This window comes from Flavobacterium soyangense, from assembly GCF_015277675.1.
GTDB classification, from domain to species: domain Bacteria; phylum Bacteroidota; class Bacteroidia; order Flavobacteriales; family Flavobacteriaceae; genus Flavobacterium; species Flavobacterium soyangense.
Window position 1 is genome coordinate 1 of the sequence record NZ_JADHEC010000002.1, and the last position, 57,671, is coordinate 57,671.

63 protein-coding genes and 2 tRNA genes (1 of these 65 running past the window's edge) are annotated in these 57,671 nt (G+C 34.0%); 31 read left to right on the forward strand and 34 right to left on the reverse strand.

Annotated features, from left to right (window positions below; genetic code table 11):
- Positions 1-103: 103 nt before the first annotated feature.
- From IR213_RS00965 to IR213_RS00980, 4 genes are all read right to left on the reverse strand, one after another.
- Positions 104-823, reverse strand: coding sequence for a hypothetical protein (locus IR213_RS00965; RefSeq protein ID WP_194310446.1), 720 nt, complete (start codon positions 821-823; stop codon positions 104-106).
- A 1-nt stretch (position 824) separates the two neighbouring features.
- Positions 825-2,318 carry a PIN domain-containing protein gene (locus IR213_RS00970; protein ID WP_228479052.1) on the reverse strand — a complete coding sequence of 498 codons (1,494 nt, stop codon included), beginning with the start codon at positions 2,316-2,318 and terminating at the stop codon, positions 825-827.
- Positions 2,318-2,827, reverse strand: a complete 510-nt coding sequence (locus tag IR213_RS00975; protein WP_194310447.1) for an ATP-binding protein — start codon at positions 2,825-2,827, stop codon at positions 2,318-2,320. The genes IR213_RS00970 and IR213_RS00975 overlap by 1 nt, the downstream gene beginning before the upstream one ends.
- 63 nt (positions 2,828-2,890) lie before the next feature.
- Positions 2,891-4,237, reverse strand: a complete 1,347-nt coding sequence (locus tag IR213_RS00980; RefSeq protein WP_194310448.1) for a serine hydrolase domain-containing protein — start codon at positions 4,235-4,237, stop codon at positions 2,891-2,893.
- A 186-nt stretch (positions 4,238-4,423) separates the two neighbouring features.
- Here IR213_RS00980 and IR213_RS00985 point away from each other — a divergent pair, with 186 nt between their 5' ends.
- The 6 genes from IR213_RS00985 to IR213_RS01010 all read left to right on the forward strand — a co-directional run bounded on the left by IR213_RS00985 (position 4,424) and on the right by IR213_RS01010 (position 8,418).
- Positions 4,424-5,638, forward strand: coding sequence for an aminotransferase class V-fold PLP-dependent enzyme (locus IR213_RS00985; protein WP_194310449.1), 1,215 nt, complete (start codon positions 4,424-4,426; stop codon positions 5,636-5,638).
- 11 nt (positions 5,639-5,649) lie between these two features.
- On the forward strand, positions 5,650-6,093 hold the full coding sequence (locus tag IR213_RS00990) for a hypothetical protein (RefSeq protein WP_194310450.1): 444 nt from the start codon (positions 5,650-5,652) through the stop codon (positions 6,091-6,093).
- A complete protein-coding gene (locus tag IR213_RS00995) occupies positions 6,083-6,502 on the forward strand; it encodes a SufE family protein (RefSeq protein ID WP_194310451.1) in 420 nt (139 codons plus the stop codon). The genes IR213_RS00990 and IR213_RS00995 overlap by 11 nt, the downstream gene beginning before the upstream one ends.
- Positions 6,503-6,507: 5 nt before the next feature.
- Positions 6,508-6,831 (forward strand): SUF system Fe-S cluster assembly protein, encoded by a 324-nt coding sequence (locus tag IR213_RS01000; RefSeq protein WP_194310452.1) that lies wholly within the window; start codon positions 6,508-6,510, stop codon positions 6,829-6,831.
- A gap of 72 nt (positions 6,832-6,903) precedes the next feature.
- Positions 6,904-7,413: a DUF2480 family protein gene (locus IR213_RS01005; protein WP_194310453.1), complete on the forward strand. Its 510-nt coding sequence runs from the start codon at positions 6,904-6,906 to the stop codon at positions 7,411-7,413.
- 75 nt (positions 7,414-7,488) lie between these two features.
- Positions 7,489-8,418, forward strand: a complete 930-nt coding sequence (locus IR213_RS01010) for a DUF3078 domain-containing protein (protein ID WP_194310454.1) — start codon at positions 7,489-7,491, stop codon at positions 8,416-8,418.
- Positions 8,419-8,574: 156 nt separating this feature from the next.
- Here IR213_RS01010 and IR213_RS01015 read toward each other — a convergent pair whose 3' ends face one another.
- The 11 genes from IR213_RS01015 to IR213_RS01060 all read right to left on the reverse strand — a co-directional run bounded on the left by IR213_RS01015 (position 8,575) and on the right by IR213_RS01060 (position 17,738).
- On the reverse strand, positions 8,575-8,937 hold the full coding sequence (locus IR213_RS01015) for a DUF4406 domain-containing protein (RefSeq protein ID WP_194310455.1): 363 nt from the start codon (positions 8,935-8,937) through the stop codon (positions 8,575-8,577).
- Between the two features lie 19 nt (positions 8,938-8,956).
- On the reverse strand, positions 8,957-9,535 hold the full coding sequence (nudK, locus tag IR213_RS01020) for a GDP-mannose pyrophosphatase NudK (protein ID WP_194310456.1): 579 nt from the start codon (positions 9,533-9,535) through the stop codon (positions 8,957-8,959).
- 131 nt (positions 9,536-9,666) lie between these two features.
- Positions 9,667-10,146 (reverse strand): SDR family oxidoreductase, encoded by a 480-nt coding sequence (locus IR213_RS16190; protein WP_228479053.1) that lies wholly within the window; start codon positions 10,144-10,146, stop codon positions 9,667-9,669.
- 101 nt (positions 10,147-10,247) lie between these two features.
- Positions 10,248-10,370, reverse strand: a complete 123-nt coding sequence (locus IR213_RS16455; protein WP_262892059.1) for a hypothetical protein — start codon at positions 10,368-10,370, stop codon at positions 10,248-10,250.
- A 178-nt stretch (positions 10,371-10,548) separates the two neighbouring features.
- Positions 10,549-11,088: a hypothetical protein gene (locus IR213_RS01030; RefSeq protein WP_194310457.1), complete on the reverse strand. Its 540-nt coding sequence runs from the start codon at positions 11,086-11,088 to the stop codon at positions 10,549-10,551.
- An 81-nt stretch (positions 11,089-11,169) separates the two neighbouring features.
- Positions 11,170-12,087: an alpha/beta fold hydrolase gene (locus IR213_RS01035; protein ID WP_194310458.1), complete on the reverse strand. Its 918-nt coding sequence runs from the start codon at positions 12,085-12,087 to the stop codon at positions 11,170-11,172.
- A gap of 71 nt (positions 12,088-12,158) precedes the next feature.
- A complete protein-coding gene (locus IR213_RS01040; protein WP_194310459.1) occupies positions 12,159-12,737 on the reverse strand; it encodes a Crp/Fnr family transcriptional regulator in 579 nt (192 codons plus the stop codon).
- 234 nt (positions 12,738-12,971) lie between these two features.
- Complete coding sequence (gene hflX / locus IR213_RS01045; RefSeq protein WP_194310460.1) at positions 12,972-14,204, reverse strand: GTPase HflX; 1,233 nt, start codon at positions 14,202-14,204, stop codon at positions 12,972-12,974.
- A 110-nt stretch (positions 14,205-14,314) separates the two neighbouring features.
- Positions 14,315-15,526, reverse strand: a complete 1,212-nt coding sequence (locus IR213_RS01050) for an MFS transporter (RefSeq protein WP_194310461.1) — start codon at positions 15,524-15,526, stop codon at positions 14,315-14,317.
- A gap of 96 nt (positions 15,527-15,622) precedes the next feature.
- On the reverse strand, positions 15,623-16,666 hold the full coding sequence (locus tag IR213_RS01055) for a Gfo/Idh/MocA family oxidoreductase (protein WP_194310462.1): 1,044 nt from the start codon (positions 16,664-16,666) through the stop codon (positions 15,623-15,625).
- 1 nt (position 16,667) lies between these two features.
- The gene (locus IR213_RS01060) at positions 16,668-17,738 is read right to left on the reverse strand and encodes an NADH:flavin oxidoreductase/NADH oxidase (protein ID WP_194310463.1); all 1,071 of its coding nucleotides are present in this window, start codon (positions 17,736-17,738) and stop codon (positions 16,668-16,670) included.
- A 237-nt stretch (positions 17,739-17,975) separates the two neighbouring features.
- On the opposite strand from IR213_RS01060, the gene rseP reads away from it, so the two are divergent.
- The 3 genes from rseP (at position 17,976) to IR213_RS01075 (ending at position 20,906) form a co-directional block, all read left to right on the forward strand.
- On the forward strand, positions 17,976-19,319 hold the full coding sequence (rseP, locus tag IR213_RS01065; protein ID WP_194310464.1) for an RIP metalloprotease RseP: 1,344 nt from the start codon (positions 17,976-17,978) through the stop codon (positions 19,317-19,319).
- Positions 19,320-19,403: 84 nt separating this feature from the next.
- Positions 19,404-19,477, forward strand: a tRNA-Asn gene (locus IR213_RS01070).
- Positions 19,478-19,700: 223 nt separating this feature from the next.
- Positions 19,701-20,906 (forward strand): site-specific integrase, encoded by a 1,206-nt coding sequence (locus tag IR213_RS01075; RefSeq protein WP_194310465.1) that lies wholly within the window; start codon positions 19,701-19,703, stop codon positions 20,904-20,906.
- Positions 20,907-20,943: 37 nt separating this feature from the next.
- Here the strand turns inward: IR213_RS01075 and IR213_RS01080 are convergent, their stop codons facing one another.
- Together IR213_RS01080 and IR213_RS01085 are read right to left on the reverse strand one after the other, a co-directional pair.
- Complete coding sequence (locus tag IR213_RS01080) at positions 20,944-21,189, reverse strand: helix-turn-helix domain-containing protein (RefSeq protein ID WP_035669095.1); 246 nt, start codon at positions 21,187-21,189, stop codon at positions 20,944-20,946.
- 328 nt (positions 21,190-21,517) lie between these two features.
- Entirely contained in the window at positions 21,518-21,751 is a 234-nt protein-coding gene (locus IR213_RS01085) for a helix-turn-helix domain-containing protein (protein ID WP_194310466.1), read from the reverse strand.
- A 121-nt stretch (positions 21,752-21,872) separates the two neighbouring features.
- Here IR213_RS01085 and IR213_RS01090 point away from each other — a divergent pair, with 121 nt between their 5' ends.
- From IR213_RS01090 to IR213_RS01195, 22 genes are all read left to right on the forward strand, one after another.
- Positions 21,873-22,670 carry a hypothetical protein gene (locus tag IR213_RS01090; RefSeq protein ID WP_194310467.1) on the forward strand — a complete coding sequence of 266 codons (798 nt, stop codon included), beginning with the start codon at positions 21,873-21,875 and terminating at the stop codon, positions 22,668-22,670.
- A 36-nt stretch (positions 22,671-22,706) separates the two neighbouring features.
- A complete protein-coding gene (locus tag IR213_RS01095) occupies positions 22,707-23,048 on the forward strand; it encodes a hypothetical protein (protein ID WP_194310468.1) in 342 nt (113 codons plus the stop codon).
- Positions 23,049-23,059: 11 nt separating this feature from the next.
- The gene (locus IR213_RS01100) at positions 23,060-23,770 is read left to right on the forward strand and encodes a hypothetical protein (RefSeq protein ID WP_194310469.1); all 711 of its coding nucleotides are present in this window, start codon (positions 23,060-23,062) and stop codon (positions 23,768-23,770) included.
- Between the two features lie 4 nt (positions 23,771-23,774).
- Positions 23,775-24,191 carry a hypothetical protein gene (locus IR213_RS01105; RefSeq protein WP_194310470.1) on the forward strand — a complete coding sequence of 139 codons (417 nt, stop codon included), beginning with the start codon at positions 23,775-23,777 and terminating at the stop codon, positions 24,189-24,191.
- A 173-nt stretch (positions 24,192-24,364) separates the two neighbouring features.
- Positions 24,365-24,709, forward strand: coding sequence for a hypothetical protein (locus IR213_RS01110; RefSeq protein ID WP_228479054.1), 345 nt, complete (start codon positions 24,365-24,367; stop codon positions 24,707-24,709).
- 110 nt (positions 24,710-24,819) lie between these two features.
- Positions 24,820-25,710 carry an AAA family ATPase gene (locus IR213_RS01115; protein WP_073209492.1) on the forward strand — a complete coding sequence of 297 codons (891 nt, stop codon included), beginning with the start codon at positions 24,820-24,822 and terminating at the stop codon, positions 25,708-25,710.
- Positions 25,694-26,677 (forward strand): DUF3871 family protein, encoded by a 984-nt coding sequence (locus IR213_RS01120; RefSeq protein WP_194310472.1) that lies wholly within the window; start codon positions 25,694-25,696, stop codon positions 26,675-26,677. The genes IR213_RS01115 and IR213_RS01120 overlap by 17 nt, the downstream gene beginning before the upstream one ends.
- A 55-nt stretch (positions 26,678-26,732) precedes the next feature.
- On the forward strand, positions 26,733-26,996 hold the full coding sequence (locus IR213_RS01125; protein ID WP_194310473.1) for a hypothetical protein: 264 nt from the start codon (positions 26,733-26,735) through the stop codon (positions 26,994-26,996).
- A 190-nt stretch (positions 26,997-27,186) separates the two neighbouring features.
- Positions 27,187-28,011: a hypothetical protein gene (locus IR213_RS01130; RefSeq protein WP_194310474.1), complete on the forward strand. Its 825-nt coding sequence runs from the start codon at positions 27,187-27,189 to the stop codon at positions 28,009-28,011.
- A gap of 376 nt (positions 28,012-28,387) precedes the next feature.
- Positions 28,388-29,485, forward strand: coding sequence for an AAA family ATPase (locus IR213_RS01135; protein WP_194310475.1), 1,098 nt, complete (start codon positions 28,388-28,390; stop codon positions 29,483-29,485).
- Positions 29,454-30,110 carry an NUMOD1 domain-containing DNA-binding protein gene (locus IR213_RS01140; RefSeq protein WP_228479055.1) on the forward strand — a complete coding sequence of 219 codons (657 nt, stop codon included), beginning with the start codon at positions 29,454-29,456 and terminating at the stop codon, positions 30,108-30,110. Before IR213_RS01135 ends, IR213_RS01140 begins: the two co-directional genes overlap by 32 nt.
- A 294-nt stretch (positions 30,111-30,404) precedes the next feature.
- Positions 30,405-31,976 (forward strand): type I restriction-modification system subunit M, encoded by a 1,572-nt coding sequence (locus tag IR213_RS01145; RefSeq protein WP_194310476.1) that lies wholly within the window; start codon positions 30,405-30,407, stop codon positions 31,974-31,976.
- A 13-nt stretch (positions 31,977-31,989) separates the two neighbouring features.
- Entirely contained in the window at positions 31,990-33,201 is a 1,212-nt protein-coding gene (locus IR213_RS01150; protein ID WP_194310477.1) for a restriction endonuclease subunit S, read from the forward strand.
- A gap of 3 nt (positions 33,202-33,204) precedes the next feature.
- Positions 33,205-33,873, forward strand: a complete 669-nt coding sequence (locus tag IR213_RS01155; protein ID WP_131914655.1) for a DUF3800 domain-containing protein — start codon at positions 33,205-33,207, stop codon at positions 33,871-33,873.
- A gap of 2 nt (positions 33,874-33,875) precedes the next feature.
- Positions 33,876-34,382: a hypothetical protein gene (locus tag IR213_RS01160; protein WP_194310478.1), complete on the forward strand. Its 507-nt coding sequence runs from the start codon at positions 33,876-33,878 to the stop codon at positions 34,380-34,382.
- Positions 34,383-34,603: 221 nt separating this feature from the next.
- The gene (locus IR213_RS01165) at positions 34,604-37,465 is read left to right on the forward strand and encodes a type I restriction endonuclease subunit R (RefSeq protein ID WP_194310479.1); all 2,862 of its coding nucleotides are present in this window, start codon (positions 34,604-34,606) and stop codon (positions 37,463-37,465) included.
- Between the two features lie 253 nt (positions 37,466-37,718).
- Positions 37,719-37,790: transfer RNA gene (locus IR213_RS01170), tRNA-Arg, on the forward strand.
- 358 nt (positions 37,791-38,148) lie between these two features.
- Positions 38,149-39,186, forward strand: coding sequence for a hypothetical protein (locus tag IR213_RS01175; protein WP_194310480.1), 1,038 nt, complete (start codon positions 38,149-38,151; stop codon positions 39,184-39,186).
- 23 nt (positions 39,187-39,209) lie between these two features.
- Positions 39,210-40,052: a polysaccharide deacetylase family protein gene (locus IR213_RS01180; protein ID WP_194310481.1), complete on the forward strand. Its 843-nt coding sequence runs from the start codon at positions 39,210-39,212 to the stop codon at positions 40,050-40,052.
- Between the two features lie 453 nt (positions 40,053-40,505).
- Positions 40,506-41,942, forward strand: a complete 1,437-nt coding sequence (locus IR213_RS01185; protein ID WP_194310482.1) for a circularly permuted type 2 ATP-grasp protein — start codon at positions 40,506-40,508, stop codon at positions 41,940-41,942.
- A gap of 42 nt (positions 41,943-41,984) precedes the next feature.
- Complete coding sequence (locus IR213_RS01190; protein ID WP_194310483.1) at positions 41,985-42,938, forward strand: alpha-E domain-containing protein; 954 nt, start codon at positions 41,985-41,987, stop codon at positions 42,936-42,938.
- 4 nt (positions 42,939-42,942) lie between these two features.
- On the forward strand, positions 42,943-43,893 hold the full coding sequence (locus IR213_RS01195; protein WP_194310484.1) for a transglutaminase family protein: 951 nt from the start codon (positions 42,943-42,945) through the stop codon (positions 43,891-43,893).
- Between the two features lie 75 nt (positions 43,894-43,968).
- On the opposite strand, the gene IR213_RS01200 is transcribed toward IR213_RS01195, so the two are convergent.
- The 17 genes from IR213_RS01200 to porW form a co-directional block, all read right to left on the reverse strand.
- Complete coding sequence (locus IR213_RS01200; protein WP_194310485.1) at positions 43,969-45,273, reverse strand: murein hydrolase activator EnvC family protein; 1,305 nt, start codon at positions 45,271-45,273, stop codon at positions 43,969-43,971.
- Between the two features lie 23 nt (positions 45,274-45,296).
- On the reverse strand, positions 45,297-46,094 hold the full coding sequence (locus IR213_RS01205; protein ID WP_194310486.1) for a DUF4292 domain-containing protein: 798 nt from the start codon (positions 46,092-46,094) through the stop codon (positions 45,297-45,299).
- A gap of 8 nt (positions 46,095-46,102) precedes the next feature.
- Positions 46,103-47,452, reverse strand: a complete 1,350-nt coding sequence (locus tag IR213_RS01210) for a tetratricopeptide repeat protein (protein WP_194310487.1) — start codon at positions 47,450-47,452, stop codon at positions 46,103-46,105.
- A 35-nt stretch (positions 47,453-47,487) separates the two neighbouring features.
- Entirely contained in the window at positions 47,488-48,498 is a 1,011-nt protein-coding gene (locus IR213_RS01215) for a sugar phosphate nucleotidyltransferase (protein WP_194310488.1), read from the reverse strand.
- Positions 48,499-48,705: 207 nt separating this feature from the next.
- Positions 48,706-49,140: a dUTP diphosphatase gene (dut, locus tag IR213_RS01220; RefSeq protein ID WP_194310489.1), complete on the reverse strand. Its 435-nt coding sequence runs from the start codon at positions 49,138-49,140 to the stop codon at positions 48,706-48,708.
- Positions 49,141-49,262: 122 nt separating this feature from the next.
- On the reverse strand, positions 49,263-50,729 hold the full coding sequence (locus IR213_RS01225) for a lipopolysaccharide biosynthesis protein (RefSeq protein ID WP_194310490.1): 1,467 nt from the start codon (positions 50,727-50,729) through the stop codon (positions 49,263-49,265).
- A 97-nt stretch (positions 50,730-50,826) separates the two neighbouring features.
- The gene (locus IR213_RS01230) at positions 50,827-51,231 is read right to left on the reverse strand and encodes a GNAT family N-acetyltransferase (protein ID WP_194310609.1); all 405 of its coding nucleotides are present in this window, start codon (positions 51,229-51,231) and stop codon (positions 50,827-50,829) included.
- A 172-nt stretch (positions 51,232-51,403) separates the two neighbouring features.
- On the reverse strand, positions 51,404-52,264 hold the full coding sequence (atpG, locus tag IR213_RS01235; protein WP_194310491.1) for an ATP synthase F1 subunit gamma: 861 nt from the start codon (positions 52,262-52,264) through the stop codon (positions 51,404-51,406).
- A 70-nt stretch (positions 52,265-52,334) separates the two neighbouring features.
- A complete protein-coding gene (gene atpA / locus IR213_RS01240) occupies positions 52,335-53,912 on the reverse strand; it encodes a F0F1 ATP synthase subunit alpha (protein ID WP_194310492.1) in 1,578 nt (525 codons plus the stop codon).
- A 16-nt stretch (positions 53,913-53,928) separates the two neighbouring features.
- Positions 53,929-54,462 carry an ATP synthase F1 subunit delta gene (gene atpH, locus IR213_RS01245; RefSeq protein WP_194310493.1) on the reverse strand — a complete coding sequence of 178 codons (534 nt, stop codon included), beginning with the start codon at positions 54,460-54,462 and terminating at the stop codon, positions 53,929-53,931.
- 1 nt (position 54,463) lies between these two features.
- Complete coding sequence (locus IR213_RS01250; protein WP_194310494.1) at positions 54,464-54,964, reverse strand: F0F1 ATP synthase subunit B; 501 nt, start codon at positions 54,962-54,964, stop codon at positions 54,464-54,466.
- An 83-nt stretch (positions 54,965-55,047) separates the two neighbouring features.
- Positions 55,048-55,239 carry an ATP synthase F0 subunit C gene (gene atpE / locus IR213_RS01255; protein ID WP_073367797.1) on the reverse strand — a complete coding sequence of 64 codons (192 nt, stop codon included), beginning with the start codon at positions 55,237-55,239 and terminating at the stop codon, positions 55,048-55,050.
- 101 nt (positions 55,240-55,340) lie between these two features.
- Entirely contained in the window at positions 55,341-56,480 is a 1,140-nt protein-coding gene (gene atpB, locus IR213_RS01260; protein ID WP_194310495.1) for a F0F1 ATP synthase subunit A, read from the reverse strand.
- Between the two features lie 116 nt (positions 56,481-56,596).
- A complete protein-coding gene (locus IR213_RS01265) occupies positions 56,597-56,995 on the reverse strand; it encodes a hypothetical protein (RefSeq protein WP_194310496.1) in 399 nt (132 codons plus the stop codon).
- A 10-nt stretch (positions 56,996-57,005) separates the two neighbouring features.
- A complete protein-coding gene (locus IR213_RS01270; protein ID WP_194310497.1) occupies positions 57,006-57,236 on the reverse strand; it encodes an AtpZ/AtpI family protein in 231 nt (76 codons plus the stop codon).
- Positions 57,196-57,609 carry a bactofilin family protein gene (locus IR213_RS01275; protein ID WP_194310498.1) on the reverse strand — a complete coding sequence of 138 codons (414 nt, stop codon included), beginning with the start codon at positions 57,607-57,609 and terminating at the stop codon, positions 57,196-57,198. The genes IR213_RS01270 and IR213_RS01275 overlap by 41 nt, the downstream gene beginning before the upstream one ends.
- A gap of 3 nt (positions 57,610-57,612) precedes the next feature.
- Positions 57,613-57,671, reverse strand: partial view of a type IX secretion system periplasmic lipoprotein PorW/SprE gene (porW, locus tag IR213_RS01280; RefSeq protein ID WP_228479056.1) — the 3' portion only. Its footprint extends 2,755 nt past the window's final position; 59 of the gene's 2,814 nt are visible here — the last part of the coding sequence; its start codon lies beyond the right edge, outside the window — the gene reads right to left on this strand; its stop codon occupies positions 57,613-57,615.

The following is a 57,671-nucleotide window of genomic DNA, read 5'->3' on the forward strand; positions in this document are numbered from 1 at the left end:
TTTATTATATCTTTGTCTAGTACACTGTACATAAGGGTTGATTTTGAAATGATTATGTTTTGCAACACAAATTTCGTCAACCCTTTTTAATTTACAAATAAGTCTAAATCACTTCATTTTCTAGATTTCTACAACTCAAAAAAGGCTGGTGATTTCCAATTAATTCCTCATCTTTTGAACATATAAAGAAAAAGTGTTGTTTTTGGATTTTTAACAATCTTTCGCCTTTAATTTGCTCGAGTAAATCGTGATTTAAATCCCGTATTTCATTGACTCTAAAATCAATCATTTCAATTTCAGAAAATGCACTTTCTAAAATAGAATTTGTTGGAACACTTATAGTTGACAAGGAATTTATGAAATCTCCCTTAATTCTGAATCTAAAATAATTAGCTTTTTCCTGTTGGGGAATACTAATGCTTATTATAGTTCCTTCGTGTTTTTGTTCAAATAATAAATCTGAAGTTGAAGTTTTATAAATATTAAAAACAAATTCGTTTTTTGTATTTCTTATTTCAAAAGATTTACTAGTTGCAGTTGAAATAACCTTGTAGTTTTCATTAAAAATAGCACTTACTAAATTTACTTTATGAATAAATTTTTCAACAATATCTTCAAAATCTTTTGTCTCTATTTTTACAGGAAAATAGATTTTTAATAATCCAATATTTTTAGTGTTGGATAACTTAATTCCAATGTCTAAAAATTTATGCGATTTACTTATCCCATTAGGAATTTTCCAAAAATTAAAATGCAAATCTAATTTTTCATTAGATTCGACATTGCTATCTAAAGATTTGTACCAAATTGCTATACTTTTCATATTAATAAGCGTATTTCAGAAGTTTATCAAATTGCTCAATACTAATTTTTGTAAAACCCCTTGGGACATTTTCGTAATTTAAAATAATTCCATTATCAACTAGCCATTCAAGATTAGGTCTTTTTCTAAAAGAATAGGTATAAAGAAAATTTACAATAAAAGGTCTATTTGCCGGATTGTGATTCCAATGTTCAGACAACTCTTGATTAGTAAAAACGCTTCTTTTTCTACATAATGAAAGAAATTGTTCTTCAGTTTCAATATTTAGAACACACGATTCAACTATCCCTAAAGTGGTAGCAACTCCTTTATATTTTCCTCCAGTCATATAAAAAACTAGTACATCGCCAGACTGCATTTTCTTTTCATATGAACGAGAAATATATACTTTACTTAATGCGTTTCTATGAGGAAAGCTTTCAATATAATCTTTTGGTGATTGGTTGTTTAGGATTGAATCAGGAAATAATTCTATATGATAATCAGGGTATATTGGAACAATAAAGATATTTTGTTGTCGAGAAAAAAATGGAAATGTTAGTTTAGGGTTTTCAACGTTAATTATTTCTTTACTAAAGGTTCTAACATAAACCTGCTCATCACCATTATGAGTTGTTTTTGTTCCATAATGATTAAAACCCCAATTTTTAAGAAGTTCTATTAATCTTTCTTGTTCATCTCTTTGGTCAAAAATAGTTACATATATTTCATCAACCCTAAATTGTAAAGCATTATCAAAAATTATTTTTAAAAATCTTTCTCCTATTTTGTAACCATTTGCAGTTACTTTGAATGTGCCAATTTTCAATCTTTTTTTCTTCGCAAAAACAGGATTGATTTCATAATAATTCTCATTTTCATCTTCTTTTTTTATAAACAAGAAAGCCGTTAATCTACCCTCGCTATAACAGACATAACAAATATCATCAGCTTTTTTATTAAACCACTTATCAAACTCCGCATAATCTTCTCTAAAACTATCAAAAAAAACATCTCTAATGTTGACTTCAGCAAAATCAACTTTCTGAACAGATAAAACCTTATAATCAACTAATTCAGGATTTTCAGCTGTTACTTTTTCTAAAAAATTTTCAATTTTATAAACTTTATCTGCTATTCCAAGTAAATTTGCTTTAGTATGTATTTTTTTATCTTCTGAAATTAAAATATCAACTCTTCCTTCATAAACTTCGTTTAAAATTTGAGTATCATTTATATCATTGTCTAGATTGTCAATTTTTTTGCTGACTTTAAGGATCTCTTCGCCCAATGGAGCTTGATGTTTTAGTAAATTGTAGCTCTGAATCTTAATACTCATTGTGTCAAGAGCATTTGGGTCTTTATATCTTTCTAATTCTTCAACTGTTAAAGGATGAATGTATTTGGAATATTTAAGATTGTCAATCCATTTGAAAAGTTGACCAATTTCTGGTTTGTATATTTTACTTGCTTCTCTATGAATAATGATATTGGTATCTAGTAAAATTTTCATCATTAAATAATTTCCATTAGTTGAGTATAATTTCCGTCTTGTATTTCGATATAAGGAATTGAATATTTATTAGAAAGATATTTGGCATATTCTGTTTCCATTAGTTGTAATTGATTCAAGACTTTAGTTTCATAAATTCTTCTATCTCTTATTTCTAATCTTTTGGCAATTTTTTCAATATCATCAATTACAATTGCTATAACTTTTGGATTAATTAGGTCAAAAGTTTCTTCATCAATTCTACTTGGAACTTCATTTGAATTTAATAGGCAGAAATGCCCATCAAGAAGATATTTTTTGTCTTTTTTAATTAGATTTTTTAGACCTTTTATTAATCTGTCTTGTGTTGAAGTAATGTTTTTTACGAGTTTATTATCACTATCGCTAATCTCCTCCCATTTTAATATTTGACTTGCGCTAAGATGGATTAAGTTTGTTTTCAAAGCTATTTCATTACAAATTATACCTTTTCCAACACCGTGTATTCCACCAATAAAGATTATGTTTTTCATAAATTACATTAGACAAATTAAATGCTTTTGTAATATTAATGAAAATAAATTTAATGTAGGTATTTACTTCTTTATATTTTTCACAATCCCACTCAACAACCCATTAAAATCAAACTCGGGATCTTCTGTTAATCCCATTCTTACTATAACTAAATCCTGACTTGGAAAAATCGCAACCATTTGGCCTTGATACCCGCTGCAGTAAAACATATCTTTTGGAACATCAGGGAATTTTCCGCCGGCATTGAGCCAAAAGTGAGCACCATAATTTCCGTTACAAGTGTTTGTTGGTGTTGCGGTGAATTTTACCCAACTTTCGTCCAAGATTTGTTCTCCGTTCCAATTCCCTTTGTGCAAATACAACAAACCAAATTTTGCCCAATCGCGTGTCGTTGCCCAACTGTAAGACGAACCCACATAATTTCCCGCCATATCCGTTTCGACAAGCATCGAGTTCATCCCAATTTTATCAATCAATGCCGAATACCAAAAATCTAAATATTCTTGATGTGTTTTGAATTGTCTTCTCAAAATTCCCGAAAGTAAATTGGTCGTTCCCGAGGAATAATTCCAATGCGAATTAGGCTTGAATTGTGCCGGTTTTTTCAATTGCGCCATACTCATATCGGCATCGAGGAAAAGCATTTTAGTCACGTCGGAAATTTTGGTATAATCCTCTTCCCATTCTAAGCCCGAATTCATGTGCAATAAATCATTGATGGTGATGGTTGCACGCTCATCATTTTTCCACTCGGCAATTGGAGCAGGTTTCGAAACATCTATTTTTCCTTGTTTTTGCAAAATCCCAAATAGCGCACTTGTAATGCTTTTTGTCATAGACCAACCCAATATTTTGGAATCTTTATTGAAACCGGTGTCATATTTTTCGGCAATAATTTTGTCTTTATAAATGACCAAAACCGCGCGTGTTCTTTTCTTTTTTTCTCCATTTGTGTCAAAGGCATTGGCGACTGCCGCATTTAATTTGGCGTAATCAACATTGGCAAAAACCGTGTCTTTTGGTTCTTTGTTTCCATAAGGGAAAGGTAAATTATTGTTGAGTTTTTTTCTTTTGGGTACTTCGTACGGTTTTGATACATCAAAATCATCGTTGATTAATGTCGCTCCTAAACCTTCTCGGTAAATAGCTTTTCGTTCTTTCAACCCATAAACAGAAGAAATCGCAAATTTCCCGTTTTCATCAATTCTGTTTTTTGCCAAGGTTATCATTTCGATGTCATTGTCGCCTTTTTCAATTAAACCTTGGGAACGATTATCAATAAAATGTGCCGAAGCCACACTTTTGGCTGAAAAGCCAGAAATTAAATCGAGTTTTGGATAAGTCGTGTACCCAAAATAAACGACAACCAGTAAAAAAACAAGACCAAGAAATTTGAATATTTTTTTCATACAGTAAAATTTTTAGTGAAAAACATTATACTTTTTTAAACCATTAAGAAATTAAGATAATTAAGTTTTCCGTACTTTTCTAAATGAAACTTAATTACTTAATGGTTTAATTTTATTAACAAATGTTTGCTAAAAAGTCACTCCAAATATATTACTTTTGTATTTAGAATTTTTCTAAATAACAAAATGCTAGACATAAATAAAATTAGAGCTGATTTTCCAATACTTTCAAGAACTGTAAACGGAAAACCATTGGTTTATTTTGACAACGGCGCAACCAATCAAAAGCCGCAAATCGTGATTGATGCAATTGCGGAATATTATCAGGAAATCAATGCCAATATTCATCGTGGCGTACATACTTTGAGTCAACTCGCGACTGATGCTTATGAAGTTTCGCGTGCCAAAATTCAAAATCATATCAATGCAAAATTCGCCCATGAAGTGATTTTTACTTCGGGAACGACGCACGGAATTAATGCTGTTGCCAATGGTTTTGCTTCGCTGTTAAAACAAGGCGACGAAATTCTTGTTTCGGCAATGGAACATCACAGCAATATTGTGCCTTGGCAAATGCTGTGCGAGAAAACGGAAGCCATTTTGAGAGTGATTCCAATGGATGAAAACGGTGAATTGATTATGGCCGAATACAATAAATTATTGTCGGATAAAACGAAAATCGTGACGGTAAATCATATTTCGAATGCTTTGGGAACCGTCAATCCCATTAAATATATGATTGACAAAGCGCACGAATTTGGTGCGGCGATTTTGATTGACGGAGCGCAAGCCGTTGCACATTTAAAACCCGATGTTCAGGAATTAGACTGTGATTTTTATGTGTTTTCAGGCCATAAAATGTGTGGCCCGACGGGAACCGGAATTTTATACGGAAAAGAAGACTGGCTCAATAAATTACCGCCCTATCAGGGTGGCGGCGAAATGATCAAGGAAGTGACTTTCGAAAAAACCACTTATGCCGATTTGCCTCATAAATTCGAAGCGGGAACTCCCAACATTTCAGGAGGAATTGTGCTTGGAACAGCCGTTGACTATTTGAATTCTGTTGGCTTTGACAATATTCAACAACAAGAGTCAGAACTATTGGAATATGGCACCAAACGGCTATTAGAAATCGAAGGTTTGAAAATTTTTGGTACAGCTAAAGAGAAAGCTTCCGTGATTTCGTTTAATATTCAGGGAATTCATCCTTATGATATTGGCGCGATAATTGACAAATTAGGAATCGCTGTGAGAACGGGTCATCATTGCGCACAACCGGTCATGAATATCTTTTGTATTCCGGGAACCATTCGGGCTTCGTTTTCGTTTTATAATACCAAGGAAGAAATTGACCTTATGGTTGAAGCTGTCAAAAAGGCACAACTAATGTTATCTTAAAAGAAACAGATATGAAATTATTTGCTATGATTTTTTTGAGTGTTTTCCTTGGCAAAAGCTGTTCAAGTCAAACCAAAAATGATCTGAAAAATGCAATTGTAGAATATACTGCCAACACCAGAGGTTTTTATCAAAAAATAACTATCGAAAACCAAATCGTTTCTGTTTCTAAAGACAGAAGTGGTAACGAAAAACCGATAGCGACCAAAATTTCTGAGAAAGACTGGAAGGAATTGGTGACTTATTTTGAAAGCATAAATTTGGATAGTTTAGCCACTTTAAAAGCACCTACGGAAAAACGTTTTCACGATGGTGCGGCCATTGCTAATTTGAAAGTTGTTTATAAAGACAAAACTTATGAAACCGCTGCTTTTGATCACGGCGTTCCGCCTGCTGAAATCAAGAAATTAGTTGATAAAATAAATACATTTGCTAAAAAAAATAATGACAATTAAAGAAATACAAAAAGAAATAGTAGACGAGTTTTCAATGTTTGACGATTGGATGCAACGCTACGAATACATTATCGATTTGGGTAAAAACTTGCCTCTAATCCAAGAAGAATTAAAAACCGAAGACAATATCATCAAAGGATGTCAGTCAAAAGTTTGGCTACATGGTGAACAAAAGGATGACAAAATTATTTTCACTGCCGAGAGCGACGCCATTTTGACCAAAGGAATTATTGCCATATTGATACGGGTTTTTTCGAACCAAAAAGCTATTGATATTCTGAATGCCGACATGGATTTTATTGACGAAATTGGTTTAAAAGAACATTTATCCCCCACTCGAGCCAATGGATTGGTATCGATGATAAAAAATATAAAAATGTACGCATTGGCATTCGATGCAAAAAAATAAAAACTATGGAACAAGTAATAGACACAAACACATTAGGGATCGAAATCGTAGCAAAATTAAAAACCATTTACGATCCGGAAATTCCCGTTGACATATACGAATTAGGCTTAATTTATGACGTGATGGTCAGTACTGATTATGAGGTGAAAATCCTGATGACGCTTACTTCGCCTAACTGTCCCGTTGCCGAAAGTTTACCAAGGGAAGTGGAAGAAAAAGTAAAGTCTATTGAACATATAAAAGACGCCGAAGTGGAAATTACTTTTGATCCGCCTTGGAGCAAGGATTTGATGAGCGAAGAAGCAAAACTGGAATTGGGAATGCTTTAAATTTAGTCATAAAGTTGAAAGTCATAAAGTCATATCTTTATAACTTTTGACATTGGACTTTAAGACCTAATTATGGAAGAAATTGTAAATAAAGTGGCCAACAGCGCCTTGGAAGTTTTTGATTTGGAAGATTATTATCCAAAGGGAATTCGGGCGCAAATTGATATTTCCAGATGGCTTCTTGAAGGTTTATTGTTGAAAGAAAAAGACTTTAGGGAGTCTCTTAAAAACTACGATTGGTCGCAATACCAAGACCAGTATGTTGCCATTAATTGCAGTACCGATGCTATTTTTCCGGCTTGGGCTACTATTTTAATTGCCGTACAATTAGCTCCTTTTGCCAAGAAAATCGTGAACGGAACAATTGAAGATTTGGATTCATCTTTATATGAGGAAATACTATCTAAAATTGATTATTCAGCTTATGAAAATAAGTCTGTAATCATAAAAGGCTGTTCTAAAAAACCGGTTCCAATGCGCGCTTATATTTTGGCGGCTCACTATCTGCAACCTTTCGCACGAAGCATTATGTACGGTGAAGCTTGTTCGGCAGTTCCCTTATATAAATCGCCTAGAAAATAGATTTAATTTTTAATCAATTGACTTTTAGTGTTTTAATCTTTTTATTATATTTGTATTATAACTAATACTCTTACAATGAAAAGAATAATCCTATCAATCTGTTTTCTGTTTCTTTCGGCTATAATTCACGCCCAATCTTCCGAAAAAGAATTAATAAAAAACACTGAAACTGCCATAAAAGCTATTGCAGATACTACTGAAAATGGCTGGACCAAAAAAGGAAACATTTCCTTATTGTTTAACCAAGCCAACTTTAATAACTGGGTTGCAGGAGGCGAAAGCAGTCTTTCTGGAACCGTGGGAATCAACTACGAATTCCATTATAAAAATGAGAAAATAACTTGGGACAACCGTATTCTGGCAAACTATGGAATAATTCATACCCAAAATGCCGAATTTGAAAAAAAATCAGACGACCGTTTTGAATTCAATTCTATCTACGGAAAAAAAGCATTTGGCGAATGGTATTATTCGTTGATTTTAAACTTTAAAACCCAATTTACAACCGGTTATATTTATGGTAAAGATGCTGATGGCGTAGAAACAAGAGTAGAAAACACTGGTTTTTTCTCTCCTGCTTATCTTACTTTTGGACCAGGATTTTATTGGAAAAAAAGCGATAATCTAAAAGTAAACTTAGCGCCACTCACCTCAAAATTTACTTTTGTAAATAGCGATTATACTTCTAGTTTAGGCTACGTTGACGGAAGTTATTTTGGTGTAGATGCCAATAAAAGTATGCGTTATGAACTTGGGTTTTATGCTTCAGCCTACTATAAATTTATTTTGATGAAAAACGTTTCGGCAGAAAACTTCTTAAGTTTATATTCTAATTATTTAGACAAACCGATGAACATCGATATCGATTATCAAATTAATATTGTGATGACCATCAATAAAACCTTGTCGGCCAATTTTACCTTTCAAACTATTTACGACGACAATGCTTTTCAAGGATTTCAAACCAGACAAGTCTTTGGTTTAGGCGTTAATTACGGTTTCTAAAACTACCCAATTTATACAAAAATCCCTTTTGAAGTTTTATTTCAGAAGGGATTTTTGTTTTTTATAACGGTTTCGGGCTTTGCGAAGGTGGTGATTTACCAAAATGTTGATCCTAGCACTAAAGCCCCATTTTTGCAAACTCATTTTAGTGACAGTTTATTTTTGTGTCAAGTCTGGAATTTCGTCCAAACTATAATAAATTTTTAACCCCCATTCTTTGGCAATTCTTACGTCGTTATCTGCTCCTTTTGATGCTCCTTCAATGCGAAGAACTGCGTCACACTTTTCAAGAAGTCGATGTGCAACAGGATATTGAATTTCGTCCCAAATAATATCACCAATTTCCTTTGAACCTGCCAAATTCATCAATGGTAAAGCAATCCATTCGCCAATCAAAGGAATATGTCCTTTGCGAAATAAAGGCAATGCAACTGATTCAAGATTTTCTAAATTTTTCTTTATTAAAATAGGGTCGTCGTTTGTTCCACCTCGATATGGACCTGCAATAAGAATCATCATATTTTTAAGTTTTTTTGTTTCAAAGGACACTGTTAAGTTTTATATATTGAAGAAGCATAATTGTTTTACCGTCTTTTATCTCTCCGTTTACTATCATTTTCATTGCTTTATCAATATCAAGTTCTAATACTTCAATATTTTCTTCTTCGTGCTCTAAGCCACCTCCTTCGCTTACTTTCATTTCTTTTGAGTATTCTGCAATGAAGAAGTATAAAATCTCTGTTACTGAACCTGGCGACATATAGGCTTCGAATATTTTTCGCAAATCTGTAATTTTATAACCCGTTTCTTCCTCAGTCTCTCGTCTTATGCAATCTTCTGCGTTGTCTTTGTCCAAAAGTCCTGCACAAGATTCAATTAACATTCCTGTTTCATTTCCATTTACAAATGTCGGCAGGCGAAACTGTTTTGTGAGAATAATAGTTTTTTGGTTTTTGTTGTATAGTAAAATTGTTGCTCCGTTGCCTCTGTCGTAGGCTTCTCTACTTTGAATCAGTTTTGTACCGTCCTTTTTTGAATATTCGTAGGTAATTTTTCTAAGTACATACCAATTGTCGGAAAGAACTTGGGTGTCTAATATTTTTATGTTGTCTATCATAATTTACGTTGTCTTGTTAAATTACTGCTATGAGTTTGCCGCTACACCCTGCTAAGCATTTTTAGTACTTTCCTGACTTACATAGCACGAAACTTCTGCTTGTGTGTGGTGATGTTATAGGATTTTTTATTCTATTTTCTTGGTTTTGCTTCACTTCCTGCTAATATTCCACCGTCAATTGTCAACTCAGTTCCTGTCACATATTTGCTTTCATTACTTGCTAAATATAAAATTCCATAAACCACATCTATAGGTTCTCCAAAGTGACCGAGTGGTATGCCGAATTCAACATCTTCAATTATTTGTTGCCGCTGTTCACCTTCTCCAAGCATAGCGTCCCACATTGGTGTCATAATAGTAGCTGGATGAACGCTGTTGAATCTAATCTTATAACCGTTTTCAGCACAATGAAGGGCAACACTTTTTGTATGATTTCTAATCGCTGCTTTACTCCAAGCATATGCTACAGCCCCTGGAATACCTACAACCCCACTCCTAGAAGAAACATTTACAATACTGCCACCTTTCTCCTTCATAAGTTTGATAGCGTATTTACAACCAAACATAACACCTGTTGAATTTAACCTATGAACTTCGTCCCAAGATTTCAAGTCTGAATTTTCAGCGTCTCATGGTCCTGTTGATTCTAAAAATCCTGTTATACCTGCGTTATTTATTAAAATGTCAATGCGTCCGTATTTTTTTTGATGTATTATGCTGCTGTCAGCCAATTTTCTTCATCGCCTACATCTAAATGTAAGTATTCAGCATTTATATTTAATTTCTTTGCAATAGATTTTCCTTCCTCATCCCCGATGTATGAAAGAATTACCATTACTCCTTCTTTGTGAAAGAATTCTGCCGTTGCCTATCCTATTCCAAGAGCCGAACCTGTTATTAATGCTATTTTGTCTTTTAATCTCATTTTTGTTTTTTTAATTTTGTTTATTTTTAATGCCCTAAAGCGTTTAGCGAATAGGAGCCTGGCTTAGCTGGGCTTTGATATCATGCAGCTATCTGCCGAATACTTTTGTAGTTCTCATAACTAAAGGCCTGATAAATCTATAAATGATAAATCCCAATGACGCAATTATTAATATAAAAATCATTGGCAGTATCGCTCCGAATGTGTATGTCATTCCAAGTATAAAACCTAAGATAAATTCTGAGTAAAATATAGGGATAATAAAGCTAAGTACAATTAAAATATAAGGAACATTGTCTAAGAATAATTTATACTCACTTGTAAAAGAAGTTGAAAGTAAAATTCCAAACACTAACCCTGTTAAAAAACTCCAAAAAACATTGCTAATAGGGTTATTAGTCTGTTTTGTCTGCAAAAATTGTTTATCAAGTCTCTTTTCTATCCTACTTAAAAGAAACCAAGTAAGAATAGGTAATAGTAATCCACTCCACCAATTTGAGATTGAAGGAAGGTCTTGTTGGTTTAGAATATAATGACAAGTGACACCTCCATGAAAATGTTCCCAGAAAAGGAAGCCGAAAATTAAAAACGTCACAATACCCACAATATAGGCTTTTATTTTTTTCAATTTTTGTCTCTGCATAATTTTGATTTGCTATTCTTATTTTGATTGCATGACAGCCATACTGGTATTAGTGGCTGGGCTTATTTAATTGTAATGCTTTCTTAATATTTCTTTATAATCTGTCGGATTATGTAACCAAGGAATATGTCCGCAATTTTTAATTATACAAACATTCGCTGTGGGATAACGATTAATTACGAAGTCTTTGCTTGACTTATAGATGTCTTGGTCGCCATAAATTAGAGTGATTTTGTATTTTGGGTTTTCTTGTTTCTGTAGAATTGGATATTTTACAATTTCTGGTCTAGTTTTATTTATAGGTGCAGATTTTAAATTGTCGAAGTCTATTTCTAAATCTTGCGTTTTTACGAAGTCGTCATTGTAATTTTTCATTACTTGTTTGAAAAGTCTTTTGTAGGCATTGTCACTACCAAGCATACCTAATAAATTGTTCATTCCCATTTTCATCCATTGACAAGAAGTGCATTTTGATTTATTCAATTGCATCACTTCTTTTTCTGTTTGCTTCCATTCCGTCCCAGTTCCTGAACCCGGACAGCATAGAAACAAGCTCAATAAATTTTCAGGATGTTTGTCTGCATATATTTGGGCATATAGTCCGCCCCACGAATGACCCCATAGATGAAATTTTTGGATTCCATAAAATTTAGCGATAGCATCAACATCGTTAATATAAGCATTCATTGAATAATCCCTGCTTTTACAAGGTGATTTTTTTGTTCCTCTTTGGTGAAAGGTAATAATCTGAAACCTATCTTTTAAGATTTCTGCAACCTCCAATAAGTCACTTGGAAAGCCAGGTCCACCGTGCAACAATATAATTGTTTCCTTGTTTGGGTTTAGATAGATAGTTGAAAAGAGTTTGTCACCTTGGTTGTCAATTAAATTTGTCATTTTGGTTTGTTCTTTTAATTTGTTTGCTTGTGCAGTTGCATTGCTCCATAGAGCAAGCAAGAATAGTGCTGAAATTATTTGCTTCATTTTTAAAATTGTTTAATGATGCAAAAGTGGAGGTATTAAAAAACAAAGCTGTTATCATTTGATAAAATCGTCTAAGACTTGGTTAATTCTCTTCTTAACCTGCTAAAAGACACATTGGTGATGCCTAAATAAGATGCAATGATATTGTGAGGAATAAGGTTTTCTAAGTTTGGGTGTTGTTTACGGAGTTCGAGTAGTCTTTCTTTAGCACTATAGGAACGAAAAACAACTTCGTTATAAAATGTTTTGGTTAGTTCTGCTTCAATTGTTTTTTGCCCAAATTCTTGAAACTCCCTGTTACTATTTCTTAAATTATTTAATTCAATTACAGGAATTTCAGCTAACACAATATCTGTTAAAGTCTGTAAGCTGAAAATGCTTTTGCCCATGTTTGTTCTTGCAAAATGCGGAGTTATTACAGATTTTCCCATATAAAAGCCTGTAGTTACAATTTCTCCCTTATCTGAGATATTGTAACGATGAGTAACTCCCGAAATTAAAAAATATTCAAATTCGTTTTTCTTTTGCTCTACAAATATGTTTATATTCTTGGGTAATTCTTTTATTACAGATTTGTCCTCAAATAATTTTTTTAAAGCTCTCGAACTAATACCAAAGTGATTTAATATATCGTCTAAGTGGTTTGTCATTTTTGTTGTTGAATGTTTGTTGTCTTAACCTGACCGTTAAACCTTAAATAGGCGAAACAAACATTCGAATATAAACCCAAAATGGGGTAAATTGGCGAAGGTTTGTTTTCCTTTTATTGTTTTTCAAATATATTCATTTTTTCATACAAATTTCCTGGAAAAGCTCTGGTTTCTCCAAAAAAAACCCTCTTGAAAAATTCAAAAGGGATTGTTGTGTTTTATGTCTTGGAAAAATTATTCTTTTTCTTCTTTTTCTACAGCATCCTTATAATCAGGATATAAAAACTTGTTGTACGGAAAACGCGTGATGTGAATTTGTCTCACGGCTTCATAAAGACGTTCCCTTAATTCCTCGAAATTTTCTTTTTCTGTAGCCGAAATAAACAAGGCGTTTTCTTCGCCCACACGATGCATCCAAGTGGTTTTCCATTCTTCGAGTGTGAAATGTCTTGGTGTTTTTTCGGTCATTAAATCATCCTCGTCAATAGTCAAATGTTTATAAGCATCAATTTTATTGAAAACCATAATTACTGGTTTGTTATTCGCTTTGATGTCCAATAAAGTTTGGTTTACCGATGCAATATGGTCTTCGAATTCCGGATGCGAAATATCAACAACGTGCAATAACAAATCGGCTTCACGAACCTCATCGAGTGTGCTTTTAAATGAATCAACCAATTGCGTTGGTAGTTTTCGAATAAAACCAACGGTGTCAGATAACAGAAAAGGCAAATTTTTGATAACTACTTTTCGAACGGTTGTGTCCAAGGTTGCAAAAAGTTTATTCTCTACAAAAACATCGCTTTTCCCAATGGCATTCATCAAGGTTGACTTTCCCACATTGGTATATCCTACCAAAGCCACACGAACCATAGCGCCACGATTACCTCTTTGGGTTCCCATTTGCTTGTCAATAGCCTTTATTTTTTCTTTTAACAATGCAATTCTGTCCCGAACAATTCGTCTATCGGTTTCAATCTCGGTTTCACCGGGTCCACGCATCCCGATTCCCCCTTTTTGGCGTTCAAGGTGTGTCCATAAACCTGATAATCTGGGTAACAAATAGATACATTGCGCCAATTCTACCTGCGTTCTAGCATAAGAAGTTTCGGCTCTTTGGGCAAAAATATCTAAAATAAGATTCGTTCTGTCCAAGATTTTACAATCTATAATTTTGGAAATATTTTTTTGTTGGGAAGGTGTCAATTCATCATCAAATATCAAGGTAGAAATGTCATTTTCTTTTACAAAATGGTTTATTTCATCTATTTTTCCGGTTCCAACAAAAGTCTTGGGATTGGGACGTTCCATTTTTTGGGAAAAACGCTTCACCACTTGACCACCGGCTGTATAAGTCAAAAACTCCAATTCGTCGAGATATTCCTTGAGTTTATCTTCACTTTGATTTTGGGTGACAATACCGACGATTGCGGTTTTTTCGAAATTTATTATTTCTTTTTCTAACATAACTTTTAATAAGCTACAAATTTAGTGATTTGCTAGAGACTTATGGAGTTGCGGTGTTATAAAAATTAGCCAACTTTTTAGAACAACACAAAACCATAACTGAAAAGAAACTACTCAATCGCCTTAATTCTCGACACCATCAAAGCTATCATAAATCCAAAAATGCCAATAAAGGCAAATGAAAATCTCAAGCCAAAGAGTTCAGAAATATATCCAATGATTGGTGGTCCCATTAAAAATCCTAAGAAACTTATGCTCGAAACCGCTGTCAAAGCCTCTCCTGTTGGGATTGTTGAATGTTTTCCCGCAATGCTGTAAAGCGTTGGCACAATAGTGGAAACACCCAGACCTACCACCATAAAAGCAATTGTTGAAGGAATTAGGAATGGAAAAATAACTGCAGTAAACAAGCCTGACGAAATCATAACTCCGCTGATTTGCATCACTTTTTTTCGTCCAAATCTATTTATTAAAGCATCTCCAAAAAATCTACCGCTTGCCATCATAATCATAAAAGAAGTATATCCCAATATAACTAAGGAACCGGGAACTTTGACGACGTCTTTGAAATAAACTCCACTCCAATCGAACATAATACCTTCGCTCGCCATACTACAAAACCCAATTATCCCTAACAAAATTAAGGACTTGTCTCGTTTTCTGAATCCTTTTTTCTTTTCTAGTCGGGGAATTTCTTTGGCTTTAATCAAAAATTTGAAATTAAAAACAACAAACAAAAGCACGATTGCGGCAACAATTAAAAAATGAGTATACGTGGCGAGATTTAGCGATAACATCCCCAGACCTACCAAAGCACCAGTAAATCCTGCCAAACTCCACACGCCATGAAAAGACGACATAATGGTTCTTTTGTACACTCCTTCAGCATAAACTCCTTGGGTATTTAAAGATATGTTTGACAGATTTCCAAAAATCCCAAAAGCATATAACCCAAGTCCCAGTTGCCAGGCGTTTTGAGCCAATCCGATATTAGTCAGACTAAAAGCATACATCAAAGTAGAAAAAGGAAGAATGCGGTGGCTGCCAAAACGAGTAACCAGTTTCCCCGAAAAAAGCATCATCGTTAACTGTCCTAACGGTAATGCAAATAAAATCGTTCCTAGATGTCCGTCACTTAAGTGTAAATCCGTTTTAATATGTGGAATTCGGCTTGCCCAAGTGGCAAAACACAAACCCATTCCAAAATAAAACATCGAAACTGCCCAACGAATTCTGGTCAAATATGAAACTTTTGTATCTCGATACGTTTTCTTGTATTTTCCTTTTGCTTTGAAGTTGCCAATAAAATTTAAATCTATCAAACGAATGGTAATTAAAATTAAAAGTGTCAAAAATACAACAATCAATGATAATCTGCTGTCATTAATGCTTTAAAATGAGGATTATATCATTATTGTTTATAAATTTATAGCTTTCTTCCACTCGCTGCTTTGAATAGCCGCTTCAATAATTCGCATCACGTTTACACCGTCTTGGGCAGTTACAGGTTCAGTTTTGTCATTAGCAATAGATTGATATACTCCTTCAAAAAAGTCGTAATAATTTCCATGAAGCGTCGCAACTTTTTCTTTGCTGATTTTACCCTTGATTTCCGTGTGCAAAAGCCCCTGATTTTCATCAGATTCTGCTCCCCAAGTAGTTAAATTTGGTTTCATTCCCAGTTTCAAATTGTCTTCCTGCACATCACCACGCGGTTTTAGAAAAGAACCCTTTTTTCCTTGAATGACATAAGAAGGAATTGCTTCGCGAACAAAAAAACCGGCTTTCAATCGCACTCTAAAATCAGGATAATAAAGCAAAATATCGAGATAATCATCCACCAATGAATGTTCTCTCGTAATTTGGATATCGGCGAAAACGGCATTGGGCAAACCAAATAAAAACAAAGCTTGGTCAATTAAATGTGGTCCCAAATCCTTCAAAATTCCAGCGCCTGAATTAGCAGTTTCCTTGTGTTGTTTTGGACTCAAATTGGGATTATACCGGTCAAAATGAAACTCGGCTTCTACGGTTTCTCCCAACAAATTATCATCAATAATTTTTTTTACGGTTTTGAAATCGCTGTCCCATCTTCTGTTTTGAAAAACCGCCAATTTCAATCCTTTTTCTTTTGCCAAAGTTGACAATTCCTGCGCTTCGGCAACGGTGGTCGTAAATGCTTTTTCAACAACAGCGTGTTTTCCGGCAAGCAAGACTTTTTTTGCGTACTCAAAATGTGTTCCAACGGGTGTGTTTACAACAACCAAATTAATGGATTTGTCCTGTAAAATTGATTCCAATGTTGGATAACTTATGACTTCCGGATAATCTTGCTGTATCAATTTTTTACTTCTTTCCCACGAACCTAAAAGTTCAAAACCGGGATGAATTGTCAAAAACGGAGCGTGAAAAACTTTTCCGGACATTCCATAAGACAAGAGTACTGTTTTTATTTTTTGCATATTATTTTATTTTAGCTCTTTGATATTGTATCGGCCAAGGCACATCGACACCAAGTTCTTTGGCAAAATTCAAGGCCAAGTTTGGATCCCTCAAAGATTCTCTGGCAAACAAAACCAAATCAGATTTTCCGGTGGCTACAATTTCTTCCGCCTGAGTGGCTTCGGTGATTAAACCTACTGCTCCTGTCAAGATTCCGGCTTCTTTTTTAATTCTTTCGGCAAAAGGAACTTGATAATTGGGTCCCAAAGGAATTTGTTGATTGGTTACCAGTCCACCCGAAGAAACGTCAATTAAATCAACTCCTTTTTCTTTCAATAGTTGAGAAAGCTGTACAGATTCTTCGATATTCCAACCGCCGTCAGCCCAGTCTGTTGCCGAAATCCTGATGAATAATGGCAAATTTGCAGGCCATTCGGATTGAACCGCTTCGAGAACTTCAAGTAGCAATCGGATTCGGTTTTCGAAACTTTCTCCATATTCGTCGGTTCTGAAATTAGACAAAGGCGAAAGAAATTCGTGCAACAAATAGCCGTGTGCAGCGTGAATTTCGACCGCTTTGAAACCCGCTTTCAAGGCTCTTTTGGTGGCTGATTTGAAATCGGAAATTACTTTCTGGATTCCGGTTTTATCTAATGCTATTGGCGCTTTTTCATTGGAATGAAAAGGAACAGCAGATGGCGCAACTGGATCCCAACCTTCATTGGTTTCGTCCAATTTTTTGTTGCCGTTCCACGGTTCTGAAACGCTCGCTTTTCTGCCCGCATGCGCCAGCTGAATTCCCGGAATCGCATTTTGGGACACAATAAACCGGTTGACGGATTGCAATTTTTCGATATGTTCGTCTTTCCAAAGACCCAAATCTCCGCGAGAAATTCGGCCTTCAGGAGAAACTGCAGTTGCTTCCTGAATGATTAAAGCCGCTCCACCACTGGCTCGACTGCCTAGATGTACCAAATGCCAATCATTGGCAAAGCCGTCTTCTGCTGAATATTGACACATTGGCGAAATGGCAATTCTGTTTTTGAATGTGATACTTTTTATTTGGATAGTAGAAAATAATTTGGAAGACATATTTTTGATTTTTAAGAATAGAATAGTTCGGTACGGCACAAGATTTTGTAACAAAAAGTAAAGTTAAGGCACATATGGTAAAGTAAAAAAGGAAAAGTTGCAATTATTAACAAATTTTTATCGCCTTGGCTAAAACTAAACCTTTGCAACTAGAACAGAAAGCCTTACTTTTGTGCGCTATACAAATTAAATTAATAAAGAGGATGAGATTGCTTCGTTCCTCGCAATGACAAAGAAATGGAAATAGTTATCAAGCTTTCTCAATTTTTATTGAGCTTATCATTACTGATTATACTTCACGAGTTAGGACATTTTATTCCTTCCAAAATATTTAAAACACGAGTAGAAAAATTCTATTTGTTTTTTGACGTCAAATACTCTTTGTTTAAAAAGAAAATTGGCGAAACGGAGTACGGAATCGGCTGGCTGCCTCTTGGCGGCTATGTGAAAATATCCGGAATGATTGATGAAAGTATGGACAAGGAACAAATGGCTTTGCCTCCACAACCTTGGGAATTTCGTTCAAAACCAGCTTGGCAGCGATTGATTATTATGCTTGGTGGAGTTATTGTGAACTTCATTCTGGCTTTTGTCATCTATATTGGGATGGCTTTTGCTTATGGTGACGTGTACCTGAACAATTCAGAATTGAAAGATGGAATTGCAGTTACAAGTCCTGTGGGTGAAGAATTAGGGTTTAAAACGGGAGATAAAATTATTGCAATTGATGGCGAAAAAATAGCTCGTTTTGATGAAATTCCACTTAAACTGTTGTTTTCAAAATCAGCATTGATAAACCGTAACGGAGCCGAACAAACCATCAATTTTCCGGTTGATTTGATTGATAAAGTCCTAAAAGGGGAAAAACGTCCTTTTATTGGATTGAGAGAACCATTTGTAATAGGAAAAGTTCCTGATTCATCAGCAAATATTAAAGTGCTTTTGCCAAAAGATATTATCAAATCCCTTAATGGTGAGTCGACAAAATATTACGATCAGGTTGTTGGAATTTTAAAAAACAATAAAAACAAGACTGCTGATGCTGTTGTCTTAAGAGATGAAAAAGAAGTTTCTGTAAAAATCAACATCAACAAGGAGGGAAAATTAGGAATAATTCCCGCTTCTGTTGGAATTAAAAGTCTGGAAAAACTGGGTCTTTATAAATTCAGCACACAAGAATACAGTTTCTTTGAGGCTTTCCCTGTGGGAATCGAGAAAGGAAAAAACCAGTTAGTGGGTTATGGCAAACAACTAAAAGCGATTTTCAATCCACACACAGGTGCATACAAAGGCGTAGGTGGTTTTAAAGCTATTTTTGATATTTTTCCTAGCACTTGGAGCTGGGAAGTATTCTGGAATATCACCGCTTTATTGTCAATAATGCTAGGCGTAATGAATTTATTGCCTATTCCGGCACTTGATGGCGGTCATGTAATCTTTTTATTATACGAAATGATTAGCGGAAAAAAACCAAGCGATAAGTTCTTAGAGAACGCTCAAATGGTTGGTTTCTTTCTACTTATAACTTTGTTATTGTTTGCCAATGGGAACGATATTTACAAGGCAATTGTGAGACATTAAAATAAATTAAAAATTTTACGGATTTTATTTGCTTCAAAAAAATTAAGCCTTATATTTGCACCGCTTTAAAAGTGAAACACACTTTCCTTCTTAGCTCAGTTGGTTAGAGCATCTGACTGTTAATCAGAGGGTCCTTGGTTCGAGCCCAAGAGAGGGAGCTTTTTAAAAAGACTTTACAGCAATGTAAGGTCTTTTTTGTTTTAAAGCGGTAGTGAAAGCGGGACTTCACGGGGATTCAGTAGAAAAGAGCAAATTCTAGATTTTGCCAACTTGCCAACTTATTTTGCAAAAAAAGGCAACATATTAGGCATCATCTCTTTTTCTAAAAGGCATCACTTTTTTTATCGTAACCAATTGCATGTCTGACTAAAACAAAAAGTTATGACAACAGACAATTTCAAAATTCTATTTATTGAAGGAAAGAATAGAAAAAACAAGAAGAATCAATCTCCATTATTTTGCCGACTAACCCTAAATGGGAACAGAAAACAGCTTAGCACAGGTATTAATATTGAGTCCGAGCATTGGGATACCAAGAACCAAGTAATTCTAAAATCCCATAAATCTGCAATTCTATACAACTCTCAATTGGACAAGATAAAATCTAAGGTCAATAGCATCTACATGATTTTAAGATTACAAGAAAATCCTTTTTCTATTGAAGACATTCACGACAAATACTTTGGCAAAGAACTAAAGAAAAGTGAATTCATTCTCTCCTACTACAAACAGTATCTAGCCAAAATTAAAAAACTAGTAGGACTAGAAATCAAAGATAACACCTATAAGAAGTTCGTTTATGTAGGCAATCATTTAGAAGCATTCCTGAAATGGAAATACAAGAAAACAGATTACCCTCTAGAAGAATTAAACTTGCAGTTTCTAAGTGATTTTGACTACTATTTAAAGACCGAGAAGAAGCAAGAGCAAATTACTATCAACAAAACAATTCAAAGACTTAGAACACCCATTAAACAAGCTATTTCAGAAGGCTATTTAGATAGAGATCCGTTTATACTTCACAAGTCCAAAACAGTCCGTAAAACGGTTATATTCCTTACTACAGAAGAACTCAAAACCCTTGAAGAAGCAGTATTGCAACAAAAGAGATTAAGCACCATTCAAGACTTATTTATTTTCTGTTGTTACACAGGATTAGCCTTTAATGAAATGGCGCACCTAGAGAGGCAGAATATCCAAATTGGATTTGATGACATTAATTGGATTCAAATGAAACGTGAAAAAACACAGCGTCAAATCTCAATTCCAATCCTACCAAAGGCACAAGAAATCATTGAGAAATACTCAACCGATAGTAACCGCATATTCCCTCCAATAAGTAATCAAAAATTCAATTCTTATCTCAAAGAAATTTCAGCTATAACAGGAATCGAAAAAAGATTGACGCACCACATTGCTAGGAAAACATTTGCTTCTACAGTTTTACTGTACAATGATGTTCCAATGGAAATTGTATCAGAACTACTTGGTCATTCTAACATGGTTATTACACAGGAAAGTTACGGGAAGGTAGTGCAGAAGAAAGTAAGTGAAGCGATGTCTAATCTAAAGGACAAATTGAAATAGTATAGAATGAGTCTAACGCATTTAACACGTTTTAGGCTCATTTTTCATTTAAAATATTGATTCCTTCAAAAATTTCATTTACATCTATACCCAAAGCAAAACAAAATCTCAATAGTAAATCAACAGTCATTCTTTGTTCATTTCTAAACACTCTTCTTACGGTAGTTTCTGAACATAGTGCTGCTCTGGCAAACTCAGATTTATTCCCATCGAATTTTACAAGGAACTCTTTGTATATCCTTTTGACTAACTCATGTTCTATCTGTTCTAGATGCTTCTGCATTGAACAAAGAAAACAAATGACTAAATCAAAATTCTCTTCACTTGTCGACTTATAAGTCGAAATTAAATTAGATTTGTGTACTGATATAAAATCCGTGTATGATGTAATACACTAATCTAAAAGTAAGGAAGAAAGTCCTTGTGAATAATCTAAATTAATAGCGGTTTATTTTACAGAATGAGGAAACCCGTAATCAAATGATTTTGAAAACAAATTACTTTGCCAACAAATCACTAAAAGTGGGTATTGTGAACAGGAAGTAATACGTGTTCCTTTGTTAGCAAAGGAAACCCGTGAAAGTAGAATAGGTTTGTTTTGAATTTAAAATTTAAAGAGTGTCAAAAAGGAATAATTGAGCAACATCAATTTTTAAGGTTTTGGCAATTGCATATAAGGTCGTAACAGAAGTATTAATGACACCTCTTTCAATTCTGCTGATTTGGGAAATCTCGACACCTAGTTCATTTGCAAGCTGTTCTTGAGTGAAGCCTTTTGCTAAACGAAGTTCTCGAAGTTTTCCACCAAAGCTAATTAATATTCTTATTTTTTCTTGATTATCCACGAAATAAAATTCGAGGAATTAAGTTATTATTCAGTAGGCATATTTGCCTATATTTGAAACTTAGAAACAACAACAGGAATGCTGAAAACTGTATAGAGTAGGCAATATTTTTAAATAAATTATGAAGAATCTAATTTTTATTTTATCATTCGCATTTTTGTTTTCATGCTCTAAACCAGAAGACAACCAGCCTAGTAATTCAAATGTCAAATTATTAAAATCGGTAATAGAAACTGGGGAAACATACGGAAGTTTTAGTTCCTACCATTACGAGAACAATATTCTAACTAAAGTTAATTACGGAGAATTGAACAATTCCATGGCTATCCAACAGCTAGGTTATGAAAATAACAAACTAATAAAAATTGCACATGATGATAATTATGCAGGTTTTGGTAGTAGTAATAATAAAGCTGTAAATCCAGAGGATTTCTCATACAACTATAATTTAAGTAGTTATCCTGTAGAAACAATATCGTACATGACTAGCAGTATTTTTTACAAATCAATTTACAGAGATTATACCTACAATTTAAACAGTCAAAAACAGATTACTAGTATTGTAGAAAACAAGGATTTAAGCGTCGAATTTGTGTACAATACTACTCAGGTTACAAAACAAAAACAATTCGACAATCCCCCATACGAATATACATTTACTTATGATGATAAAATAAATCCCTTCAATGTTCTGTATACAAAATTCGGGTTACTTGACGATTACATTTGTCCCTTATTAGGTCAAAATCACATTTACCACTTTTTATCTCCAAACAACATCAAAGAAGTTTATAAAAACGGAATTTTACGTTACAGTTTTATTTATCAATATAACGATGAGAATCAGCCTGTATCAGTCGTTGCGTATGATTACTCCACTAGTAAAACTCATCAATACATGTACACCTACACAAATTAATTTTAAAATTAAAGAATAACTTAAACAAAGGTAAAAGTGATTTGGCAACAAACATCAATAGAAAAAATTAAGGCTGAATTGATTTTATCATGTGCCAATAATAATCCCGAATCATTTTTACCTTTTCTAATGTCAGCGGAGGTAGAAACAGAAGCACCTAACAAAAAGGATTTTTATCAATTTCTTAAAGGAATGCTTAATCATGCTCATGAGAGTTCGGAAGGACAACTTACATTGAAAATAGAACAGCCAACATGGAACACAGATAAAGAAGTACTTCATTACAACTTTTATGACAATACCCATATATACCCCCTCCTTTCAATCGTAGTTAAAGAAAACAACAATCTAATCTGTTTAGGTATAATGCCCTTTTAAAATAAAAAAATATGATAATTACATTATTAGTTATAGCAGTAATAGGACTTTACATTTATAAATCGTCTATAAAAGATGGAGATATTGAAAATGAAGAATCTGAGCAAAGAGGTTCGCTAATAACAAAACGAAAAAAAACTAACTTTCAAGAAAGGAATGAAAGTATGGTAAGAATGGCAAATAACATGGGTATTTCTGTTGAGGAAGTTAAAGAGGATTATATCTCAGACTTAGAGAAGAATAATATTGGAACTGATTTTAAAGCTCAAATAATAGAAGATTTAGAGTTTGGAAAAATAGAAGAATCTAAAGTTTTCGGTATTAAACCTGAAAACACTGGTTCAGCATTAATGAGGGAATGGTTTATTGAGTACATCAGTGCAAAAGAAAATCAAAAAATCGACGAAGAAGTGGAAGAAATTCTTAAAGAAAGGAATTTGATTCCATGCTCAGCACACGATAAAAAAAAGTACGAAATGAGAATGCAATTAGAAGAAAGAATGGAAAATAGCGTCATAGAAGTTTGTAAAACCAACCCTATGATAAATACTCCTTTAGCAGTAATAGCTATAACCGAAGCGATAGGTATTGTATCTGAAAACTATAAAAAAAACCTTATTGAGGGAAAGGATGAAATTGGTCTAAATGAATTTGAAATCACTGTTTTAATAGAAGAGGCAAAAAAGAAAATTTTTAACAATTTAATAGAACACAAAATTTAAAATCATGATTTGGATAATAATAGGAATTGTAGTAATTAGTCTAGTTGTTCATGGTTTTAAATTCAACAAAGACAACGAAGATTTAAATGGTCGTCCATTGCACGCGAAATTTAAATTTATATTAGAGATCTTGAACAGCGAAATATTTGACGGAGAAGGAGAAGTTTACGAGCTCCATAAAAGAAGTTTTAATCTTGGAGCGACCGGTCAAAATCAAATGATAAATTTTGAATATGGCGCTGGTAATTTAACCATTACGTGGAAATTTAAGTACCTTCAAAAAGAAATAATTAATAAAAAGGTATTTTTAGATGTTAGAAATTTAAGCGTTTTTGAACAAGAAAAGATTGCTCAAACAATGATGGAGCGTATGGTTAAAATTGTAAATGACCATAAAAACGAAGTCCATTCTAATTTTTAATCTAAAAAACTACTGTTACAAATTTTTATTGTAGTCTTAATTTAGAAATATATCCTTCCAAAAATTTTAATTTTTTTTTGAAGTCATACACTACATAAACCACACTTCACCCCCTACTCTTTTTATAATTTGGGATATGCCCGTCAATGTTTAATCTTAAAATTATAAAAACTATGGTTACAATTGTAGATTACAAAAAATATCAAAGAGAGAATGGGGAAAGCTTCTATGCTCTTGAAGTACAAGGAGGAATCGAATCTGTTAAAAGTAAAGAAACCGGAAAGACTTACTTTACAGCGCGAACAACTAAAGTACCATGTACGTTTACTGAGCCAACCTGTAAGGCACTAATTGGCACTCAAATGCCCGGAACTATAAAAAAGGTAACAGTAGACCCTTATGAATTTACCATCAAGGAAACGGGCGAAATCATCAAAATGTCGCACCGTTACGAATACCTTTCGGAAGAAGAAAGCATCGTAGAAAGCAACGTGCTGAAAAATGAAATGGTATACTAAAACACCTCACTATAAGTAATTAAGGAACTCTCAAAAGGAGTTCCTTTTTTTTTATAACAATAATTTATTATGTCGAATAACGACCAATAACAACATCAAATAACATCAGTATGAAACTACAAAAAGCACAAAGGAACCAAGTGAAATTAAGGCTGGGTTTAAGCGGAGCAAGTGGCTTTGGTAAGTCTTATTCAGCATTACTATTAGCTTACGGAATCACTAACGATTGGACTAAAATAGCTATAATTGACACTGAAAATAACAGTGCCAGCCTCTACTCCCACTTAGGAGATTTTAACGTATTGTCGTTAAATGAGCCATACGCTCCAGAGCGTTATATTCAAGCCATTGAGGTTTGTGAAAAAGAAGAAATCGAAGTAGTTATAATTGACAGCATTACACACGAATGGTCTGGCAAAGGTGGATGCTTGGAACTACATGAACAACTTGGAGGAAGATTCCAAGATTGGGCTAAAATAACTCCGCGTCATCAAGCCTTTATCGATAAAATTCTTAATTCAAACTGCCACGTAATTACTACTGTACGACGCAAAACGGATTACAGTCTTGATAAAGACGGCAACGGTAAGACTAAAGTAATGAAGCTAGGTACGAAGGAAATAACAAGAGACGGCTTCGAATATGAGCTGACAGTCAATTTTGAGCTTATAAATGACAATCATCTTGTTACCGCTTCTAAAGATAGAACTGGTTTATTTTCTGGGAAACCTGAATTCGTAATTAATTCATCCACCGGAAAGAAACTTATTGAATGGTGTAATCTGGGGATTTCAGTTGAAATAGCGATGTCTGAAATCAATGCTTGTGAGAATCTTGAGGGATTGAAGCATGTGTATTCAAAATATCCTTCGCTTCAAAAGCAGATTCACAATGCCATTATGAATAGAAAAAACCAGATAGAAAACATCGCTAGTCACCTAGTCGACGAAAAAGAAATTGTAAAACCATTAATTGAAGAGAACCATGGAATTAGTACTTAATAGTAGCATCAACGAGCATCTAGTAGATGAGAACGAGATAATAAACAAACCATCAAGTAGTTTTATTGAAGCCAATACTGAAATAGTGAGCTTAGAGCATCTGGAAAAAGATTGTATAATCCCTGTATTCTCAAAGGATAACGAGTCAACAATTAGCCATTTCCAGTTTGTAGATAAATGCCAACAAATAATTCAAAAATTACTGCCTGGGGTACTTCAGAAAACACCTGATATTAGAGTAAGCCACGTAGTAAAAGGAAGAATTCCATCAGCAATAGGAAAACCTGCAAAGGATCTTGAAGAACACGAAAAAACCATTTATTACGAACGATGTGCCTTCATTATAGATTTACCCTCGACAAAGCAAATTGTTAACGGAAATGAGCTTACATTGAGCATTGGCGGAGTACGAGCGTATAATCAGGAGAACCTTTATAGCAAGAAATCGATGGAAAAATTCAAAGTTTTTATTGGTTTCAAGAATAAGGTGTGTACTAACTTATGTATTAGTACAGATGGCTTTTCGAATGAAATAAGGATATCTTCTATACATGAGTTAGAAGACAAAATGATTGAGCTATTCTCTAATTACAAGAGAGACAATCACCTAAAAATGATGGAGCGAATGATTGAACACAAGTTGTCTGAAACGCAATTTGCGCATCTAATTGGAAAATTCAAAATGTTTACGCACTTAGACAAGCACACACAGAAATCAATCTTCCCAATTTCACTGAATGACAGTCAGATAAACAATATTGTGAAAGACTATTACCAGTGTCCCAACTTCTCAAGAAGTCCAGATGGTTCGATAAGTTTCTGGAATTTATACAACTTATTTACGGAAACCAACAAATCCTCCTACATCGATAACAACCTAGAACGGAATGTCAACGCATACGAACTAATCAACAACCTAGGTAAATCCATCCAAAACAATATTCCCAATTGGTTCCTGCATTATTAATCATAGCTATTTTGTTAGGTAAGGAATACTTAACGGGAGGTAGAGAAAGAAGAAGATGGAAGATCATGAATTAGCAGATGTGCTTCAATATAGCTCGCCTAAAGAGCTTTATATAGTTACCTACTACAATGTACTCAAATTACTTTTTTGCCCTTTTAGAGTCAAGGTATTGTCCGACGTTGGACTGCTAAGGAAAGAGCAATTAGTTTGGGTTAGCGAGGTTAAAGTGACAACAGAATTAAAAACAATTTTTATAATAAACGGCAATGCTTACCATTACCACTCTTTTGAAATCCTTATTGAGGAATTTACGGAGTAGCTGTTATAAAACAAGGAGTTATGCTGAATTTCGATAACCAACTTTTGAGACGGTTTCTCCTTTATCAATAAAACCACTGAAAAAGCTTTTTTGTACAAATTGAAAACGGAGAGATTATGTCTCTCCATTTTTTATCTCGTTAAAAAACGATTAATATTGTAAAACTAAAACTTTAATGCTACAAGCCAATATGCAACTAATAGACTTAATCAACGATCTTAAGGAATTTAAAAAGCCGGATTATTTAGTGGAGGAATTCTATAGAGAGTATTGTCATTTAAATGATTTGGAGTACAGTGGTAATTTTGAAAAATTAGAGAAATTCACATTTTATTACACCATAAATATTTACGGAGAAAAAAAAGGAGAAAAGGAAACTATCTTTTTTGATAATTTCAAATTAAAAATATTTAAAGATAGATTAATTGAAACTTTAGAGAAATTCAAAAACGAACATAACCTACTTTTTAGTTTACAGGAACAAATTTCGTTTAGTAATAATGTTCAGAAACTATTAAGAAAAGAACTTACACTTTTTAAATCAGATACCCTATTTAAAACCTACTACAAAATTCTAAATGACTTTATTTCTTTATTTTCAGAAAAGTATGTAACTGTTAACGATAGGAAAACCAATTACAATTCTTTTAGATACAGCAAACCAAATGCTTATGCTAAAATTAAACTTTTACATGAAACATTAATCAATAAATCTTTTATTGGAAGCGAAACTAAATTGATTGATTTTGAAAAAATACTTCAAGACACAGAAGTCAAAACTAAAGTAAGATGGATTGGTCAAACAGATGACCTAATCACTTTTATTAAACTTATAAATTCAACAGAAGGCTTTATTGACACTCAAACTGAAAAGTGGCGTATTGCTGAAAAGTGTTTCGTTAAAATTGGAGAAAAATCGATGCGATTTCTTACATCCAAAGATTTCAGTAACTACAAAGAGTCTCCTCTTTCAAAATCAAAAATGACATTACTAATAAATACCGTCTTTAATTAGTTTTTTTAATGAGTTATCTTTAAAGCTTTTAAAATCAACCAATTAACATTTTATTATTCATTATTTACTATACTCTTCCATACTGAGCAATAAATTAAATAATTAAAAATCTACTTTCCCATTCTCCCATTTTTCAATACATAATTGAGTTTCATACTGCGGTCATACTGAACTATGTTTTAACACCTCTTTTAATCATTTGCTTTGCATCAGCCTACTGAAAGAAAAGTAGGATTTGCAAACTAAAATGATAAAAAATATGAGATAGCTAAATTAATAAAAAAACGACATGTAAGTACGATAGATTTATATGTCCACTCAGAGTAGTCGGACTAGTCCGACTAAATAAATTAATAACTCAAAAAGAAAAAGAACAATGGAAAATAAAATTAATGATCCATTAAATGGAGGGACAAAATTAGTAGTTAAAGCAATCGATTTAATTAAAAGATTCGAAAATGATCCAGAGCCAATAGAATTATGGAATGGAGTAATAGAAGGTTCAAAAGGATTGTTTGTAGGGGTCAGTAAAACAGGGAAGACAACTTTCGGAGAGAATCTAGCAATTTCACTCGCCGTGGGAAGCCCTTCCTTTTATGGTAAAGAAATTAAGGGTGGACCAAAAAAAATACTCTTTATAAATTTGGAGGAAAGCCCAAGAATGAGGTCTTTAAGACTGAAAAAACAGATATCTAGATTAAACCCTCAAGAAATGGTGTTGTTTAGTGAAAATTTTTTAACACCCCAAAAAGATTTCATTGAATCTGTTAACTCCGATAAAGACTGGGAAAAAATGAGAGATTGTATAGAAGAATCCGGTGCGGAAATAATTTTCATTGATAGTCTTACCCATTTGTTTCAAGGACAAATTGAAGCTAGTGAGGCGTGTAGGAAATTTATTGAAAAATTCAGAAAATATGTGACAAGTTCCCTTAAAACTATAATTGTAATACATCATAACACTAAAGGAAACGATAGACCTATCGAACAGGATAGCATTGCAGGAAGCAGAGTAATTCTTCAAGAGTTTGAGTATGCACTAGGCTTTGCTAATATCCCTAATAGTAAGGACAAGTATTCTTGTATGCTTTTTAATAAATATGTTGAAGTCGATAGCTCGTTGGCGACAATTTACAAGATCGATAAGGATAGATGGATTGAGGGTTTTGGCGAGGTAGAAAAAAGTGTTTTATACGACATTAAAGTTAAAATTGATTACAGGGAAGACTCGACAAACAAAGATTTAATATACAACTATATTCAAAGTCAGAGTAGTCTGGGTAGTCAGATTATACCGACTGGCGACTTAATGAAAACATTTGTACTGAATGACCCAAAAACGATGGCTAAAGACACACTTTTCAGATCTTTAGAGAAATTGAGGAATGATGGCAAAATCGAAAATCAAGGAATGGGTAAATATCAACTAAAAATGAAAAAGGATGATGCAGAAGAAGAAACACCTAGTTTATAAAGCAACTAACCAAGAGACAGGAAAAGCTTACATAGGAGTAACAACAAGGACAATGGAAGAGCGTAAGGCAGACCATATTAAAAAAGCCACTAAGGGTACGGGAAGTTATTTCCAATCAGCTATAGCTACTTTTGGTCCTGCTGCTTTCCAGTTCGAGCAGATCGACACTGCAACTTCCTCTAATGAGCTAGCTGAAAAAGAAAAAAAATACATTTTACAGTATGATAGCAAAGAGAATGGTTATAATTCAGATTCTGGTGGGGGATTCAATAAGGTTGTCTACCAGTTTGATTTAGAAGGTAATTTAATAGCTTCTTTCGATGGTTTAAAAGAAATTCAATTAACACTAGGGCATGACAAACGGAGGGTGTCCAACGCTTGTTTAACAGCTACTGTTTGGAAAGCAAGCTATTGGTCATATTCCCAAAACAACACCTTTAATCCTGATACAGATAGTAGGAAAAAGAAAGTTTTCCAGTACTCTTTAAATGGTGAAATTTTAGCTCTTTACAATTCCGTTGCAGAAGCATCACTAGAAACTGGAATATCCAAAACCAGTATCTCACGTTGCTGTAGAGGAGAAAGAAAGAGTTCGTCAGGATTTCTTTGGAAATATCTAGATTAATCAGGGAGAAAGAGAGAGACAGTTTAACAGCTGTCTCTTTCATTTTAAACCAAATCTGTATAATGAATATGGCGATACTATACACCTTGATAGCGAAACCGTTATTCTTTCCTACCTTCTCAATAATTTATCCTTACAACCAAATTGTCAATATCACTGGAATTTGCACTCTCACTAAGATAAACCAACTTATGGCTTAGAAATCTGTAAAAATCCCATTCTTATACGGGTTTCCTCAATAGTACTAATTAATTTTTCAATACTTTAGCGGATAAAATAATAGAACCTCATAGAATGTCAGAAGACCAGAAAAAACAGTTAGAACAACAACTTTGGAATATTGCCAATACCCTTCGTGGGAAAATGAATGCAGATGAATTCAGGGATTACATATTAGGATTTATTTTCTTTAAGTATCTCGCTGAGAAAATGGAGCTTTACGCCAATTCTATTCTGGAACAAGACGGATTAAAATTCAGAACTATTGACGATACCACTCCCGAAGGAAAGGAATACATTGAAGCTATTAGAGAAGAATCATTAGACAAATTAGGCTACTTCCTGAAACCCAATGAACTCTTTAGCGAAATTGCCAAGCGTGGAAATAGCGATATGGAAGGTGTGAGCAGTTTTATTATAGAAGACCTGCAAAAAATCCTGATTAATATCCAACAAAGTACGATGGGTACAGAGAGTGAAGATGATTTTGACAATCTCTTCGAGGATATGGATTTGAATAGCACCAAACTTGGAAAGACACCCGAAGCGAGAAATGACATTATCTCAAAAGTCCTTTTTCATTTAGACCAAATTGACTTTAAACTCGAAAACACAGAACTCGACGTCTTGGGTGATGCCTATGAATACCTCATTGGACAGTTTGCCAGTGGAGCAGGTAAAAAAGCAGGTGAATTCTATACGCCACAAGAAGTCAGTAAAATATTAGCTAAGATTGTAACCACGGGAAAAAGCAAACTAAAATCTGTTTATGATCCTACCTGTGGTTCTGGTTCATTGTTATTACGTGTTGCCAAAGAAGTAAGTGAAGTGTCTAACTTTTACGGACAAGAAATGAACCGTACCACCTATAACTTGGCGCGAATGAATATGATTTTGCACGATGTGCATTATCGCAAATTCGACATTAAGCAAGAAGATACTTTAGAACACCCACAACATTTAGACAAACAGTTTGAAGCTATTGTGGCTAATCCTCCTTTCTCTGCTAATTGGAGCGCAAACCCTTTGTTTACGAGTGATGACCGCTTTAGCCAGTACGGTAAGCTAGCACCAAGCAGTAAAGCTGACTTTGCTTTTGTACAACACATGATTCACCATTTGGCTGAAAACGGAACTATGGCATTAGTCTTGCCACACGGAGCTTTGTTTCGTGGTGGAGCAGAACAACACATTCGTAAATACTTGATTGAAGACCGCAACTATCTGGATGCCGTGATTGGGTTGCCTGCTAATATTTTTTATGGCACAAGCATTCCTACGTGTATTATGGTGTATAAAAAATGCCGTGAAAACCCGGAAGATGTTTTGTTTATAGATGCCAGCCAACATTTTGACAAGGTAAAAACCCAAAACGTATTGCGTGAGGAACACATTGATAAAATCATTGAAACCTACCGCAATCGTACCGAGGAAGATAAATACAGCAAACGTGCTACATTGGCAGAAATTGCCACTAACGATTACAACCTGAACATTCCTCGTTATGTAGATACCTTTGAAGCGGAAGACAGCATTGACATTGACGCTATTGCGAATGATATTAAAGAATTTGACACAAAAATTGCCGATACCGATAAAATCCTTGCTGATTTCTGTAAACAATTGAATATTGTAACCCCTTTTTAAGATGGAAAAACTAATGAACATACCTAGCTTGCGCTTTCCTGAATTTAAAGGAGAATGGGAAAATACCAAGTTAGGAAAAGTAGCAAAATTTTCGAAAGGTAAAGGAATATCAAAAAGTGAAATTTCTGAAGATGGTATTAACGAATGCATTAGATATGGAGAACTTTATACTCGTTATGGAGAAGTAATTGAAGATGTTTTTTCTAAAACGAATTTTGATATAAATAAATCTGTAGTTAGCGAAGCCAATGATGTTATTATTCCTGCATCAGGAGAAACCCAAATAGATATTGCAACCGCTTCTTGTGTAATGAAATCGGGCGTTATACTTGGTGGTGATCTGAATATTATTAAAACCAATAAAAACGGTGTTTTCCTTTCTTATTATTTGAATAGTAAAAGAAAATTAGATATTGCCAATCTTGCACAAGGCATTTCAGTGGTTCATTTATATTCAAGTCAATTAGCTTTATTAAATTTAAATTTCCCCACCCTCCCAGAACAACAAAAAATCGCCACCTTCCTCACAACAGTAGATGAAAAACTACAAGCTTTAAAGCAAAAGAAAAGCCTTTTAGAGCAATACAAAAAAGGCGTGATGCAAAAGATCTTTTCGCAAGAACTACGATTTGCAGCCGATAATGGGAATGCGTTTGCGGATTGGGAGGAGAAGAAGTTGGGGGATGTTTGTAAAACCACAAAGAGTGGAGGGACACCAACATCTACAAAAAGGGAATATTATAATGGAGATATCCCTTTTTTATCCATTAGTGATATGACTTCTCAAGGCAAGTATTTAAATTACACCTCAAATCATATTTCAAAACTAGGATTAGACAATTCAGCTTCTTGGGTTGTACCTGCTCACTCTATAATATATTCAATGTACGCATCTGTTGGTTTTGTTGCGATAAACAACATTCCATTAGCAACATCGCAAGCTGTTTTGAATTTAATTTTGAAAGAAGGAATTAATACAGATTACATATATTACACATTAGTAGATTTTCAGAAAAAAATAGCTCAATTTGTTACAACTGGCACACAAGGTAATTTAAATGCTCAAAGTGTTAAAGGGTTTGAAATCCAAATTCCGTGCCTCGAAGAACAAACCAAAATCGCTTCTTTTCTATCTACCATTGATGAAAAAATCAATCATTGTAAGGCACAGATAACCAATACTGAGGTTTGGAAAAGAGGATTATTACAACAATTATTTGTTTAAATTATGAATAAAACATTCAATATTTATTGTGACGAAAGTTGTCACATCGAAAACGACCATAAAAAGTATATGTTTTTAGGCTCTACTAGTGTTGCCTATAATCAGGTCAAATTACATACTGAAAAAATTAAAGAGATAAAAAAGAAGCACCATTTTTATGCTGAAATAAAATGGTCTAATGTTTCCAAATCAAAAATACGTTTCTATCTAGAATTGGTCGATTATTTTTTTGCCACAGACTTACAATTTAGAACCGTAGGTATTGAAAAAGCAAAAATTAATAATGATGCTTTCAAACAATCCTACGATGACTTTTATTATAAAATGTACTATTACCTTTTAAACCACAACATTAACAGTTTGTATAATTATAATGTCTATTTAGACATTAAAGATACGTTGAGTGCATACAAAGTGAATAAACTAAAAGATGTTTTAAATACCAAATTTGGTGTTTTTAGAAACGTACAAAACATACGCTCCCATGAAAGTATTATTATGCAAGTAACCGATTTTATGATGGGTGCGATATCTTATCTTCACAACGAAGAGGATAAAAAAAATATTGCTAAAATTCAGATAATTGACAAAATAAAGCACCATTGCAATGATGCGTTAATGAAGACCAATTATTCAAATAAATTAAATTTATTTTTCATTGAATTAAGATAGTTATGCCATTAAATTTACTAAAAAGATACAATGACCTTCTTGATTTGGCTTCGCTTAATGAATCACAAAGGCTAGATTCACTAAAAAGAGTGTTTGGTGAAGCTTTCGTAAACAGACAACCTATACACTTTAATAACAAGATAGTAATTCCTTGTCCAAAAGATGGTGTGATTGGAATGGATACTTTGTTTAGGCACCTGACAACTGTAATTACGGATAGAGCTACAAATAAACGAGAATTTGAAATGAGTAGGTCAAAAAGACTTCATTGGGTTCGTTTCCATATTGATTGCAAAAAGAAAGAAAACATGATGTTTTTTTCAGTGAAAGAGCCAGAAGGATTGAGAACTTATTTGTACGATGTTGATGAAAAATATGTTATCGTATTTGAACCTAAGTTAGACCAAAATGTTTATTTTCTGCTTACTGCTTACTATCTAGAAGGGAAAGATGCACAAAGAGATAAAATTGTAAAAAAATACAAAAGGAAATTAGACGAAGTATTATAAAAGCAAAAAACGCAGAGCATCTAGGCTTGCGTTTCTCGATTTCCTTTTCTCGAGTGAGAAATGAACTCGGTGCAAATATAAGAAATATTTTCCTTACTTATCAACAATTAATAATAGTTATTAACAAATTTAACAAAAATTTTACTGTTTGTACAATCTTAGAGATTAATTGATTACGAGATAAATAAAGAGTAAATCATCAAGTATATTTTCAATAAATAATGGCAAAACAACCTGAACAAATTCTGGAAGAACAATTAGTCGCCCAATTGCAAAATATGGGGTATGGTTTAGTAACTATTATTGATGAAAAAGACCTGCTTACCAATCTAAAAGTGCAACTTGAGAAGCATAACAAGAAAGAGTTTACTGCCAAAGAGTTTGATCGTGTGCTTAATATTTTAAACAAAGGATCTGTTTTTGAAAAAGCAAAAACACTAAGGGAAAGACAACACATCCTGAAAGATAACGGAGAGGATTTATACTTTGAATTTATCAATACAGATCATTGGTGTCAAAACCAATTTCAGGTTACTCACCAAGTATCCATAGATGGTGTTTACAAAAACAGATACGATGTAACGCTACTTATCAATGGATTGCCATTGGTACAAATAGAACTCAAACGCCGTGGACTGGAACTCAAGGAAGCGTTTAACCAAATCAATCGCTACCAACGTCATTCATTTGGAGCCAATTCAGCCTTATTCCAGTACGTTCAGATTTTTGTAATCAGTAATGGTGTAAATACAAAATACTACGCTAACAACCGCAATCAGTCGTTCAAACAAACCTTCTACTGGACTGATGTAGCCAACAATCGTTTGACTAATATATTGAATGGTTTTACTTCGGACTTTTTAGATCCGTGCCATATCTCTAAAATGATATGCAAATACATTGTGTTGAGTGAAGCCTACAAAATACTAATGGTGCTTCGCCCCTACCAATACTATGCGGTAGAAGCATTGGTTGAGACGGTAAAGAACACCAATAAAAATGCCTATATCTGGCATACTACTGGTTCCGGAAAAACCTTGACTTCGTTTAAAGCCAGTCAGATTTTAATGAATTTACCACAAGTCAAAAAAGTGGTTTTTGTGGTAGACCGAAAAGATTTGGATTACCAAACCACAAAAGAATTCAATAGTTTCAGCAAAGGAAGCATCGATGGAACAGACAATACCAAAGCATTGGTAAATCAGTTCTCGGATGATACTAAACTGATTGTAACCACCATTCAAAAACTAAATACCGCCATAAGTAAAAAGCAGTATTTGAGTAAAATGGATAAACTGAAAGACGAACGCATTGTATTCATTTTCGATGAATGCCACCGTTCTCAGTTTGGGGAAACACATACTCGTATAAAATCTTTTTTCAATAATATTCAATTATTTGGCTTTACCGGTACGCCCATTTTTGCTGATAATGCGGTAAAGAATGAATTAGGGAAGCGTACCACCAAAGAGTTGTTTGGCGAATGTTTGCATAAATATGTGATTACAGATGCTATTAAAGACGAGAACGTTTTAAAGTTCTCCGTGGAATATGTGGGTCGTTACAAACAAAAAGACGACAGCAAAACTAACATAGACATTGAAGTAGAAGACATCGATACCAAGGAATTAATGGAATCTCCTTTGCGTTTAAACAAAATTGCTGATTACATCATAGACAATCACAATCGTAAAACCCACAGCAGGGAATTCACCGCAATGTTTTGTGTGAGTAGCGTGGAAACCCTGATTAAATATTATGAAATCCTTCAAGCCAAAAAGGAAGAAGGAAAACACAATTTAAAAATTGCTACTATTTTTAGTTATGCTACCAATGAAGATGATAAAGATGCCAATGGTTTCATCCCTGAAGAATTAGATATAGCAGCAGAACCAACTGAAAAGTATGGTTTAAACTCGCATTCCAGAGAAAAGCTAGATGCGTTTATTGTGGATTATAACACCATGTTTGGCACTAAATTCTCTACCAAAGACAGCGTTTTATTCTATAATTACTACAATGATATTTCTAAAAACGTAAAAAATAAAAAGATTGATATTCTCCTAGTAGTCAATATGTTTTTAACTGGTTTTGATAGTCCAAACCTGAATACGATGTATGTGGATAAGAACTTGAAACATCACGGATTGATTCAAGCCTATTCCAGAACAAATAGAATCCTGAACGAACAGAAATCACAGGGAAACATCATAGTGTTCCGTAACCTCAAAAAAGCAACCGATGACGCTATTGCACTCTTTTCTAATAAAGACGCAATAGACGTGATTATAATGCAACCTTACGAGGATTACGTGCAACAATTTGGTGAGGCTGTCACTGAACTATTAAAAATTGTTCCAACAGTAAACAGCGTAAATGATTTACAAAGTGAAAAGGAGGAATTAGAATTCATCAAAGCGTTCCGGGAACTAATGCGTATCAAAAATGTACTGACTACTTTTTCAGATTTCAATGGTGAAGATTTGGATATGGACGAGCAACTTTTTGAAGATTACAAAAGCAAGTATCTCGATTTATACGATAAAGTCAAAAATGACCATAGCAAAGAAAAAGTTTCCATATTGGAAGACGTAGATTTTGAATTGGAATTAATACACCGTGATGAAATCAACGTTACATACATTCTAAAACTATTGGCAAGCTTGAAAAATGCCGACCCAAAAGAGAAATCCAAGAAGCAAAAAGAAATCATTGATTTACTGACAGGAGAAGCAAACCTGAGAAGTAAACGTGAACTAATAGAACGTTTCATTCTAGAAAACCTTCCCGCAATAGAAGACACAGAAGACCTACCGGACCAATTTGAAAAATACTGGAATGAAGAACAGATAAAAGCCTTCAAACTACTGGTACAGGAAGAAAACTTGTCAGAAGAAAAAACAGAACAGCTAATAGAAAATTACCTCTTTGCCGAACGTGAACCTTTAAGAGATGAACTCTTGGACTTAATAGAAGGCGAAAAACCTAAAGTATTGGAACGTAAGAAAACAGGTGACAGGATTTTGAGTAAGATTATTGGATTTGTGGAAACTTTTGTGAGTGGGTTTGCGAAGGTGGGGTAGGATTTTGGAAGAGATTAAGAAAAACTAGTTCGCTAAAAAATAATCTTCATTTAATAAATCAGAATTAAGATTCATTATTATCTTTGTATACAAACAAACATTAAATTAATACAATAGGCATCAAATTGGCCATCATAATAGAAGTAAAACAACGTCAAGTCTTGATTTAACTGCTAATCTGTCCCGAGGGGCGAGCCCAAGAGAGGGAGCAAAAGCAGAAAGGCTATCAGAAATGATAGCCTTTTTTGGTTTCAGCCCCGTAGTTCAACGGATAGAATGGGAGTTTCCTAAACTTTTGATCCGAGTTCGATTCTCGGCGGGGCTACAAAAAGACTATTAGAAATGATGGTCTTTTTTAGTTAAATTATTTCTTCAATACCTGTAAAATATGCCCGCCAACACTTTGTAACCAATCGCCAAATACTCATAAGAAGAATATTCTAATGGGTTGTAACTGATTCTGCCTTTGCATCACTTGAAAATCCTTCCATATTCGCAACCCTAGGAAAAAGTCAGGGCATTGGCATCGTGATTAGGATTGATTATTATTTTAAGTCTATTATTGAATGTGATTTCATGTTTACAATTGAATTCTTACTTTATAAAATACTAAAGTCATCCTAATGGTTTAGATAAAAGCAGGTATTTAGCCTATCTTTACATCATACTTTAATTAGTTTTTTATGAAACTGTATTTGAATACATTTTTTCTAAATATATTTTTCTTTTCCTCTTTACTTTTTGTGAGCAGTTGCAATAATAGTAAAGCAAGAGACATAAAAATTGAAAGAAACGTCAAAAAATCTGTAATTGATACGTCAAAACCTGGAATCGCAAACCTCAAAATTGACACAACTGACTATAACAAAAGAATTGCAGCATTGTGTAATAATGATACTAGCGGAAAATGGCCTGTAAAAGCACCGTACCCATTGCCCGGAGCTATCTTGCCCTATCACAGAATCATTGCTTTTTACGGCAATATGTATTCCAAAAGAATGGGAGTTTTAGGGGAGTTGCCTAAAAGTGAAATGCTGAAAAAACTGCAATCTGAAGTAACGAGATGGCAAAAAGTAGATTCCACTGTAAAGACAATTCCTGCCTTACATTATATAGCCATTACCGCTCAAGGTTCTCCGGGTAAAGCAAATTTACACCGTATGCGAATGCCTTTTAAACAAATTGATACAATTATGAATTGGGCAAAATCAATTAACGCACTAGTGTTTCTGGATATTCAGGTTGGTCATAGCACCGTAAAAGAAGAAGCAGCCACACTGGAACATTATCTCAAACTGCCCAATGTTCATTTAGGTATTGACCCCGAGTTTTCGTTGAAAAATGGAGAAATCCCCGGAACAAAAATTGGCACATTTACGGCAGATGATATCAATGATGCCATTGACATTTTAGTGAAAATAGTGCGTGAAAATAAGCTAGCTCCCAAGGTTTTGATTGTACATCGTTTTACTCAAGGAATGGTAACTAATTATAAAAAAATTAAAAAAGTTCCCGAAGTCCAGATTGTAATGGATATGGATGGATTTGGTTCGAAAGTTTTAAAAAAATCTACATATCTTAGTTATATCTATAAGGAACCTGTGCAATTTACCGGCTTTAAATTATTTTATAAAAATGATAATAAAAACGGATGGCAAATGTACACCCCCCAAGAATTACTAAAATTTACCCCTAAACCCATATACATCCAATACCAGTAATTTTTGGTAATCCTTTTTGAATAATGAAAAATATTTTGTTCCCATTTCTTGTTGGACTTTTGATTTTGACAGGATGTCAATCTAAACCAGATACGGTAAAAAAAGACGTGGCTTTCGCCAAAAAAGAAGTTAAAATAGAAATCCAAAAAAAGAAAGAAGCCAGCCCTGAACAAATAGTTAAAAAACCCGAAGTCCCAATTTTATGTTACCATCGCATTCGTAATATCCTCCCTGACGACGGGCCAAATATGAAAGTATATTCGGTTACTCCTTCAGCTTTTGCAGAGCAAATAAAAGCATTATCAGAAAATGGATTTCACACTATTTTACCTGCTCAACTAGATGAATATTTAACTCACAACGGAAAATTACCTTCTAAACCCATAATGATTACTTTTGATGATACCCGTGAAGAACAATTTAATATTGGTGCTGCCGAAATGAATAAATATGGTTTCAAAGGCGTATTTTTTATTATGACAATTTCTATCAACCGCCCTAAATATATGACTAATGAGCAATTAAAAAAATTATCAGATGACGGAAATGTTATTGGTGCTCATTCTTGGGATCACCATATGGTAACAAAATATAAAGGAGAAGATTGGGAAATCCAACTTACAAAACCCAAAAAGAAACTCGAAGCCATTATTGGCAAACCCGTAAATTATTTTGCCTATCCTGATGGTATATGGAATCAGGAAGCAATTACTCAAATACAAAAAAATGGGTATAAACTTGCTTTTATCTTGTCTACCAAAAGAGATTCAACACAACCTCTTTTCACCATCCGACGAATAATTGTTCCCGGAACTTGGTCAACTCCAGAATTTCTAAAAGCAATACAATCCAGTTTTAATAAATAATTTATCTTACAATTACTTTAATTAATTCTTTTTATATCAGAACTCAAATGTTAATCGACATCATAAAGATGGTAACAGATTTAAAAATTTTTAATAAATCGAAAATTGTTTTATAAAATTGTTTTATAAAATTGTTTAAAAAACAAATAAAATATTTTTACCCCAATAAAACACCCCCCTTATTGCATTATTTATTCATATTTTAAACATTACACCCTGTAATGTATTAGGGTATAATTCTATTGTTATTTTTTTAAGATTGCGAAATTGAAAAAATGAGATTGAAAAAAAAACACAATTGTTAAAAATAATTATCCAAATAACGGATTTGGCAATAGTTGTAGAATATTCAATAAAACAAACGTTTTGACGAAAATAAATTAATAAATTTGTGTAAATCAGTTGTTTTTTTAACGGAAAACTTTAAAGTTTGAATATTTAATAATAGATGCTATGATAGATTTGATACCTAAATTAAATCCAAACGGTTGGGATGAAATGTTTTCAAATAAAGGGGTCAGGAGCTCTTACCGCAAAGTGCTTCAAACATTAGAAAATCTAAATCCTGAAAATCTAAATCAAAAACAAAAGCAAGCAAGTGATTTGTTTATGAATCAAGGCATCACTTTTACGGTTTATAGCGATGACAATCAAGGAATTGAAAGAATTTTTCCATTTGATATTATCCCGAGAATTATTGCCCAAAAAGAATGGCTTGGAGTAGAATCTGGAATAAAACAAAGGTTAAAAGCACTCAACTTATTTTTAGAAGATATCTACAATGAACAGCTAATTATAAAAGAAGGAGTTATTCCCGCAGCATTAATAGCATCTTGCCCACATTATATTCAGGAAGTTCACGGAATAAAAGTGCCTCATAACATTCACATACACATTGCCGGAATTGATTTAATCAGGGGCGCTAAGGGTGAATTTTATGTCTTGGAAGACAATTTAAGATGTCCGAGCGGAGTTAGCTACATGCTGGAAAACAGGGAGATTACTAAACGTATATTTCCCGAGATGCTTTCTGCTAATCAAGTAAGCATGGTAGGGAATTATCCGATGATTTTTCATAACATACTTGTTTCTTTATCTCCAAGAAATACATCAAATCCAAATGTCGTTTTGCTTACACCCGGTATTTATAATTCGGCTTATTATGAGCATACTTTTTTGGCAAGGCAAATGGGGATTCCATTAGTAGAAGGACGGGATTTAGTTGTAAGCAACAACAAAGTGTATATGAAAACCACTTCGGGACTTCACCAAGTAGATGTGATATACAGACGCCTTGACGATGAATACCTTGACCCTTTAGTTTTTAAACCCGACAGCGCTTTAGGCGTTCCGGGACTTATAAGCGCTTATAAACAAGGAAATGTAGCCTTGGTTAATGCAGTGGGAAATGGAGTTGCTGATGATAAAGCAGTCTATGCTTATGTTCCGGATATGATACGATATTATCTCAACGAAGAGCCCATTCTTAACAATGTTCCAACCTATCAAATGGAAAATAAGGAAGAACGAGAAATGGTATTTGCCAATATGGAAAATATGGTCATTAAGGAGACTAACGGAAGTGGTGGCTATGGAATGATTATGGGCAATAAAGCCTCCGAAAAAGAACTTAAAAACGGAAAGGTTGCAATACTTGAAAATCCTCGAAATTTTATCGCACAACCTATTATTCAACTCAGCACAGTTCCTTGTTTTATAAATGGCGAACTTAAATTACGACACGTAGATTTAAGACCTTATGCTTTATGTGGTCCAAATGGTGTTGAAATAGTTCCCGGCGGACTTACTCGGGTAGCATTAACAGAAGGTTCTTTGGTAGTCAACTCTTCTCAAGGAGGAGGTAGCAAGGACACATGGATTATTGGATAAATTAAAAAAAAGGCTTTTATTTTTTTAAAAAAACACAATAAAATGAAAACAAATATGCTCAGCCGCGTGGCGGATGGAATGTTTTGGCTTAATAGATATATGGAGAGAGCTGATGGAATGCTGCTTACCCTAAACACATTCTACATCTTGTCTTTTGACAAAGAGATGAATGATTCTCAAGGATATAAACCACTATTGGAACACTACACCAATTTGTCAAAAAATCAAATGATTCAGTCCCAATACGACACTAATTTTGTGTTGAAGTATATCATTTGTGATAATCAAAATACTAATTCCGTAAAAAATCTTGTCATTAAAGCGCGCGAAAATGCAAGAGGTTCCCAAGACAAGATAACCAAAGAACTTTGGGAACACATCAATTCTCTGTATCATTTCATGAATTCTCCAGATTTGCCTAAAAAGTTAGAAACCCATGAAGCACTAAACATTATTACCAAACTCAACAAAGACCTTTTACTATATAATGGGATACTTCAAGTTACAATGCCAAGAGGAATGGGTTGGTGTTTTTCTTGTGTTGGTAAACATATCGAACGCTGCTTACAAACTATTTCGGTAACACAAGCTTACTACAAGCCCATTAATTATAATCTTGACGGAGAGGAAGACTTATTGTATTGGAGAAGATTATTATTGTCACTGTCGGGTTACGAACAATATTTAAAAAGTTACAGTAACATTTCACACAATCGTAAAGTTGTACAACATGTGATTTTCAACAGAGATTTTGCACATTCTGTAATTTACACATTAGGGTATATCGATAAATATTTAGACTACCTTTTTAAAGACAATAACTTGAGCGAAGCAAGAACATTGAAGAATCAATTTGGCAGATTAAAAAGTTATGTAGAATATACAGACTATCATCACTTGACTGGACAGCAACTAGAGGAAATGCTAAATAACACAAGAACTCAACTGATCCAGTTTTCGACAGATTTCTCAAAATTATTCTTCTCCTATACTTAAAAAAATGGCGGTTTTCAAAATAGTTCACATTACAAAATACCAATACAATTGGCCAATTAAGGAGAGTATCAACGAAATTCGTTTATTCCCTCACAATTTTGACAATCAGGACGTGTTGCAACACCAACTCTTGATAACCAATAATCCAGATGTTCAAATTTCGAAAGATTATTATGGTAATAGGGTTGGAAATTTCGATAATTTAGAGGTTCATGAAGAAATGACCATCGAATCAAGAATGCTTGTACGGGTAAATCATTCACTCAAAATACCAGAAATTGATACTGCCACAGTTCAAGATTTGGAAAAAGAAAAAGGAAAAAGCATTGCACTGCTTCGGCTTTCTTATCCGGAGACCATTACTAAACAAAAGAAAATTATTGCCATCTTAAAAAAGATAAATTGTGTTGGCAAACCAATTATAGAAATTGCCCAACAATGTAATTATTATGTGTTTAAAACCTTTATCTACACTAAAGGAATTACAAATATAGAAACTACCATAGATGAAATTTTAGAGATTAAAAAGGGCGTTTGCCAAGACTTTGCCCACATATTACTACAACTCTTACGCACAGCCGGTATTCCTGCTAGATATGTGAGTGGCTATATTTGTCCTAACGAAAATGGTCTTAGAGGAGAAGGCGCAACGCATGCTTGGGTAGAATTTTATAGTCCAACACAAGGTTGGCTTGGGCTTGATCCAACCAATAACATTTGGACAATGGATAATCATGTAAAACTTTCTGTTGGACGAAATTTTAATGATTGTACTCCCGTAAAAGGAACTTTCAAAGGTCTTTCCAAACAAACACTTTCTGTGTGTGTTTCCATTGGTTACGAAGATGGAAGGCAATTTGAGGAAATAAATGATGTGAAACTTCAGGAAGTTTCGATAGAAGAACAAAAGCAGCTTAACTACAAAGAACAACAACAACAACAACAACAACAATAATAAATCCTTAATGCTGCAGCGCCATTTTATTTAGAGATAAAATGGCGCTGTTTTTGTATAATACTAACTGAAATATCACATATTATACAACCAACTTGCCGGATTGTTGTAAGTTGTATTTTGTGAAATAGTAAACTTAAGTATTGTTTTTCCTGTTTCACCATTAGTTCTTACTTTACCAATGCTTTGTTTTATACTTACTTTATCGCCTTTACTCACGTACACGGAACTTAAGTTTTGATATACCGTGAAATAATCCCCGTGTTGTATCACCACTGCTTTATTTACCGGAGATAAAACAATAACACTCGTTACTTCGCCACCAAATACAGCTCTAGCGGCAGCGCCTTGATCTGTTGTTATTTCTACGCCGCTATTGTGAATTGTTAAGGAAGCAAATTGTGGATGTGGCTGATCACCAAAAGGCAATGAAACAAATCCTTTTTCTACAGGCCAAGGTAATTTTCCTCTATTAGCTCTGAAATTATCAGCAAGTATTTTTGATTCTGCAGTCAATATTATTCTCGATGAAGATACTGCGGCTGAAGAAGAAACAATGGCTTTGGCACGTGTTTTTATTTCTTCATTTGTTTCTCCCTTGGATTCTGCTTTTGCTTTTTCCAATGCTTTTTCCAATGCTGCTTTTCTGTTGGCTTCAGCAATGGCTTCACGTATCAATCTGTCTATTTGTCTGTCAATAGCTTTTGATTCCTGTTGTTTTTTCTTGATTTCGGCAGCAATTTTTTTCTTGTCTTTTTTGATGGAATCAACCAGTACCTGTTGTTCCTGTTTTTCTTTCAATAGTGACAATCTTTCTTTTTCATTTTCAGCAATCAGTTTTTGCTTGGCCGTTTTTTGAACATCCAATTTTCCGTTGTAAACAATAAGTTGGTCTGATTTAGATTTAATTTCCTCTCCTTGCAATTTTCGGTAGTTGGTATATTGTTTCATATACTGAGCTCTTTTATAGGCCTGCAGGAAACTATTGGACGATAGAATGAACATCGCACGGCTTTGCTCAGAACGACTTTTATATGATTTTACAATCATTCTGGCATAATCTTCTTTGAGTATGACAAGTTCCTTTTTTAATTTGTTGATTTGGACTTGGTTTATATACATATCATTGCTCAACAACCTGGTTTGCTTTTCAGTAGTATTTATCAACTTTTCTTTAAGCTTTATTTTATTGCCTTGAATGACAATCACATTTACGGCTGATTTTTCTTTTTTCTTTACCGTTTGCAAAAGCCTTTCATTATCCCTTATTTCTTGTTGTATTTGGGCTTTTCGTTCTTCTAATTTTTCTTGTTGGGTTGATTGGCTCCACATTAGTGAAGTCATACACATAAAAATCAGGCTTAGGAGAAATTTTGGCATCTTAAAAATATATTTATGCAAACTTACTTAATTATAATTCTTTTGTAATCATTTGGAACACTATAAGGAAAAGAAAGTTTTTCATTAAAGGTTACCGTGTTGTATTCCAAATTAATTTCGGTTTTGCCTTTCTTTTGATAAGTGTCTATATTAATGGCCAAAGGCAAAATCATTTCATTGAATTCTTTTTGGTTTGAATACACAACCTGAATCATTCTTCCCTCGTTAGTTTGTGTGATTTCCTGTTTATTCACCAAAAATTTATCGGCATCAAAATAAAAGGATTTCTTGGTGTTATCATCAGATGTGTCATCCAATCTATAGACTTGGTCGGCAGACGACTCCGTGTATTTTCCTTTTTTTAAATCATCGATCACTCTTCCCAATAACATATTTTGAACTTTATCGAAATTTAAATCGGTTCCCAATAATTGGCTTAGTGCACTGAAATCGCCTTCATAATAATCGCCGTTTATCTTTTCATAATAGCTTACTGATGTTGGCGTGATTGATGCTTTTGCCATTGTGATTCCCAAAAATCGAATGCTAATCAAAATTTGTTCGTCTTTCTTTATTTTTATTTCGGCTGTAACATTCTGTGTTTGTTTCTCGTTAGCAAAATGTGCATTCGCTTTTATATATAATGTCGAAAATTCATTTTTATTGTTGTAGTAGTTTTCTATTATTTTATAGGAACTCATTCGGATTTCATTTTTGGTCACCCCTACCACTGCCGCTTTCGATTTGCACGACACGAGTGCCAACGAACTTAAAAAGCAAACCATAAAAACAGCTACTGTTTTTGTCAAAAATTTATTCATTTTAATTCTTATTTTTTATCTTTTAATAATTGATTGGCTTTATAAAAATACAATTCCTTTTTCTTGAAATCGCCCAAACCATTGTAGGCTTCACCCAATTGAATATTGAAATTGACTTCCAAAACCACATCGTCAACCACAAAATCCATACCCATTTCCAATATTTCTCTGGCTTTTTTGAATTGCTTCAATTGATTGTTTGCCAAACCGGAAAAATAATAAAACTGGGGTTGACTTGGGTAAATTTCTACCAATGCTGTTGCTTTTTTGGCCACCAATTCAAATTGTTTCGTTTCGACATAAGACTGGAGCAAGAGCAAATTAGTTTCAATGTCTTCGCCTGAATTATTTTTTAAAGCAAGTTCATAATATTGAATGGCTTTGCCCCATTGCTTTTTATTGTGATAATATTTCCCAATTTCCTTTGCTACATTGACATCTGGATCTTTATCAAAATAAGAAATTGCTTTCTCCAAATCCGTTGCATACTGTGGATTTGTATTCACAAAAATCAAAAATTCATTCAGTATCCGATGTTTTATTTTGGAATCTATTTTCGTGCTTGCCAAAACTACATTCATCGAAGCTATTGCTTTCTGTCCTTCATTATTATCCAGATAATACTTAAACAAACTCACTTGTGCCCATTCTGAAGTTGGAATTTCCGCTTCTAGTTTTTTAGTAATATCAAGTGCTTTTTCGTTTTCATTATTCTCCGAATACAGTTTAATTAAATCAATATAATTAGATTCTAACTTTGGATATTTATTGATTTGGTCGATTAGATTGGTAATCTCGGCATTTTGATATTTCCCTTGAGACAAAATCTGCATTTTGTAGGATTCTCTTCTTTCTGTTTTTCCAACTTTATCGTTCAACTCATTAATGAGATCGAGCGCTTTGTCAAATTGTTGCGTGTTCATATAAAGCGAAACCAAATCTTCCTTATACACCTCGTTAAACTCAATCAATTTATTGACCGCAATTATAGCTTGGTTGTAATTCTTGGTTTGATAATTTACATCATAGATTCCAAGCCAAAACCATTTGTTTTTTGGGTCAATTTGGGTAGCTTTTTCGAATGATTTATAGGCGTTTTCATAATCTTTCGATGCTAAATAATTTTTTCCCAATTCAAAATAAACAGTGGCATTATTGGGTTTAATTTTCGAACATTCTTCCAATGCCTCTATGGCTTTGTCATAATTCTCGATTCCTTTTTGCTTCAAAGACTCATAGAAATAATCCTCGAATTTGTCCGTTTCTGGCACAATTGATTCTGGTTCCGTTTGTGCCAATAGCAGAGTCGGATTGCAAAGCAAAACTATGAATAAAAAGAATAAAACCGCTTTTTTCATTTAATCGTTTTTACCAATGAGCGCAATGGTTTTTATTATTCCAACACCGAATAATCTCCTATACTAATGCTTGTAAAATTACCGTCAAAACTAGCATGGCTTCCTATCATTGCATTGTCTAAATTGGCGTTTTTTATGTGAGTATGGGTTTGCACCAAACTATTTTTTATCGAACTGTTACTCACGTGACATCCTTTCCCTAAAGACACATTTGGACCCACTGTTGCATTAATCAAGACCACATCTTCACCAATATAACAAGGTGGAATAATGGTTGAATTCTCTAATTTCACATCATAATCTACCAAATGCTCTCCATCGTTGTGTAAGAAACCTAGCATTCTGGAATTGGTTTCAACCGTAACGTTTTTATTTCCGCAATCCATCCATTCAGCGACTTCTCCAGGTACAAAAACCATACCTTTTGCCATCATTTGCTTTATTCCGTCATTAATTTGATATTCTCCACCGTTAATAATGTTGTTATCCAACACGTATTGAAGTTCATTTTTCAAAACTGCAACATCTTTAAAATAGTAAATTCCGATAACGGCAAGGTCTGAAACAAATTCCTTAGGTTTTTCAACCAATTCAATAATTTGATTGGCTTCATTTAAGTTGACCACACCAAAAGCTTCCGGTTGATCTACTTGTTTTACCCAAATCACACTATCAGCATTTTGATCTAAATCGAAATCGGCGCGAATTAAAGTGTCTGCATAAGCAATAACGGCTGGTCCGCTCAGCGACTCTTTGGCACACATAATGGCGTGACCTGTTCCAAGTGCTTCGTTTTGGTAATAAATAGTTCCTTTTGAACCCAATTTTTCAGCAATGGCGATTAAATCTTCTTCCACTTTTTTCCCAAAACTTTCGTGAATGATAAAGGCTATTTCTTCAATATCTTGATTCAAAACTCCTGCAATATCTTCAACCAAACGGTGTACGATAGGTTTTCCGGCAATTGGAATTAAGGGTTTAGGAATGGTTAATGTGTGTGGTCTTAATCTGGAACCTCGTCCAGCCATTGGTACTATTATTTTCATGTTTTTGTCATTGCGAGGAACGAAGCAATCCCATCCTCTTATTAATTTATTATTTAACCGCAAAGTTGCGAAGGTTTCGCAAAGTTCACGAAGTTTGTTTTATTAATTTTTGGCCACAGATTAAACGGATTAAACCGATTTCCACGGGTTTTTATTTGGAATAAAAGCCCAATTCTCAGCTGCTCACTGCGACTGAACACTTAATACTTACTTCACTCCCGTACTTCCAAAACCGCCCTCACCTCTTGAAGTTTCGGATAATTCTTGAACTTCAATCCATTCGGCTCTTTCGTGTTTTGCGATGATGAGTTGGGCAATGCGTTCGCCGTTTTCGATAACGAAAACTTCATTTGATAAATTTACTAAAATCACACCAATTTCTCCACGATAATCTGCATCTACAGTTCCGGGGGAATTGAGGACTGTTATTCCTTTTTTGGCTGCCAAGCCACTTCTGGGACGAACTTGAGCTTCGTAACCTATGGGCAATTCGATGAAAAGTCCCGTTTTTACGATGGCTCTTTCTAATGGTTTTAAGGTTATGGATTCGGTTAGATTGGCTCTTAAATCCATTCCTGCCGAAGCTATGGTTTCGTAGTTGGGCAAGTTGTGTTGTGATTTGTTGATGATTTTGATGGTCATTTTGATATTTTTTGATTTAGTTTATTAGTGTTTTTAGCCCTGATAGAAGTGAAAATCCTTTTCTTTTTTGGCAGCAAAAAAGAAAATATTGTAACGGATAGCAGGAAATAGCTCCAAAAAATCTAACTCGCTTTTCTTCTCAACATTCTTTTTAATGTTTCTTTTTCGTTGTGATATACAAAATACATAAACCCGATTAATAATGGAATTCCGACGAAATAATTTTCTCTAAATCCGTAGAAAGAAATCGCTGAAAAGAGGATTGACAATCCTAAATAACCACCTATCTTCTCCATATCATAAGGAATTGGGTAATATTTATTTCCGAGTACGTAGGAAATAATCATCATGCTTCCGTAAGCTGCAATGGTGGCGATTGCCGAGCCATAATAACTGTATTTTGGAATTAAAAAATAGTTTAAAACCAAAGTAAGTACTGCGCCCACAATTGAAATATAAGCGCCTATTTTGGTCTTATCAGTCAATTTGTACCAAACGGAAAGGTTGTTGTAAATACCCAGACAAAAGTTAGCCAAAATGATTAACGGGACCACTTTCATTGCTTCCCAATAGGATTTGTTATCGAGCAACAAGAATTTTAAAACATCGGCAAAAACGATTACTGCAAGGAGAATTAGTGACCCCATTATCACGAAATACTTGGTGATGACTGCATAAGTTTCCGGCGCTTTTTCGTTACCGGAATGACTGAAAAAGAAAGGCTCAATTCCCAAACGAAAGGCTGTCGCAAACAAAACCATAAACAAACCGAGTTTGTAACAAGCGGAATACGCTCCAACTTCGGATTTTGCAATGTTCTCCGGAAGCAAATAACCCAATAGTATTTTATCGAAATGCTCGTTAACTGCAAAAGCGATTCCAGCCACGAGAATTGGCAAACCGTATTGCATCATTTTTTTCCAAAGTAGAGTGTCGAATTTTCGGTTTAAGGAAAGGTAATTTGGCGAAAGCACGACTAATGTCAGTAAACTTGCTAATAAATTGGCAACGAAAATATATCCTATTTCGAAGTGTTCGATGTATAAATTATCGATGAATGAATTGGGATTGGCTGCTGCTAATTTTGGTAAAAACAGCAAAAAGAAAATGTTGAGAATCAAGTTGACCATCACGTTTCCTATCTTGATTGCGGCATACATTATTGGACGTTGATTCGCACGAAGTTTCGAAAACGGAACGATTACCAAAGCATCCAACGCTAAAATCCAAATGGAATACGTGATATATTGTACGTCGACATTTGCCAATGTTGCTAAAGAATTCCTGAAAATCAAGGCTCCAAAAAGGAAGAAAATCGTTGACCAAAATATAGAAATTGTTGTGGTTGCAATTACGTTTTGCTTGTCTTTTTCGGAATTATAAAATCGGAAAAAAGCGGTTTCCATTCCGTAAGACAAAATCACGTTGAAGAATACCATCCAAGAAAGCAGAATGGAAACTTCACCGTATTCGGCGGTCGGTAATATTCCTGTGTATAATCGCACCAACAAAAAACTCAACATACGCGGTAAAACCGTTGCAAGTCCGTAAATGGCTGTTTGTTTGAAAAGATTTTTATATAATCCCAAGGGTTTCTTTTTAAATTTTTATGCAACAAAAATAACCATTTCTTTGGTTTAAAACTGAATTTATTGATTCAAACCAAATAGTTTATAAAGCTTCGGGCTATGTCAATCCATCTTCATTCAACGTTTTGATAAAGTGAAAGCCTCTGGGATTATAACCTTGATTGTAATAGAAACGATGAGCGGTGAAATTTCCGGTAAAAGCGTCAAGAACAATCATCGTGCAGCCCAAATCTATTGCTTTTTGATTGACATAATCGGTTAGCATTTTTCCAATTCCCTTAGAACGATGATCGGGATGAACGATGAAATTATCGATTTCCATATATTTTCCTGACCAAAGTTTGATTCCATACCATAAACCTGTAAGTCCAATGCATTCATCGCCTTCAAAAACGGCAACCTGAGTGTAATTGTGAGGAATCATTGCTTCAAGATAGAATTTGTATTTTTCATCGGAAATATTAGGGTACAAATGACGGATTATTTCTATTTGGGCATACATTTCGTCGAATGTAGTAATTTCTATTGTTTTCAAAGTTTAGAATGTTATTATTATGGTATAAAATTAAGCAAAAAAAAGTCCTGCAATTGCAGAACTTTATAAATTTTAGAATAAAAATCTTATCTTTTCAAAGCTTCGCATTTTGAAGATTTGAAAAATTAAAAAATTTTTCTTATCCTTTCAAAGCTTCCGCTCCACCAACGATCTCAAGAATCTCATTAGTAATTGCGGCTTGACGTGCTTTGTTATAAGTTAATTTCAATTGGTCTCTCAATTCCGTTGCGTTGTCTGTTGCTTTGTGCATTGCAGTCATACGCGCTCCGTGTTCAGAGGCAAATGAATCTCTAATTCCTTTATATAATTGAGTTTTCAATGATTTTGGAATCAAAGTCAACACAATTTCTTCTTTGGATGGTTCAAAAATGTAATCACCAGTTGAAGCCGGTTTATCTGATTTTATTGGAGCTAAAGGCAAAAACTGTTCTGTTTGAACGATTTGAGTCGCTGCATTTTTAAATTGGTTGTAAACCAATTCGATTTTGTCATATTCTCCGGAAACAAATTTCTGTGTCAATGTTTCAGCAATAACGGTAACATTATCAAAAGTCAAATGATCAAAAACGTGACTTTGATTGTCTACCACAGAAAGTGTTTTGGTCAGAATGTCGTTTCCTTTTTTACCAATGGCAAAAACATCTACTTGTTTTCCTACGTAATAATCAGCACGGTTTTTAACTTCCTTAATTACATTACTGTTGAAAGCTCCACACAAACCTCTGTTTGAAGTGATGGCAACAACCAGTACTTTTTTTACTTCACGTTGTGTTGTGAATTCTCCTCCAACATCTCCATCAAGAGTAGCTGAAAGATTTTGCAATAATTCCGTTAATTTTTCGGCATAAGGGCGCATCGCTGTAATAGCGTCTTGCGCTTTCTTTAGCTTTGCTGCAGAAACCATTTTCATCGCAGCAGTAATCTGCATCGTCGATGAAACGGAAGTAATTCTATTACGGATTTCCTTTAAATTTGCCATTTTATTTATAGTGAAGAGTGAGTCGTGAAAAGTGAATAGTATAAACTACTCACTTTTCACTATTCACTAATTAGTTATATTTCGCTGAAATTTCTTTTGCAACTGATTCAAGTACATCTGTAATTTCGTCAGTTAATTTTCCTGCTTTCAAAGCATCAAGAATATCTCTGTGTTTGTTGTTCAAGTATTCTAAATAATCCTTCTCGAATTCTTTCACTTTATTAACAGGAACATTACGCAACAAGTTTTTTGAACCCGCATAGATAATGGCAGTTTGATTTTCAACAGTATAAGGGTCATTAAGATTTTGTTTCAAGATCTCAACGTTTCTTTTTCCTTTTTCGATTACGTTTAAAGTAACCGCATCCAAATCAGAACCAAATTTAGCAAACGCTTCTAATTCACGGTATTGTGCTTGGTCAAGTTTCAAAGTACCTGCTACTTTTTTCATTGATTTAATTTGAGCATTTCCACCCACACGTGATACCGAAATACCTACGTTAATCGCCGGACGAACTCCTGAATTAAACAAATCACCATCAAGGAAAATCTGACCATCAGTAATCGAAATTACGTTAGTTGGAATATAAGCAGAAACGTCACCAGCTTGAGTTTCGATAATTGGTAAAGCAGTCAAAGAACCACCACCTTTTACGATACCTTTCAAAGAATCTGGTAAATCGTTCATGTTTTTTGCAATTCCGTCATCGGCAATTACTTTACAAGCTCTTTCTAATAAACGAGAGTGCAAGTAAAAAACGTCTCCAGGATATGCTTCACGTCCTGGTGGTCTTCTCAACAAAAGAGAAACCTCACGATATGCAACAGCTTGTTTAGATAAATCATCATAAACAATCAAAGCTGGACGACCTGAATCTCTAAAATATTCTCCAATTGCAGCACCCGCCATTGGAGCATAAACTTGCATTGGAGCAGGATCAGAAGCATTAGCAGCCACAATTACTGTGTAAGCCATTGCGCCTCTTTCTTCCAACATTTTTGCTATTCCTGCTACCGTTGACGCTTTTTGTCCAATGGCAACGTATATACAAAATACAGGTTTTCCTGCATCGTAAAATTCTTTTTGATTCAAAATGGTATCCAAACAAACGGTAGATTTACCTGTTTGACGGTCGCCAATAACTAGCTCACGTTGTCCACGACCTACTGGAATCATTGCATCTACTGCTTTGATACCGGTTTGTAATGGCTCAGTAACTGGCTGACGGAAGATAACTCCAGGAGCTTTTCTTTCTAAAGGCATTTCGAATAATTCACCTGTAATTGGTCCTTTACCATCTATTGGAAAACCAAGCGTGTTTACTACACGACCTACCATTCCTTCTCCTGTTTTAAGAGAGGCAATACGTTGTGTTCTTTTTACAGTTGAACCTTCTTTGATTCCTGTTGATGGTCCTAAAAGTACCACGCCAACATTGTCTTCTTCAAGATTCAGAACAATAGCCTCAAGACCATTGTCAAATTCTACAAGTTCACCATATTGAACATTAGAAAGTCCGTAAACACGAGCAATTCCATCTCCTACATTTAGTACTGATCCAACTTCTTCAAGTGTAGCTCCAGTTTCGAATGCTTCGACTTGTTTTCTTAATATTGCTGAAATCTCAGCAGGTTTAATTTCCGCCATAATTATTTATAAATAACTAGTTATTCAATTCTCTTTTTAAAACTTGTAATCTGTTAGCGACTGAACCATTGTATTGTTTGTCGCCTATTCTTAAAATAAATCCTCCAATGATAGATGGATCTACTGTGTTTTCAATCGTAATTTTCTTGTCTGAAAATGTTGCGATTTTAGCTGAAACTTTAGCTTCCAAAGCTGCATCCATAGGAATGGCTGTTGTAACTTTCGCCACTTCAACACCGTTCATAATATCAAACAATTTGTTGTATTCTGATGCAATGACATCCAAAATTTCAAATCTTTTGTTTTCCAATAACAGATGAAAAAGACTTTTTGTTACTGCATTTGCATTCGCAAAAACTTCTAAAAGTGCATTTTCTTTTTGCTCTACTTTAATGGTTGGACTTTGAATAAAAATATTCAATTCCGCATTGCTATCTATGGTAGAAGAAATCAATGCCATATCAGCACTAACTTCAGAAGCTACTTTTTTGGAGTCTGCGATTTCCAGAATGGCTTTTGCGTAACGTATTGCTGCTCTTGTACCTGACATATTAGCTTAATTTAGCGTCGCCTAACATTTTTTCCACTAATTTTACTTGAGTAGCTTTGTTAGATAATTCGTCTTCTAATAATTTCTCGGCAATTTCAATAGACAAGGTAGAAACCTGAAGTTTCAATTCTGCCAAAGCGGCATTTTTTTCACTTTCGATTGCAGCTTTCGCTTGTTCGATCATTTTTAGACCTTGGGCTTGCGCTTCGTTTTTGGCATCTGAAACCATTTTTTCTTTGATCTCACGAGCATCTTTTAACATTGCATCGCGTTCTAATCTTGCTTCTTGTAAAATACGTTGATTATCCGCTTGAAGATTTTGCATTTCTTTTCTGGCATTATCAGCAGAAAGCAAGGCATTTTTTATACCTTCTTCTCTTTCGTTAACGGCATCTAAAATAGGTTTCCAAGCAAATTTTTTCAATAGGAAAATTAATCCCACAAAAATTATTGTTTGCCAGATAAATAATCCAAACGAAAAATCATTTATTAACTTTTCCATAATATGTCTTTAATTGTATTCTTTTAATTTAATTTTAAAAACAAAAGCTGCAACCAACCGTTACAGCTTTTTGTCTTGAAGAATTATACAGCGAATAAAGCTGCAAATCCAATACCTTCAATAAGCGCAGCTGCAATAAGCATTGCTGTTTGAATTTTTCCAGTAGCTTCTGGTTGACGAGCGATTGCATCCATTGCTGAACCACCGATTCTACCAATACCAATACCTGCTCCAATAACTACTAATCCTGCTCCAACGATTTTAGGAATTTCCATAAAAATATGTATTAAAAATTAAACATTCTCTTTTAATGGCTATACGTTATTCGTTAAATGTTGAAAAATTCTCGACAAATAACTTCTAACTTTTAACCTTTTTAGTGCGCTTCTTCGTGATGATGCTCCTCAACTGCCGATCCAAAATACAATGCCGATAACATTGTAAAAATGTAAGCTTGTAACAACGCAACTAATATTTCGATGATTGAAATAGCAAATGACAACATAAATGACAAGCTGCTTCCCAACCAACTTTTGAAAATAAATATCAATCCTATCAAACTCATCAATACAATATGTCCAGCAAAAATATTTGCGTACAAACGTATCATTAATGCGAATGGTTTGATAAATACTCCCAACAATTCTATTGGAGCTAAAATAATTTTCATTGGTGTCGGAACACCTGGCATCCAGAAAATGTGTCCCCAATAATTCTTGTTCGCTGTAAGATTTGTGATTATAAATGTGATTACCGCTAATCCAAAAGTAATGGCGATATTTCCTGTAACGTTGATTCCTAGTGGTGTTAAACCAAAGATATTTAAGAACCATACAAAGAAAAAGATGGTCAATAAATAACTCATATATTTTTTATAGTGCTTTTCACCAATGTTTGGAATCGCAATTTCATCACGAACATACAATACGATTGGTTCGAAAAAACGTCCGGCACCCGCAGAAATACCACCATTTTTAGTATATGATTTTGCTAAGCTTGTAAATAATAAAAACATCAACAAAGCAACAACCATAATTGTTAAAACTCCTTTTGTAATAGATAGATCAATAGGTTTTGCGTTTGTTGGATTGTGCTCGTCTCCTGTTAATGTCCCCGCAGCATCCGTTTTGTATATCTTTTCGTGGTGTAGTTTGTAGAAATTTCCGTTTGATTCCGCAACTGCTTCTCCGTGATTGAATTTTGAAGAAGAAAAAAATTGAACCCCATTATCCCAAAGAATTATCGGCAAAGGAAATCCATAATGTTCTCCGGTTGCTGCGTCAGCAAAAAGTGAGAATTCGTGACCGTCAAGAACGTGATGTCCAATTACTTCTTTAATTTGTTCTTTAATTTCCGATGTTTCGCCTTCTGCTTTAGGAGCAGCTTCGTTCGCAACAGCGGTTGTTTCAGTTTGTACTGGTGTGACTTCCGATGGGGTATTGGCAAAACCAAATAGTGGAAGACAGGCTATTAAAAATGCTATTATAAATTGAAGTGGTTTGTTTGAAATCACCATAACTGTAAATTATCTTAATTTTTACTTTCTGAAATTGGGTGCAAAGGTACATTTTAAATTAATATGCCAAAAGCAATAAATAAAAAAAATGGCATAAATCTCTTTTTAAAAATAATCTATTGCTTTTTATTTAAAATTCTGGCTGTTACAATGGTTTCTATCGTTAAAAACAAGGCGAAAATGAAGAAAAAATCAATTTTTTCGATTCTTACATTTGGATTTCCAGAATGTAGTATGGGAGACAAAACAGCATAAGAGAAGCCCATCTTGATACAAGTTACCAATAAAAAAGTGTAACCTACATTGTCAATGTTTTTTTCTTTAACCTTAATAAGCACAAGAATTATTAGAATGGAACAAATGAAGAAAAATCCATAGATGGTTTCTATTGGAAAATGAAATCCCTGAAAATTTGGATTGTTGTTGTTTAGGAAAAAAAATAGTTTATGTGCAAGATAAACCAGAATTGAAAGGAGTAAAACTTCAATAATGGGTTTGTATTTTTTAAAATTCATTTCGATTTTATTACGATTTGTTGATGTCTTTTAATTGACGGTTAATGTTGTAAAATGCAATGGCTACCCCTACCAACACCAAGATTTTGACATAAATATTATGAGAATTTGGGTATTTCTCGTCCAGCCAGTTTCCAAAATACGCAAACAAAAAAATGATTGTTCCCATTTGAATGGGAATATTAATAAGAGCGAGCCATTTATTGTTGGTTTGCTTCTTCGGGTCTTGATTGTCCGTCATTTGCAATGAGATTTTTTGAATTGGTTTTCATCATACAGGAAGCGCTAAAGTCAGCGCCTGGCTCAACTGATAATTTTTCGCAAATTACTTCTCCGTGAATGCTGGCTTTATGTTTCACATTCAGTATTTCGGCAACGTGAATTTTTCCATTAAATTTTCCTTCAATATCGGCATTTTTACAAACAATATCGCCGGTAACACTTCCTGCCGGACCAATAACAATTTTTCCTTTCGATTTAAAATTTCCTGTTAATTCTCCATCAAGTCTAAAGTCGGCGTGAGAAATAATATCTCCTTTAATTATTGTTCCTTCAACAATTCTATTTGTTTTTCCAAGAAGTTCAGTATATGATTTTGGTTTTTTATCAAACATAATTTACGGCTTTGGAGGTGAATTAGGATTCGGATTGTCTTTGTCATCAGTAGTCGGAATTT

What these genes read in the sequence shown, in the direction of transcription:
- IR213_RS01055 (WP_194310462.1), bottom strand. Translation starts at nt 16,666, where the DNA reads ATGCAAAAAATAAAAACAGTACTCTTGTCTTATGGAATGTCCGGAAAA.
- rseP (WP_194310464.1), top strand. Translation starts at nt 17,976, where the DNA reads ATGGAAATAGTTATCAAGCTTTCTCAATTTTTATTGAGCTTATCATTA.
- IR213_RS01100 (WP_194310469.1), top strand. Translation starts at nt 23,060, where the DNA reads ATGATAATTACATTATTAGTTATAGCAGTAATAGGACTTTACATTTAT.
- IR213_RS01105 (WP_194310470.1), top strand. Translation starts at nt 23,775, where the DNA reads ATGATTTGGATAATAATAGGAATTGTAGTAATTAGTCTAGTTGTTCAT.
- IR213_RS00985 (WP_194310449.1), top strand. Translation starts at nt 4,424, where the DNA reads ATGCTAGACATAAATAAAATTAGAGCTGATTTTCCAATACTTTCAAGA.
- IR213_RS01010 (WP_194310454.1), top strand. Translation starts at nt 7,489, where the DNA reads ATGAAAAGAATAATCCTATCAATCTGTTTTCTGTTTCTTTCGGCTATA.
- nudK (WP_194310456.1), bottom strand. Translation starts at nt 9,535, where the DNA reads ATGATAGACAACATAAAAATATTAGACACCCAAGTTCTTTCCGACAAT.
- IR213_RS00990 (WP_194310450.1), top strand. Translation starts at nt 5,650, where the DNA reads ATGAAATTATTTGCTATGATTTTTTTGAGTGTTTTCCTTGGCAAAAGC.
- IR213_RS01060 (WP_194310463.1), bottom strand. Translation starts at nt 17,738, where the DNA reads ATGTCTTCCAAATTATTTTCTACTATCCAAATAAAAAGTATCACATTC.
- IR213_RS01140 (WP_228479055.1), top strand. Translation starts at nt 29,454, where the DNA reads ATGATGCAGAAGAAGAAACACCTAGTTTATAAAGCAACTAACCAAGAG.
- IR213_RS01135 (WP_194310475.1), top strand. Translation starts at nt 28,388, where the DNA reads ATGGAAAATAAAATTAATGATCCATTAAATGGAGGGACAAAATTAGTA.
- IR213_RS01185 (WP_194310482.1), top strand. Translation starts at nt 40,506, where the DNA reads ATGATAGATTTGATACCTAAATTAAATCCAAACGGTTGGGATGAAATG.
- IR213_RS01080 (WP_035669095.1), bottom strand. Translation starts at nt 21,189, where the DNA reads ATGCAGAAGCATCTAGAACAGATAGAACATGAGTTAGTCAAAAGGATA.
- IR213_RS01175 (WP_194310480.1), top strand. Translation starts at nt 38,149, where the DNA reads ATGAAACTGTATTTGAATACATTTTTTCTAAATATATTTTTCTTTTCC.
- IR213_RS01075 (WP_194310465.1), top strand. Translation starts at nt 19,701, where the DNA reads ATGACAACAGACAATTTCAAAATTCTATTTATTGAAGGAAAGAATAGA.
- IR213_RS01180 (WP_194310481.1), top strand. Translation starts at nt 39,210, where the DNA reads ATGAAAAATATTTTGTTCCCATTTCTTGTTGGACTTTTGATTTTGACA.
- IR213_RS01035 (WP_194310458.1), bottom strand. Translation starts at nt 12,087, where the DNA reads ATGAAGCAAATAATTTCAGCACTATTCTTGCTTGCTCTATGGAGCAAT.
- hflX (WP_194310460.1), bottom strand. Translation starts at nt 14,204, where the DNA reads ATGTTAGAAAAAGAAATAATAAATTTCGAAAAAACCGCAATCGTCGGT.
- IR213_RS01015 (WP_194310455.1), bottom strand. Translation starts at nt 8,937, where the DNA reads ATGATGATTCTTATTGCAGGTCCATATCGAGGTGGAACAAACGACGAC.
- IR213_RS01110 (WP_228479054.1), top strand. Translation starts at nt 24,365, where the DNA reads ATGGTTACAATTGTAGATTACAAAAAATATCAAAGAGAGAATGGGGAA.
- IR213_RS01215 (WP_194310488.1), bottom strand. Translation starts at nt 48,498, where the DNA reads ATGAAAATAATAGTACCAATGGCTGGACGAGGTTCCAGATTAAGACCA.
- IR213_RS01090 (WP_194310467.1), top strand. Translation starts at nt 21,873, where the DNA reads ATGAAGAATCTAATTTTTATTTTATCATTCGCATTTTTGTTTTCATGC.
- IR213_RS01275 (WP_194310498.1), bottom strand. Translation starts at nt 57,609, where the DNA reads ATGTTTGATAAAAAACCAAAATCATATACTGAACTTCTTGGAAAAACA.
- IR213_RS00975 (WP_194310447.1), bottom strand. Translation starts at nt 2,827, where the DNA reads ATGAAAAACATAATCTTTATTGGTGGAATACACGGTGTTGGAAAAGGT.
- IR213_RS01000 (WP_194310452.1), top strand. Translation starts at nt 6,508, where the DNA reads ATGGAACAAGTAATAGACACAAACACATTAGGGATCGAAATCGTAGCA.
- IR213_RS01200 (WP_194310485.1), bottom strand. Translation starts at nt 45,273, where the DNA reads ATGCCAAAATTTCTCCTAAGCCTGATTTTTATGTGTATGACTTCACTA.
- IR213_RS01150 (WP_194310477.1), top strand. Translation starts at nt 31,990, where the DNA reads ATGAACATACCTAGCTTGCGCTTTCCTGAATTTAAAGGAGAATGGGAA.
- atpH (WP_194310493.1), bottom strand. Translation starts at nt 54,462, where the DNA reads ATGTCAGGTACAAGAGCAGCAATACGTTACGCAAAAGCCATTCTGGAA.
- dut (WP_194310489.1), bottom strand. Translation starts at nt 49,140, where the DNA reads ATGACCATCAAAATCATCAACAAATCACAACACAACTTGCCCAACTAC.
- IR213_RS00970 (WP_228479052.1), bottom strand. Translation starts at nt 2,318, where the DNA reads ATGATGAAAATTTTACTAGATACCAATATCATTATTCATAGAGAAGCA.
- IR213_RS01265 (WP_194310496.1), bottom strand. Translation starts at nt 56,995, where the DNA reads ATGAATTTTAAAAAATACAAACCCATTATTGAAGTTTTACTCCTTTCA.
- atpG (WP_194310491.1), bottom strand. Translation starts at nt 52,264, where the DNA reads ATGGCAAATTTAAAGGAAATCCGTAATAGAATTACTTCCGTTTCATCG.
- IR213_RS01230 (WP_194310609.1), bottom strand. Translation starts at nt 51,231, where the DNA reads ATGTATGCCCAAATAGAAATAATCCGTCATTTGTACCCTAATATTTCC.
- IR213_RS01115 (WP_073209492.1), top strand. Translation starts at nt 24,820, where the DNA reads ATGAAACTACAAAAAGCACAAAGGAACCAAGTGAAATTAAGGCTGGGT.
- IR213_RS01205 (WP_194310486.1), bottom strand. Translation starts at nt 46,094, where the DNA reads ATGAATAAATTTTTGACAAAAACAGTAGCTGTTTTTATGGTTTGCTTT.
- IR213_RS01120 (WP_194310472.1), top strand. Translation starts at nt 25,694, where the DNA reads ATGGAATTAGTACTTAATAGTAGCATCAACGAGCATCTAGTAGATGAG.
- IR213_RS01005 (WP_194310453.1), top strand. Translation starts at nt 6,904, where the DNA reads ATGGAAGAAATTGTAAATAAAGTGGCCAACAGCGCCTTGGAAGTTTTT.
- IR213_RS01145 (WP_194310476.1), top strand. Translation starts at nt 30,405, where the DNA reads ATGTCAGAAGACCAGAAAAAACAGTTAGAACAACAACTTTGGAATATT.
- IR213_RS00980 (WP_194310448.1), bottom strand. Translation starts at nt 4,237, where the DNA reads ATGAAAAAAATATTCAAATTTCTTGGTCTTGTTTTTTTACTGGTTGTC.
- IR213_RS01195 (WP_194310484.1), top strand. Translation starts at nt 42,943, where the DNA reads ATGGCGGTTTTCAAAATAGTTCACATTACAAAATACCAATACAATTGG.
- IR213_RS01125 (WP_194310473.1), top strand. Translation starts at nt 26,733, where the DNA reads ATGGAAGATCATGAATTAGCAGATGTGCTTCAATATAGCTCGCCTAAA.
- IR213_RS01040 (WP_194310459.1), bottom strand. Translation starts at nt 12,737, where the DNA reads ATGACAAACCACTTAGACGATATATTAAATCACTTTGGTATTAGTTCG.
- IR213_RS16455 (WP_262892059.1), bottom strand. Translation starts at nt 10,370, where the DNA reads ATGGTAATTCTTTCATACATCGGGGATGAGGAAGGAAAATCTATTGCA.
- IR213_RS01270 (WP_194310497.1), bottom strand. Translation starts at nt 57,236, where the DNA reads ATGACGGACAATCAAGACCCGAAGAAGCAAACCAACAATAAATGGCTC.
- IR213_RS00995 (WP_194310451.1), top strand. Translation starts at nt 6,083, where the DNA reads ATGACAATTAAAGAAATACAAAAAGAAATAGTAGACGAGTTTTCAATG.
- atpB (WP_194310495.1), bottom strand. Translation starts at nt 56,480, where the DNA reads ATGGTGATTTCAAACAAACCACTTCAATTTATAATAGCATTTTTAATA.
- IR213_RS01210 (WP_194310487.1), bottom strand. Translation starts at nt 47,452, where the DNA reads ATGAAAAAAGCGGTTTTATTCTTTTTATTCATAGTTTTGCTTTGCAAT.
- atpA (WP_194310492.1), bottom strand. Translation starts at nt 53,912, where the DNA reads ATGGCGGAAATTAAACCTGCTGAGATTTCAGCAATATTAAGAAAACAA.
- IR213_RS01165 (WP_194310479.1), top strand. Translation starts at nt 34,604, where the DNA reads ATGGCAAAACAACCTGAACAAATTCTGGAAGAACAATTAGTCGCCCAA.
- IR213_RS01130 (WP_194310474.1), top strand. Translation starts at nt 27,187, where the DNA reads ATGCAACTAATAGACTTAATCAACGATCTTAAGGAATTTAAAAAGCCG.
- IR213_RS01190 (WP_194310483.1), top strand. Translation starts at nt 41,985, where the DNA reads ATGAAAACAAATATGCTCAGCCGCGTGGCGGATGGAATGTTTTGGCTT.
- atpE (WP_073367797.1), bottom strand. Translation starts at nt 55,239, where the DNA reads ATGGAAATTCCTAAAATCGTTGGAGCAGGATTAGTAGTTATTGGAGCA.
- IR213_RS01250 (WP_194310494.1), bottom strand. Translation starts at nt 54,964, where the DNA reads ATGGAAAAGTTAATAAATGATTTTTCGTTTGGATTATTTATCTGGCAA.
- IR213_RS00965 (WP_194310446.1), bottom strand. Translation starts at nt 823, where the DNA reads ATGAAAAGTATAGCAATTTGGTACAAATCTTTAGATAGCAATGTCGAA.
- IR213_RS01160 (WP_194310478.1), top strand. Translation starts at nt 33,876, where the DNA reads ATGCCATTAAATTTACTAAAAAGATACAATGACCTTCTTGATTTGGCT.
- IR213_RS01155 (WP_131914655.1), top strand. Translation starts at nt 33,205, where the DNA reads ATGAATAAAACATTCAATATTTATTGTGACGAAAGTTGTCACATCGAA.